Annotated in this window: 48 protein-coding genes; 22 read left to right on the forward strand and 26 right to left on the reverse strand. The window is 58.7% G+C overall.

Features of this window, described 5'->3' with window-relative positions:
- Positions 1-345: 345 nt before the first annotated feature.
- From PRZ01_RS15770 to rocF, 4 genes are all read left to right on the forward strand, one after another.
- Positions 346-1,797 (forward strand): S41 family peptidase, encoded by a 1,452-nt coding sequence (locus PRZ01_RS15770; RefSeq protein WP_273597766.1) that lies wholly within the window; start codon positions 346-348, stop codon positions 1,795-1,797.
- A 359-nt stretch (positions 1,798-2,156) separates the two neighbouring features.
- A complete protein-coding gene (locus tag PRZ01_RS15775; RefSeq protein ID WP_273597767.1) occupies positions 2,157-2,915 on the forward strand; it encodes a HesA/MoeB/ThiF family protein in 759 nt (252 codons plus the stop codon).
- 178 nt (positions 2,916-3,093) lie between these two features.
- Positions 3,094-3,987, forward strand: coding sequence for an LOG family protein (locus PRZ01_RS15780; RefSeq protein WP_273597768.1), 894 nt, complete (start codon positions 3,094-3,096; stop codon positions 3,985-3,987).
- A gap of 189 nt (positions 3,988-4,176) precedes the next feature.
- Positions 4,177-5,097 (forward strand): arginase, encoded by a 921-nt coding sequence (gene rocF, locus PRZ01_RS15785; protein WP_273597769.1) that lies wholly within the window; start codon positions 4,177-4,179, stop codon positions 5,095-5,097.
- Between the two features lie 27 nt (positions 5,098-5,124).
- Here rocF and PRZ01_RS15790 read toward each other — a convergent pair whose 3' ends face one another.
- The 6 genes from PRZ01_RS15790 to hutC all read right to left on the reverse strand — a co-directional run bounded on the left by PRZ01_RS15790 (position 5,125) and on the right by hutC (position 11,479).
- Complete coding sequence (locus PRZ01_RS15790) at positions 5,125-6,681, reverse strand: methyl-accepting chemotaxis protein (protein WP_273597770.1); 1,557 nt, start codon at positions 6,679-6,681, stop codon at positions 5,125-5,127.
- Between the two features lie 105 nt (positions 6,682-6,786).
- Complete coding sequence (gene hutF, locus PRZ01_RS15795; RefSeq protein WP_273597771.1) at positions 6,787-8,190, reverse strand: formimidoylglutamate deiminase; 1,404 nt, start codon at positions 8,188-8,190, stop codon at positions 6,787-6,789.
- A complete protein-coding gene (gene hutG, locus PRZ01_RS15800; protein WP_273597772.1) occupies positions 8,187-8,987 on the reverse strand; it encodes an N-formylglutamate deformylase in 801 nt (266 codons plus the stop codon). The genes hutF and hutG overlap by 4 nt, the downstream gene beginning before the upstream one ends.
- A 10-nt stretch (positions 8,988-8,997) precedes the next feature.
- Positions 8,998-10,212 (reverse strand): imidazolonepropionase, encoded by a 1,215-nt coding sequence (gene hutI, locus PRZ01_RS15805; protein ID WP_273597773.1) that lies wholly within the window; start codon positions 10,210-10,212, stop codon positions 8,998-9,000.
- Positions 10,209-10,760 carry a HutD/Ves family protein gene (locus PRZ01_RS15810; RefSeq protein WP_273597774.1) on the reverse strand — a complete coding sequence of 184 codons (552 nt, stop codon included), beginning with the start codon at positions 10,758-10,760 and terminating at the stop codon, positions 10,209-10,211. Before PRZ01_RS15810 ends, hutI begins: the two co-directional genes overlap by 4 nt.
- Positions 10,757-11,479 (reverse strand): histidine utilization repressor, encoded by a 723-nt coding sequence (gene hutC / locus PRZ01_RS15815; protein WP_273597775.1) that lies wholly within the window; start codon positions 11,477-11,479, stop codon positions 10,757-10,759. The genes PRZ01_RS15810 and hutC overlap by 4 nt, the downstream gene beginning before the upstream one ends.
- A 167-nt stretch (positions 11,480-11,646) precedes the next feature.
- Between hutC and hutU the strand changes: the two genes are divergently transcribed.
- The 4 genes from hutU to PRZ01_RS15835 all read left to right on the forward strand — a co-directional run bounded on the left by hutU (position 11,647) and on the right by PRZ01_RS15835 (position 18,124).
- Positions 11,647-13,326 (forward strand): urocanate hydratase, encoded by a 1,680-nt coding sequence (gene hutU, locus PRZ01_RS15820; RefSeq protein WP_273597776.1) that lies wholly within the window; start codon positions 11,647-11,649, stop codon positions 13,324-13,326.
- Between the two features lie 81 nt (positions 13,327-13,407).
- Positions 13,408-14,952 carry a histidine ammonia-lyase gene (gene hutH / locus PRZ01_RS15825; protein ID WP_273597777.1) on the forward strand — a complete coding sequence of 515 codons (1,545 nt, stop codon included), beginning with the start codon at positions 13,408-13,410 and terminating at the stop codon, positions 14,950-14,952.
- Positions 14,953-15,110: 158 nt separating this feature from the next.
- Positions 15,111-16,229: an ABC transporter substrate-binding protein gene (locus tag PRZ01_RS15830; RefSeq protein WP_273597778.1), complete on the forward strand. Its 1,119-nt coding sequence runs from the start codon at positions 15,111-15,113 to the stop codon at positions 16,227-16,229.
- Between the two features lie 8 nt (positions 16,230-16,237).
- Positions 16,238-18,124, forward strand: a complete 1,887-nt coding sequence (locus tag PRZ01_RS15835) for a GGDEF domain-containing protein (protein WP_273597779.1) — start codon at positions 16,238-16,240, stop codon at positions 18,122-18,124.
- Positions 18,125-18,228: 104 nt separating this feature from the next.
- Here the strand turns inward: PRZ01_RS15835 and PRZ01_RS15840 are convergent, their stop codons facing one another.
- From PRZ01_RS15840 to PRZ01_RS15885, 10 genes are all read right to left on the reverse strand, one after another.
- Entirely contained in the window at positions 18,229-18,852 is a 624-nt protein-coding gene (locus PRZ01_RS15840) for a DUF642 domain-containing protein (RefSeq protein ID WP_273597780.1), read from the reverse strand.
- A gap of 207 nt (positions 18,853-19,059) precedes the next feature.
- Positions 19,060-20,364, reverse strand: a complete 1,305-nt coding sequence (clsB, locus tag PRZ01_RS15845; RefSeq protein ID WP_273597781.1) for a cardiolipin synthase ClsB — start codon at positions 20,362-20,364, stop codon at positions 19,060-19,062.
- A 13-nt stretch (positions 20,365-20,377) separates the two neighbouring features.
- A complete protein-coding gene (locus PRZ01_RS15850) occupies positions 20,378-21,193 on the reverse strand; it encodes an endonuclease/exonuclease/phosphatase family protein (RefSeq protein ID WP_409993864.1) in 816 nt (271 codons plus the stop codon).
- A complete protein-coding gene (gene nudB / locus PRZ01_RS15855; protein WP_273597782.1) occupies positions 21,190-21,699 on the reverse strand; it encodes a dihydroneopterin triphosphate diphosphatase in 510 nt (169 codons plus the stop codon). Before nudB ends, PRZ01_RS15850 begins: the two co-directional genes overlap by 4 nt.
- A 120-nt stretch (positions 21,700-21,819) precedes the next feature.
- Positions 21,820-23,616, reverse strand: coding sequence for an aspartate--tRNA ligase (gene aspS / locus PRZ01_RS15860; protein ID WP_273597783.1), 1,797 nt, complete (start codon positions 23,614-23,616; stop codon positions 21,820-21,822).
- A gap of 124 nt (positions 23,617-23,740) precedes the next feature.
- A complete protein-coding gene (locus PRZ01_RS15865; RefSeq protein WP_273597784.1) occupies positions 23,741-24,406 on the reverse strand; it encodes a DUF502 domain-containing protein in 666 nt (221 codons plus the stop codon).
- A gap of 57 nt (positions 24,407-24,463) precedes the next feature.
- The gene (locus PRZ01_RS15870; RefSeq protein ID WP_273597785.1) at positions 24,464-24,805 is read right to left on the reverse strand and encodes an FmdB family zinc ribbon protein; all 342 of its coding nucleotides are present in this window, start codon (positions 24,803-24,805) and stop codon (positions 24,464-24,466) included.
- Between the two features lie 78 nt (positions 24,806-24,883).
- Positions 24,884-26,338 carry a high affinity choline transporter 1 gene (locus PRZ01_RS15875; protein WP_273597786.1) on the reverse strand — a complete coding sequence of 485 codons (1,455 nt, stop codon included), beginning with the start codon at positions 26,336-26,338 and terminating at the stop codon, positions 24,884-24,886.
- A 129-nt stretch (positions 26,339-26,467) separates the two neighbouring features.
- Positions 26,468-28,024: a ubiquinone biosynthesis regulatory protein kinase UbiB gene (gene ubiB, locus PRZ01_RS15880; RefSeq protein WP_273597787.1), complete on the reverse strand. Its 1,557-nt coding sequence runs from the start codon at positions 28,022-28,024 to the stop codon at positions 26,468-26,470.
- The gene (locus PRZ01_RS15885; RefSeq protein ID WP_273597788.1) at positions 28,021-28,563 is read right to left on the reverse strand and encodes a hypothetical protein; all 543 of its coding nucleotides are present in this window, start codon (positions 28,561-28,563) and stop codon (positions 28,021-28,023) included. The genes ubiB and PRZ01_RS15885 overlap by 4 nt, the downstream gene beginning before the upstream one ends.
- 213 nt (positions 28,564-28,776) lie before the next feature.
- Here PRZ01_RS15885 and PRZ01_RS15890 point away from each other — a divergent pair, with 213 nt between their 5' ends.
- The 9 genes from PRZ01_RS15890 to rfbC all read left to right on the forward strand — a co-directional run bounded on the left by PRZ01_RS15890 (position 28,777) and on the right by rfbC (position 38,871).
- Complete coding sequence (locus PRZ01_RS15890) at positions 28,777-30,165, forward strand: undecaprenyl-phosphate glucose phosphotransferase (RefSeq protein WP_273597789.1); 1,389 nt, start codon at positions 28,777-28,779, stop codon at positions 30,163-30,165.
- Positions 30,166-30,221: 56 nt separating this feature from the next.
- Entirely contained in the window at positions 30,222-31,466 is a 1,245-nt protein-coding gene (locus PRZ01_RS15895) for a porin family protein (protein WP_273597790.1), read from the forward strand.
- A 30-nt stretch (positions 31,467-31,496) separates the two neighbouring features.
- Positions 31,497-32,522 (forward strand): UDP-glucose 4-epimerase GalE, encoded by a 1,026-nt coding sequence (gene galE, locus PRZ01_RS15900; protein WP_273597791.1) that lies wholly within the window; start codon positions 31,497-31,499, stop codon positions 32,520-32,522.
- A gap of 43 nt (positions 32,523-32,565) precedes the next feature.
- Positions 32,566-34,017, forward strand: coding sequence for a mannose-1-phosphate guanylyltransferase/mannose-6-phosphate isomerase (locus tag PRZ01_RS15905; RefSeq protein ID WP_273597792.1), 1,452 nt, complete (start codon positions 32,566-32,568; stop codon positions 34,015-34,017).
- Between the two features lie 89 nt (positions 34,018-34,106).
- The gene (locus PRZ01_RS15910; protein WP_273597793.1) at positions 34,107-35,387 is read left to right on the forward strand and encodes a nucleotide sugar dehydrogenase; all 1,281 of its coding nucleotides are present in this window, start codon (positions 34,107-34,109) and stop codon (positions 35,385-35,387) included.
- Between the two features lie 74 nt (positions 35,388-35,461).
- Positions 35,462-36,520: a dTDP-glucose 4,6-dehydratase gene (gene rfbB, locus PRZ01_RS15915; RefSeq protein ID WP_273597794.1), complete on the forward strand. Its 1,059-nt coding sequence runs from the start codon at positions 35,462-35,464 to the stop codon at positions 36,518-36,520.
- A gap of 12 nt (positions 36,521-36,532) precedes the next feature.
- The gene (gene rfbD / locus PRZ01_RS15920; RefSeq protein ID WP_273597795.1) at positions 36,533-37,414 is read left to right on the forward strand and encodes a dTDP-4-dehydrorhamnose reductase; all 882 of its coding nucleotides are present in this window, start codon (positions 36,533-36,535) and stop codon (positions 37,412-37,414) included.
- 13 nt (positions 37,415-37,427) lie between these two features.
- Complete coding sequence (rfbA, locus tag PRZ01_RS15925; protein WP_273597796.1) at positions 37,428-38,315, forward strand: glucose-1-phosphate thymidylyltransferase RfbA; 888 nt, start codon at positions 37,428-37,430, stop codon at positions 38,313-38,315.
- 4 nt (positions 38,316-38,319) lie between these two features.
- A complete protein-coding gene (rfbC, locus tag PRZ01_RS15930; RefSeq protein WP_273597797.1) occupies positions 38,320-38,871 on the forward strand; it encodes a dTDP-4-dehydrorhamnose 3,5-epimerase in 552 nt (183 codons plus the stop codon).
- Between the two features lie 41 nt (positions 38,872-38,912).
- Here rfbC and PRZ01_RS15935 read toward each other — a convergent pair whose 3' ends face one another.
- Positions 38,913-40,235, reverse strand: coding sequence for a UDP-glucose dehydrogenase family protein (locus tag PRZ01_RS15935; protein WP_273597798.1), 1,323 nt, complete (start codon positions 40,233-40,235; stop codon positions 38,913-38,915).
- A 37-nt stretch (positions 40,236-40,272) separates the two neighbouring features.
- On the reverse strand, positions 40,273-41,280 hold the full coding sequence (locus PRZ01_RS15940) for an NAD-dependent epimerase (protein WP_273597799.1): 1,008 nt from the start codon (positions 41,278-41,280) through the stop codon (positions 40,273-40,275).
- A 333-nt stretch (positions 41,281-41,613) separates the two neighbouring features.
- Here PRZ01_RS15940 and wecB point away from each other — a divergent pair, with 333 nt between their 5' ends.
- The 5 genes from wecB to PRZ01_RS15965 all read left to right on the forward strand — a co-directional run bounded on the left by wecB (position 41,614) and on the right by PRZ01_RS15965 (position 47,995).
- On the forward strand, positions 41,614-42,708 hold the full coding sequence (gene wecB / locus PRZ01_RS15945) for a non-hydrolyzing UDP-N-acetylglucosamine 2-epimerase (RefSeq protein ID WP_409993865.1): 1,095 nt from the start codon (positions 41,614-41,616) through the stop codon (positions 42,706-42,708).
- A gap of 54 nt (positions 42,709-42,762) precedes the next feature.
- Positions 42,763-43,551 carry a WecB/TagA/CpsF family glycosyltransferase gene (locus PRZ01_RS15950; RefSeq protein WP_273597801.1) on the forward strand — a complete coding sequence of 263 codons (789 nt, stop codon included), beginning with the start codon at positions 42,763-42,765 and terminating at the stop codon, positions 43,549-43,551.
- Between the two features lie 294 nt (positions 43,552-43,845).
- Entirely contained in the window at positions 43,846-45,915 is a 2,070-nt protein-coding gene (locus PRZ01_RS15955) for a right-handed parallel beta-helix repeat-containing protein (protein WP_273597802.1), read from the forward strand.
- 85 nt (positions 45,916-46,000) lie between these two features.
- The gene (locus PRZ01_RS15960; protein ID WP_273597803.1) at positions 46,001-47,152 is read left to right on the forward strand and encodes a glycosyltransferase; all 1,152 of its coding nucleotides are present in this window, start codon (positions 46,001-46,003) and stop codon (positions 47,150-47,152) included.
- Positions 47,153-47,266: 114 nt separating this feature from the next.
- Positions 47,267-47,995, forward strand: coding sequence for a polysaccharide deacetylase family protein (locus PRZ01_RS15965; protein ID WP_273597804.1), 729 nt, complete (start codon positions 47,267-47,269; stop codon positions 47,993-47,995).
- 30 nt (positions 47,996-48,025) lie between these two features.
- On the opposite strand, the gene PRZ01_RS15970 is transcribed toward PRZ01_RS15965, so the two are convergent.
- The 8 genes from PRZ01_RS15970 to PRZ01_RS16005 are packed head-to-tail and all read right to left on the reverse strand — an operon-like array spanning position 48,026 to position 57,645.
- Positions 48,026-49,198, reverse strand: a complete 1,173-nt coding sequence (locus tag PRZ01_RS15970; protein ID WP_273597805.1) for a glycosyltransferase family 4 protein — start codon at positions 49,196-49,198, stop codon at positions 48,026-48,028.
- Between the two features lie 27 nt (positions 49,199-49,225).
- Positions 49,226-50,293, reverse strand: coding sequence for an acyltransferase family protein (locus tag PRZ01_RS15975; protein ID WP_273597806.1), 1,068 nt, complete (start codon positions 50,291-50,293; stop codon positions 49,226-49,228).
- Between the two features lie 33 nt (positions 50,294-50,326).
- The gene (locus PRZ01_RS15980; RefSeq protein WP_273597807.1) at positions 50,327-51,496 is read right to left on the reverse strand and encodes a glycosyltransferase; all 1,170 of its coding nucleotides are present in this window, start codon (positions 51,494-51,496) and stop codon (positions 50,327-50,329) included.
- 14 nt (positions 51,497-51,510) lie between these two features.
- Complete coding sequence (locus PRZ01_RS15985) at positions 51,511-52,695, reverse strand: glycosyltransferase (protein WP_338111478.1); 1,185 nt, start codon at positions 52,693-52,695, stop codon at positions 51,511-51,513.
- A gap of 58 nt (positions 52,696-52,753) precedes the next feature.
- Positions 52,754-53,557, reverse strand: a complete 804-nt coding sequence (locus PRZ01_RS15990; RefSeq protein ID WP_273597808.1) for a glycosyltransferase family 2 protein — start codon at positions 53,555-53,557, stop codon at positions 52,754-52,756.
- 9 nt (positions 53,558-53,566) lie between these two features.
- The gene (locus PRZ01_RS15995; RefSeq protein ID WP_273597809.1) at positions 53,567-54,937 is read right to left on the reverse strand and encodes a hypothetical protein; all 1,371 of its coding nucleotides are present in this window, start codon (positions 54,935-54,937) and stop codon (positions 53,567-53,569) included.
- Between the two features lie 45 nt (positions 54,938-54,982).
- On the reverse strand, positions 54,983-56,488 hold the full coding sequence (locus PRZ01_RS16000; protein ID WP_273597810.1) for an oligosaccharide flippase family protein: 1,506 nt from the start codon (positions 56,486-56,488) through the stop codon (positions 54,983-54,985).
- Positions 56,485-57,645: a glycosyltransferase family 4 protein gene (locus tag PRZ01_RS16005; protein ID WP_273597811.1), complete on the reverse strand. Its 1,161-nt coding sequence runs from the start codon at positions 57,643-57,645 to the stop codon at positions 56,485-56,487. The genes PRZ01_RS16000 and PRZ01_RS16005 overlap by 4 nt, the downstream gene beginning before the upstream one ends.
- Positions 57,646-57,671 lie beyond the last annotated feature (26 nt).

Genomic DNA, 57,671 nt, shown 5'->3' on the forward strand with positions numbered 1-57,671 from the left:
GTCAGCGCTCGCCGTCTTTGCGCAACGGTTGCAGGTCTAGAAGAAAAGCAGACAAAGAAATGGCCCTCACTGCCGGCCATAAGGGACAGGTTTTGCTTGACAGGTGGGGAAGCCCTTGTAGCTGAATTAACGTGGACCCACACGCCACCAATGGCCCCGCTGCCGATTTCTTTGCACTCCTTCACTTGAAACCGTCGAATTGAGCGGCAATTCAGCCTATCTGGCGGCGGTCATTCAAAACGACACGCATATACTTGAAGGGACGCATTTCCTGCGGTTCTCCGGGGATTTTGCGCCTGCAAACAAGGTTTTTTTCTCGCTCTCACCGAAGGAAACACTCGCATCATGGGTGCCAAATTGAAAGTTGCTGGCTGGGTCGCTGTGGGCGCCGTGGCTGGCGCGCTGACCACGATGCAGTTCCAGGCCAATGCGCGCAGCAGCCTGTCGCCGCTGCCCCTGGAAGAGTTACAGCAACTCGCCGCAGTGTTCGGCATGGTCAAGTCTGACTACGTTGAGCCTGTTGACGAGAAAAAGCTCATCAATGACGCCATCGCGGGCATGGTGGCGGGCCTGGACCCCCACTCACAGTTCTTCGACAAGAAGAGCTTCAAAGAATTCCGTGAAGGCTCGACCGGCAAGTTCGTCGGCGTGGGCATCGAGATCGGCATGGAAGATGGCCTGGTCAAGATCGTCTCGCCCATCGAAGGGTCACCGGCGTTCCGCGCGGGCCTCAAGAGTGGCGATCTGATCAGCAAGATCGACGACACGGCGGTGCGTGGCCTCAGCCTCGACCAAGCCGTCAAGCGCATGCGCGGCGAGTTGAACACCAAGGTGCAACTCACTATCTACCGCAAGAACGAGAACCGGACCTTCCCCGTCACCATCGTGCGCGAGGAGATCCACCAGCAAAGCGTGCGCTACAAGATCACGGAGCCCGGCTACGCCTGGTTGCGTATCAGCCAGTTCCAGGAAAGTACGGTCGATGACTTTGCCAAGAAGCTGGAAGAAATCTACAAGCAAGAGCCCAATCTGAAGGGCCTGGTGCTTGACCTGCGCAACGACCCGGGCGGCTTGCTCGACGGGGCGGTGGCGGTGTCGGCGGCCTTCCTGCCCAAGGATGTGGAGGTGGTCAGCACCAATGGCCAGATCCCCGAGTCCAAGTCCAGCCTCAAGGCCAACCCCGAGTCCTACGCCCGCCGTGGCGGCGCCGACCCCTTGCGCAAATTGCCGGCCGCACTCAAGAAGGTGCCCCTGGTGGTGCTGGTGAACGAAGGCTCGGCCTCCGCCAGCGAGATCGTGGCCGGTGCGCTGCAAGACCACAAGCGCGCTGTCATCATGGGTGCGCAGACCTTCGGCAAGGGCTCCGTGCAGACGGTGCGTCAGCTGGGCCCGGAAACAGCCCTGAAGATCACCACCGCACGCTACTACACGCCAAGCGGGCGCAGCATCCAGGCCAAGGGCATCGTGCCTGACATCATGTTGGACGAAACCGCCGAGGGTAATGTCTTCGCCGCTTTGCGTACCCGTGAAGCCGACCTTGAAAAGCACCTCAACAACAACACCGACGCCAAGGTGGACGAAGCCAGCGAAAAAGCCCGCGAGGCCGCTCGCGAAGAGGCCCGCCAGAAGTTGGAAGCGGAATACGCCAAGAAAATGGAGCCGCCCAAGCCCCTGCCCGAGTTTGGCTCCGCCCAGGACTTCCCGCTGACCCAGGCACTCAACAAGCTCAAGGGCGAAACGGTGATGGTCTCCAAGACCGCCGTGGAGCGCAAAGCCGAGGCCAAGCCCGGCGAATAAGCGCCAAACCGCCTGCGCCCGCAAATCCCCCGCAAGCCTTGCGCCCGCGGGGGATTTTTTCTGGGAAAACCTAACTCCACCCCTACCCTGACGCCAATCCCGACAACTGATGGTCACACCCGCTTTACGCTCTTCGGCGGCAAAGGCCTGATCTGGTGCGTTGGGCCGGTGGTGCTGTTGCCCACAGCCAGCAAAGACAACCTGGGCACCGGCAAGTGGGGTGCGGGCCCCAGTGGCGTGGCCCTGATTGAATCCTGAAACTTCAGTTTCCCGAAGCGATACACGGATGAGCGCAGCGGCCCGGGCAACTGCCCCGGCCGGGCGCTGAGGTGGCACTGGGCGCACGCTATGCTTGCAACATGAATGACAAGCAACTGCTGCGCTACTCGCGCCACATCCTGCTGGACGACATCGGCATCGAAGGACAACAACGCCTGCTCGCCGCTAAAGCGCTGATCATCGGCGCGGGCGGCTTGGGCTCGCCGGTGGCGCTGTACTTGGCCACAGCTGGGGTCGGCCACATCACCGTGATGGACGACGATGTGGTGGACCTGACCAATCTACAACGCCAGATCGCTCACACAACGGCCCGCATCGGGCAAACCAAGGTGGAGTCCCTCAAGCAAAGCCTGGCCGCCATCAATCCCGAGATTCAGGTGCAAGCCCTGCCGCTACGCGCCGATGCCGCCTTGCTGGATCAATGGGTGAGCCAGGCAGACATCGTGCTGGACTGCTGCGACAACTTCCGCACCCGGCACGCCATCAACCGCGCCTGCGTCACACACCGCAAACCACTGGTGTCTGGCGCGGCCATTGCGTTTGACGGGCAAATCAGCCTGTTCGACAGTGCTCAGCCCGACTCACCCTGCTACGCCTGCCTCTTTCCACCCGACAGCCAGGTTGACGAAGTGCGCTGCGCCACCATGGGCGTGTTTGCCCCTTTGGTCGGCATCATCGGCAGCATGCAAGCCGCTGAAGCCTTGAAGTGGCTGATTGGCCTGCCCACGCCGCTGGCACACCGATTGCAAATGCTGGACGCGCGCCGCATGGAGTGGAACGCGATAGAGGTCCGCCCCACCCCCGATTGCCCGGTTTGCGCGCAGGCAAGGCGAAACTGAGGGCCATTTACGGCCCCTCATCTCCGCATGCACAAGCTCAAGGCTGGCAAACTTTACTGAACGCCAATCCGGCCAAATGCCGCCCCACACCCCCGCCCGCCCTTTCCCGCCCGAGACTCACCGCTAACGCAGAGAGGACACGGTTTCAAAGCCTCCCGAGAAGCCTCCCAAGACACCCATGAACAAACGCAAAGACCTGACCGCCCGCAACTTTCCCAGTGCCAAGGACGAGGCCCGTGGCCAGCGCCCGCTGCCCAACTACGAAGGCCCGGAAAGCTCCTACCGCCTGGCCTTCGACGACAGTGAATTTCTGCTGCGCGAAGAACTGCGCCCGGTGCGCATGCAGTTGGAGTTGCTCAAGCCCGAACTGATTCAGCACGACCAGGGCATCAAGTCCACCATCGTGATTTTCGGCAGTGCCCGGATCAAATCGCGCGAAGACGCTGAGCGCGCGCTGGCCGAAGCCCGTGCCGCCGCGGCCGACACCGCAACGCTCAAGCGGGCGGAGATGCAAGTGTCCATGAGCCATTACTATGAGGAAGCACGGCGTTTCGGCGCCATCGTCACACGGGCTTCGGTCGAGCGGGCCGACCCCATCTACATCGTCACAGGCGGCGGTCCGGGTGTGATGGAGGCGGGCAACCGGGGCGCTTACGAGGCGGGCGGCAAGAGCATCGGCCTCAACATCGTGCTGCCTCACGAGCAGCAGCCCAACCCCTACATCACGCCGGAGTTGTGCTTCCGCTTCCACTACTTTGCGCTGCGCAAGATGCATTTCCTGATGCGCTCAGTGGCCTTGGTGTGCTTCCCCGGTGGCTACGGCACGCTCGACGAACTGTTCGAGACCATGACGTTGATTCAAACCGGCAAATGCCGGCGCCGGCCCATCCTGATGTTCGGCCGCGACTTCTGGAGCCGGCTGATCAACTTCGACCTGTTGATCGAAACCGGCATGATCAGCCCGGGCGACGAAAAGCTCTTCCACTTCGTCGAAACCGCCGAAGAAGCTTGGGCCCTGCTTGAATCTACCTACGACCTGAACCCCATGCCCACGGCAGGCGACGGGGTTTGAAAGCAGCTTGCCGATTTCAGGGGAGGCTCGCAGTTAGACTGCCGGGTTGAACCACCTGCAAACGCGGCGTGGCAGGCTCATCAAGCCGATCGACGCCCACAGCACTAGCGCTTGGAAAACGTCTGGAAAGCGCCTATCCAACACCTGGCCCGCCAGGCGCCCCAGGCAAACCCACAAGGACTCTGCACAATGACCACCCTTCGATCCGTTTCTCTGGTTGGCGCTCCGACCGACATTGGCGCCGGTGCGCGCGGCGCCAGCATGGGCCCTGAGGCCTTGCGCGTGGCTGGGCTCACCGAGGCCCTGCAAAGCCATGGCGTTGACGTGGCGGATCGTGGCAACTTGCTAGGCCCCGCCAACCCGTGGCTGCCGCCGGTGGACGGTTACCGGCATTTGAATGAAGTGACGGCGTGGAACAGCGCCGTCCATGATGCGGTCTATGCCGAACTGAAGCTGGGCCGCATGCCCATTTTGCTGGGCGGCGACCACTGCCTGGGCATCGGTTCGATCAGCGCAGTTGCCCGCCACTGCCGTGACACGGGCAAAAAATTGCGCATTTTGTGGCTCGACGCGCATGCCGACTTCAACACCAGCGCGCTGACGCCTAGCGGCAATATCCACGGCATGCCGGTGGCCTGCCTCAGCGGCTTCGGCCCGCAGCAATTGATCGGAATCGGCGGCAAGGTGCCCGCCATCAGTCCGAAATGGGTGCGCCAGGTTGGCATTCGCAGTGTGGATGCTGGCGAAAAGCGTTTCGTCCACGAACAGGATCTGGAAGTGTTCGACATGCGCTATATCGACGAAATGGGCATGCGCCACGCCATGGAGTTAGCACTGGCCACACTCGATGCCAACACCCATCTGCATGTCAGCTTCGATGTGGACTTTCTGGACCCCGACATCGCCCCCGGCGTTGGCACCACCGTACCAGGTGGCCCGAGCTACCGTGAGGCACAGCTGTGCATGGAGATGATTGCCGACACCGGCTTCATGGCCTCGCTGGACGTGATGGAGCTGAACCCCGCCCTGGACCTGCAGAACAAAACGGCCAAGGTGGCGGTGGACTTGATTGAGTCGCTTTTTGGCAAAAGCACCCTGATGAGAAAGTAAGTATGCCGGCCTCGCTCTATCTTGCCTTCAGGCCAGCTTGAAAATCGCGACCGATTGGGCCAGCGCGTCCGCTTGATCTTGCAGGCTGCGCGCGGCGGCGGCTGACTCTTCGACCAAAGCGGCGTTTTGCTGGGTCATTTCATCGAGCCGGGAAATCGCGTCGCCAATCTGGTTGATGCCCGTGCTCTGCTCTGCCGTGGCACTGCTGATCTCGGAGACCATGTGGCCCACACGGCCGATCGAATCGACAATCTCGGTCATGGTCTGCCCGGCCTTTTCAACCAGTTGGGCGCCACTCTCCACGCTTTCGCTGCTGGCGGTGATCAAGCCCTTGATTTCCTTGGCCGCGGCGGCTGAGCGCTGGGCCAGGCTGCGCACTTCTGAAGCCACCACGGCAAAACCGCGCCCCTGCTCGCCCGCGCGAGCCGCTTCAACGGCAGCATTCAGCGCGAGGATATTGGTCTGAAAGGCGATTCCGTCAATCACCGAAATGATGTCGCTGATCTTGTTACTGGATGCGCTGATACGCCCCATGGTGTTGACCACATCGCCCACCACCGCACCGCCCCGTTCGGCCACCTGCGCGGCCTCCATCGCCAGCCGATTCGCTTGCCGAGAAGACTCGGCGTTATGGCTGACGCTGGCTGTCAATTGCTCCATGGCCGAGGCCGTTTCCTCCAGGCTGGCCGCCGCCTGCTCGGTGCGCTGGCTGAGGTCTTGACTCCCCATGGCTACTTCCCGAGAGGCGTTGGCAATGCTGTCGGTAGATTGGCGTACCCCTTGTACGACCTGGCTGAGCGAGGCCTGCAAGGTCGCTACACCACCCATCATCGCGGCAGTTTCGTCTTTCCCGGTCACCCGTACCGACTCGCGCAGGTCTTGATCGGCCAGGCGCGCAATAACTCTCAAACCTTCTTGCAAAGGCTGCAAGATGGAGCGCACATTCAAGGCCGTAAAGATCAAGAGCAAGACCACCGCACTGCCCAGCACCCCCAGCAAACCGGACTGAATGGCGTTCTCGCGAGCATGGATATAGGCCACCTTCTCACGCGAGTTCTTGTCAATCAACGTGGTCATTTCCGCCAGCGCCTTATCCACCGCACGCACCGGTGCCTTGAGAGGCTCCATCGCCTTGTTGGCACTGGCCGTGTCAGAAAATTCGCCCTTGGCCATGCGCTCGCCCACACTGGCCAGGCCGCGTTGATAGTCGACCAGCGCCAATGTCATATCGCTCGGGTAACGCTTTATTTCAGCAGATAGGTTGAGCGCATCGATCTTCTTCAAACCCGCCATGACCTTCTCGAAGGTCTTGGTCCATTCTTCCTTGTAGCGTTCAACGGCCTTGGCATCGGCCATGTTGATCAGCATGTCTTTTTCATAACGGCGCAAATTGCCGGTGCCTGCACGCACGTCAGCCAATTGCACCAATGATTCAACGTCATTTTCAGCAAATCTAGAGAACTCGTCGCGGGACTGCATCAGACTCCAAAGCCCGAAACAGCCGACCATCAGCATCGTAAGAATCGCCAAGCCTGCCATCACATACAGACGTGCCCGGATGGTGTAGTTTCGAAGTGAAAACATCGCAACGTCTCCTGATTCACTTTGCACAAGCGTAGCAGGATGTGGTCGCGCCACAAAGCGACGTTTCCAGTACAGAGCCAGCGGTTTCGCGCGACGACCGACCGCTCAGCCCGCGGACTGCCACAAGGCCTGCATGGCCCCCTTGAAGTCAGCGGCAATGCGCGCCTGCTCCGCATGGCGTCCTTGGGCCAGCACCGGCCGGCCGGCGACGAACACTGCTTCAAACGGTTCACCTTGGGCGGCAAACACCAAGGCATCCAGCTGATGGGACAGCGGCACGCCCAAGAGCCCGCTGCAACTCGCGTCCAGCACCAGGAAATCAGCCCTTGCGCCGGGTGTCAGCCCCCAAGATTTGAAGCCTGCGGGGGCCGCGCTGCCAGCCCGCACGGCTTCAAACAGGCGCGCCGCCGTGGCCGGCTCCCGCCCCGGTGCCGCGGCCACATTGCGTTGCTGTAGGCCCAGGCGTTGGCCGTACTCCAGCCAACGCAATTCTTCGCCCCAGGCGCGGGTGACGTGACTGTCTGAACCCAGGCTGATTGGCACGGCCGCGGCCAGCCAGCCCGGCAGGTCGCACAAACCGTCTCCCAGATTGCCTTCAGTGCCGGGGCAAATCACCACGCTGGCGCCGCAGGCCGCAAGCTGCGCATTTTCAGCCGGCGTGCTGTGTGTGGCATGCACCAGATGCCAGCGAGCGTCGGGTTCGAACTCGCGGCAAAGGTACTCGATCGGGCGGCAACCGGTCGCGGCGATGCAGTCCCGCACCTCCTGCATCTGCTCTGCAATGTGAATGTGAATGGGCAGGTCTGCAGCACCCACCCGAATTTTTAAAGCCCGTATATCTTCAGCGTTAGCTGCCCGCAGGGAATGCAGGGCCACGCCCGCATTCAACAAAGGACGGCCCGCAGCGTTGATGCGCTGGCTGGCCTGCCAAACCCAGTCAGCATCGGTGCGAAAGCGCCGCTGCTCATCACGCAAGCCCAGCGCCCCAAAGCCCGAGCGGGCGTACAGCACCGGCAGCAGGGTCAGCCCCAGGCCCACCGTTGCCGCCGCGTCGGCCAAAGCCCAGCACAGGGCCAGTTCATCAGCATATGGCTGGCCGTTCTGCTGGTGTTGAAGGTAATGAAATTCACAGACCTGGGTGTAGCCGCCGCGCAGCAACTCCAGGTAGAGCTGTGCGCCAATAGCCTGCAACTGCGCGGGCGTGATGCGCAGCGCCAGGCCGTACATACGATCGCGCCACGACCAAAAATCGTCATCGCCCGACTCGCGGCGCTCCGCCAGGCCAGCAAAGGCCCGCTGAAAGGCATGACTGTGCGCATCCACCAAGCTGGGCAGCACCGGCCCACCCAGCACGGGCTGACCCGGCCGGTGCGCAACGCCCGTTTGCACCGATTGCCAGCAGCCGTCAGCGCCCACGCTCAAGCACACGTCGGCCTGCCAGCGCCCATCTACCCAGGCCCAGGCAGCCCAGAACTGCGTGACTTTCACGTCCGTGGTCGCGCCCGTCATGTGGCAGGCCTCCAGGCCAGCAGTTGTTGCAGCAGCGCAAGCAATACGGGCTGAACCTTGGCGGCCAACTCAGCCCGGTAGTTGAAGGGTGCCCATTCGTCCATATAGCAGCGCTGGCACATTTCCAGTTGCACAGCATGCTGGTGCCGCTCAGGTTGGCCGTAATAGCGGGTGATGTAGCCGCCTTTAAACCGGCCATTCACCACATGGGTGAATTGGGTAGGCACGGCCAGCACCGCGGCCAGCCCTTTGGTGATGCCCAAATCGCAGGCGGCGCCATCTGCCGTGCCCAGATTCAGATCCGGCAAACGGCCGCTGAACAGCCAGGGGAGTTCTGAGCGAATGCTGTGTGCATCGAACAGTACGGCATAGCCATGCTGAGCCTTCAGGCGCGACAACTCGGCCTGCAAATTCTTGTGATACGGCAGCCAGTAGGTCTCACGGCGGCGTTGCTTCTCACGCTGGCCTGGGGTCTGCCCCTCAAGGTAGAGCGAGTCGCCGGTGAAGAATCGGGTCGGGCACAGCTCGGTGTTGGACGCCCCCGGGTACATGGGCGTGTCGTCCGGCGGGCGATTCAAGTCAATCAGGTAGCGCGAATAGCGTGGCACGATCAAGCTGGCACCCAGTTCGTCGGCAATGTCAGCGTAGAGCTGCTCCAAATGCCAGTCGGTATCTTCCACCTCCAGCGCACGCGGCACATAACGCCGATGCTGATCGGCAGGAATCTCAGTTCCCACATGGGGCATGCTGATCAGCAACGGCACACGCCCCGGCTTCAGCTTGAACACTTCACTCATACTGCGCCTCTCACATTCGGGTGGTGCGAATCTGCCCACCCCGCACCGCCAGCAGGAGCGGATTGCGACCCAAAAAATAGGCCAACTCGTTGGGATGCGCCGCATCCCAAACGCAAAAATCAGCCCGTTGCCCAGCCTGCAACTGACCGCGGTCCTTCAAGCCCAAGGCCCGCGCCGCATTGATGGTGGCGCCCCGCACCGCCTCTTCAGGGGTCAACCTGAACAAGGTACAGGCCATATTGATCATCAGCAACAAGGACAAGGCGGGCGACGTGCCGGGGTTGTGGTCGGTGGCAATCGCCATCGGCACACCCGCCTCGCGCAGGGCCTGGATCGGCGGGAGCTTGGTTTCACGTAAAAAGTAATAGGCACCCGGCAACAAGGTGGCCACGCTGCCGCTGCCCGCCAGGGCCTGAACGCCGGCCGGGCTGAGGTACTCAAGGTGGTCGCACGACAAGGCGCCGAACTCGCAGGCCAGCTGAGTACCGCCCAGGTCACTCAACTGCTCAGCATGCAGCTTGACCGGCAGGCCCAGACCTCGCGCAGTCTCGAAGACACGGCGGGTCTGCGCCACGGTGAAGCCAATGCCCTCGCAGAAGGCATCCACGGCATCGACCAAGCCTTGCTGCTGCAGCGCCGCCATCCAGCCGCATACGGCATCCACATAGGCGTCCGCACGGCCCGCAAATTCCGGCGGCACGGCATGCGCACCCAGATAGGTTTTTCTAACGTCGACATTCAGCGCCGTTCCCAGACGCTGGGCCACCCGCAGGCAAGCAAGCTCGGCGTCGAGGCTCAAGCCATAGCCGGACTTGATCTCAACCGTGGTCACGCCCTCATTCAGCAAGGCTTGCAGGCGCTTGGCCGCCGCGTCGTAGAGTTGGGCTTCACTGGCGGCCCGAGTTGCCGTCACCGTGGAGCGGATGCCGCCACCCGCTTTGGCAATGTCTTCGTAGCTCGCGCCTTGCAAGCGCTGCTCGAACTCATTGGCGCGCAGCCCGCCGTAGACCAGATGGGTGTGGGCATCGATCAGGCCGGGCGTGACCAGGGCACCGCCGAGGTCTTGTTGGGTGTCGATTTGCGTGGCCAATTCATGGGGCAGTTGGTCAAGCGCGCCGACCCAAAGCAGGTGCTCGCCCTCGCTGACGAGCGCACCGTGTTCCAACAAACCCCACCCCGACTCACCGGTCAGGGTTGCAAGATGGGCTTGGGTCCATAACTTCATGCCTCATCGCTCCAGATCATCCACCAGGCAGCCCCGGCGCCGATGAAGGTTGCAGGCTGCGGCGCCGGGTTTTCGCACCAAGCCAGACTCAGCGCCGACAAGGGCGTCGTGCGCGCGCCGTGGCTCAGGGTTCCGCCCTGGGCCGTGAAGAGCGCCAGCCAGCGGCAACGCGCGTCCAGCTTCAGGGGCGCAGCCGCCGGCAGCACGGTCAGGCGGCCCTTGCCGCGCCGATGCATGAGGTTGAAGTCCCGGGTGGGGCCGCCCAGCAACTCGCAGTCCGGGGCCAACGCACCGTCGAAGTGAAGCAACTCATCGTCGATCCGCAGTTCGTACTCGAAGAAGCGGACACCATCGCCCTGAAGAACCGCAAACCAGCGATCAATGCCCTCAAAACTTGAAAAGGGCCCGTTGGCAACGATGTCGGCCACGCTGATGCGCACGATCCAGTCATGGCTGTGCGGCCAGGCCAGCAACTCCCGCGTGCTGCCGCCCCCGTTGCGCCAAGCCTGAGGGATGACCGCGTCCGTGTTGATGATGCTCCAACTCATGCTTGAAAACTTCCTTCAAGAACATACATAGAGCCCGGGTGTGTCAGGCGCACCAGGGTAACGGTCAAGCCCCGGCTGAAGGTGCGGCGCTTAACGACCAGGCAAGGCTGCTGCTTGCTCAGGCTCAGCAGTTTGGCCTCTTCGGGCGTCGGCAACAAGGCCTCAATGGAGTAGCGCGCTTCGGAAAGCGGAGCCACCTCCAGCAGATAGTTGGTGGGTGTGATGCGGGTGAAGTCCAGGCTCAGGTAGTCAGGCGCACAAGCCGGGTTGACCCAGCGGTCTTCACACTGAATGGCCTGCCCATTTTCCAAGTGAACGATCACGCTGTGGAACAAAGTCGCCCCAGTCTTGATGCCAAAGTCCTGTGCCTGCCCGGCACTCGCTCGCACCTTTTCAAGCAGGTGAACCTTGGCGTCATGGCGGTGGCCGCGCGCCAGGATTTCTTCGTGCACGTCGCGCACAGTCAGCGACGAGGAGATGCGATGCAGTTGCGCCACGAAGGTGCCGACGCCCTGCAGGCGCTCAACCAAGCCCTCTTGCGTGAGCTCCCGCAAGGCACGATTCACCGTCATGCGGCTCACCTCGAATTGCGCGACCAACTCGGCCTCGGAGGGCAGCAAGTCACCCGCCACCCAATGCCCGGACGCAATGCGCTCACGCAGATGGTTCTTCACCTTCAGGTATTGCGGCTCCGGGGTGGTGGGCGATTTATGGTTCATGTTCAGAATGGTAGTTGACTTTACTTGTATATACAACTAGAGTTCGACGCATCGCGTTGCTCGAACTCTGCAACATTGCTCGGGGCAATTTCCCGCTTTGTTTCCGCTTTTTCGCGCTTCTTTTTTCGCTTCCCCAACCCTTGTGACCCCCGGTCAGGAGCCCTCCCATGTCCGCCACAGCCCGTATTGTTCGCGCCCCCACCGGCACCCAGCTAAGCTGCAAGAACTGGTTCAGCGAGGCGGCGTTTCGCATGATCCAGAATAATCTGGATCCCGTTGTAGCCGAAAACCCTGACGCATTGGTGGTTTACGGCGGCATCGGCAAAGCTGCACGAAATTGGGACTGCTTCGAGGCCATTCTCGACGCCCTGAAAAAACTGAACGAAGACGAAACCTTGCTGGTGCAAAGCGGCAAGCCCGTTGGTGTTTTTCGCACCCATGTGGATGCCCCCCGCGTGCTGATTGCCAACAGCAATCTGGTGCCGCACTGGGCCAATTGGGAGCACTTCAATGAGCTGGACCGCAAGGGTTTGATGATGTATGGCCAGATGACGGCCGGCAGCTGGATCTACATCGGCACCCAAGGTATTGTTCAAGGCACTTACGAGACCTTTGCCGAGGCGGGCCGCCAGCACTTTGGCGGCGACATGGTCGGCCGCTGGATCCTAACGGCAGGTTTAGGCGGCATGGGCGGGGCACAGCCTCTGGCAGCTACCTTTGCCGGTGCTTGCTCCTTGAACATTGAGTGCCAGCAGTCGCGCATCGACTTTCGCCTGAAAACACGCTACGTCGACGAGCAGGCTACTGATCTGGACGACGCCCTGGCCCGCATTGCCAAGTACACCGCCGAGAAAAAGGCCATCTCCATCGCGCTGTTGGGCAATGCGGCTGAAATCCTGCCCGCCCTGGTGGCCCGCTGCAAGGCCGGCACCGCCATCAAGCCCGACCTGGTCACCGACCAGACCTCCGCCCACGACCTGATCAATGGCTACCTGCCGGCTGGCTGGACAGTCGAGCAGTGGAAGGCCGCCGCGGCCGACCCCGCCCAGCATGCCGAGTTGAAGGCCGCCGCCGCACGCGGATGCGCAGTGCATGTGCAGGCCATGCTGGACTTTCTGGCCATGGGCATCGCGACTGTGGACTACGGCAACAACATTCGCCAAGTGGCGTTGGAACAAGGCGTTAAGAATGCCTTCGACTTCCCCGGTTTTGTGCCCGCCTACATCCGCCCCTTGTTCTGCGAAGGCAAAGGCCCCTTTCGCTGGGTGGCGCTCTCCGGCGATCCCGAGGACATCTACAAGACCGATGCAAAGATCAAGGAGCTGTTCCCCCACCACGCCCATGTGCACCGCTGGCTGGACATGGCGGCCGAGCGCATCGCCTTCCAAGGCCTGCCCGCACGCATTTGCTGGCTTGGCCTTGGCGAGCGCCACATCGCTGGCCTGGCCTTCAATGAGATGGTGAAGAATGGCGAACTGAAAGCGCCCATCGTGATCGGCCGCGACCACCTCGACAGCGGCTCGGTCGCCAGCCCCAATCGTGAAACGGAGTCCATGAAAGACGGCTCCGACGCCGTGTCTGACTGGCCTTTGCTCAACGCCTTGCTCAACACCGCCGGGGGCGCCACCTGGGTCAGCCTGCACCACGGCGGTGGCGTGGGCATGGGCTTCAGCCAGCACAGCGGCGTGGTAATTGTGTGTGACGGCTCCGACGCGGCCGCCAAACGCATTGAACGCGTGCTGTGGAACGACCCGGGCACCGGCGTGATGCGCCATGCCGATGCGGGTTATGAGGTCGCTCAGAAATGCGCAACTGAGCGCGGCCTGAACCTGCCGATGATCAAGTAAGTTATTACTTTTTCATTTCGCCATTTGCCTCTCGCCTGTAGCCTGTCACCCTTGCCTCTCGCTTTACGGAAGCATCCCACCATGAACCTCGAAATCACCCCCGGCCAGATCACCCTAGACCAACTGCGCGCCATCCGTAACGGTGATGTCACCCTGACCCTGCACGCCAGCGCCAGCGCTGTCATTCGCCGTAGCGCCGCGGTGGTGCAAGCCGCCGCCGCGGGCGACGCGCCGGTTTATGGCGTCAACACCGGATTCGGCAAGCTGGCCAGCACCCGCATCAGCAAGCAGGATCTGGCCACCCTGCAGTGCAACCTGATCCGTTCGCATTGCGTGGGCGTGGGCGCGCCCTTGCAGCCCGGCGTGGTGCGCCTGATGCTGGCCACCAAGGCGGCCAGCCTGGGGCGTGGCCACTCTGGCGTGCGCGAGGCCGTGGTGCAAAATTTGCTGGACGTCTTCAACGCCGGGCTGATTCCCTACGTGCCCGCCCAGGGCTCTGTGGGCGCCTCAGGCGACCTGGCCCCCTTGTCGCACATGACCCTGGCCTTGATGGGTGAAGGCGAGATGCTGGTGGACGGTGCGCGCCGCCCCGCCCTGCCTGAGCTGCAAAAAGCCGGCATTGAGCCGCTGGTTCTGCAAGCCAAGGAAGGCCTGGCCCTGATCAACGGCACGCAAACCTCCACCGCCTTGGCGCTGGAAGGTTTGCTGCGCTTCGAGTTGGTGTATGCGGCGGCGGTCGTCAGCGGTGCGCTGAGCCTGGACGCGGCACGCGGCAGCGACGGCCCCTTCGACCCCCGCATCCACGCGGTGCGCGGGCAACCCGGGCAGATCGAAGCCGCCGCCGCCTATCGCCAATTGCTGGCCGGCAGCGAAATTCGCCATTCGCACGAAATTGGCGACGACCGGGTGCAAGACCCCTACTGCCTGCGCTGCCAACCCCAAGTGATGGGCGCATGCCTGGACCAAGCCCGTTATGTTCGCGACGTACTGCTGCGTGAAGCGAATGCCGTGACCGACAACCCGCTGGTCTTCGCCAACGACGACGGCAGCGCGCAGATGATCTCCGGCGGCAATTTCCACGCGGAACCCGTGGCCTTGGCTGCCGACGCGCTGGCCGTGGCCATCGCCGAGGTGGGCGCCATTGCCGAACGCCGCATCGCCATGTTGATCGACACCGGCGTGTCCCGCCTGCCGCCCTTCTTGACAGAAAACGCCGGCCTCAACTCGGGTTTCATGATCGCCCACGTCACGGCCGCCGCCCTGGCCAGTGAAAACAAGAGCCTGGCACACCCGGCTAGCGTGGACAGCCTGCCCACCAGCGCCAACCAGGAAGATCACGTCTCCATGGCCACCTTCGGCGCACGCCGTCTTGGCCCCATGCTGGACAACACCGCCCACATCATCGGCATCGAGTTGCTTGCTGCCGCGCAGGGCTTCGAGTTCCTGCGCCCGCTCAAGAGCTCGGCGGTGCTGGAAGACGTGCATGCACGCCTGCGCCAGACCTGCCCGCCAAGTTCGACGGACCATTACCTCGCCCCGGACATTGAAAATGCCTTCCTGCTGGTCAGCAGCGGCGAATTGGCACAACTGTTGACCCGCAACAGCGGCCTGGTGGTTCTACCTTGACCCGCCTGGGCAGGCCCGCAAGCACGCCCTGACTTCCACAGGTTGATCCGGCCAGTACCGTGCAGCGCCGCAACAAATTGCGGTAGCGCTGCACGGTACGCCTGCGTTCAGGGCTAACGCGAGCCGTCACCGGCAAGAGTTCCGGTCACAATCACGGCATGCAGGCTCGTGACCGTTTGAATTTCTGGCTGGTGATCGTCGCCCTGAGTTGCGCCGGCTTTTTTTGCCAGCAAGCTTTTGCGCTGTCGGTCACCTTCATCAATCCAGGACGCTCGGACGAAGCGTATTGGGTCGCGGCAGGCCGGGCCGTGGTTGCTGCCGCTGACGACCTGGGCATCCACCACGAGCAATTTTTTGCCGAGCGGGACCACCTGCGCGTGCTGGAAATTGCCCGCAGCATCGCCGCCCGCCCCAAAGAGCAACGCCCCGACTATGTGATGCTCACCAACGACAAGTTGACCTTGGTCGCGGCGGTTCATATCTTGTCGCCGGCCGGCATCAAGACTTTCGGCGCTTTCAGCGGGCTGCAGGACACGGAGCGCGCCGAGTTTGGCGGCCCTCGGACAGGCTTTCCGCTGCTGATCGGCACCCTGGAGCCGCGCAGCATTGATGCAGGTTACCTGACTGCCAGTTCCTTGATTGCGCAGGGCTTGCGCATGAACCTGCAAGGCCCTGACGGCAAGCTGCACCTCATCTCGGTGGCGGGCGACCGCTCAACACCCACCTCCCTGTACCGCAATCTGGGGCTGCGCCGGGCGCTGGCTGAGCACCCTGAAGTGGTGCTGGATCAGCAGGTGTTTGGGGATTGGCGGCGCGACAAGGCTGCAGAGCAAACCGCCTGGCTGCTGCGCCGACACCCCGACGCTCGGCTGATCTGGTCTGCCAGCGATCAAATGACATTTGGTGCGATGGACGCGCTCGAAAAGCAAGGCCTGCAGCCGGGCCGCGATGTCTTGTTGTCAGGCATCAACACCTCCACCGAAGCCATGCAGGCCGTGATTAGCGGCCGCCTCGCCGCTCTGGCGGGCGGCCATTTCATGGCCGGCGCCTGGGCCATGGTTATGATTTACGACTACGAGCACGGTCATGATTTTGCGGACGAGGGGATTGAACTCAACAAGACCATGTTCACCTTGTTTGACAAGCCGGCAACGGCTGAGCGTTTTCTCAAGCGTTTTGGTACCGGAGCGATTCCGGTGGATTTCAAGCACGCCAGCAAGGTCTTGAATCCGGCGCGGAAATATTACGACTTTGACTTCGATCGTCTGCTCAAATGATTCCGCCCTTGGCTGATGACGCTCGCTCTGGCAATGCCTCGCCCATTGAGGCTGGGCTTGTGTCCATGCCGGATGAGCGCCCCATGCGCTCACTGGCGGAAAGGCTGACACGCCGTATTGCCTGGCTGTGTGTCATGGCCACGGCCCTTGTGGGCCTCTTTCGGTTCGCGCAGATCTACTACTCAGAGCGTGCCAGTTTCGACAACGCCGTCGCCCAGGTCAGCCAGACGCATCTGCCACTGCTGTCCAGCAGTCTCTGGGACATTGAGCCGACTGCCGTTCAGCATTTGCTGCAAGAAATCGTCAAGGCACCCCAGATTCAAACCGCACGCCTACAAGCCAGCACCGGCCAATACTTTGAAGCCGCTGACCCGCCACTGCTTGAAAAGCGCCCGCCTCCCGGAGGCGGGCTGATGCCGCAAGGGGATGTCAATTTCCAAATCCCCGGACCGGTCGGCAAGCACCGCATCCTGGGCCAATTGAGCCTGGATTTCAATCACGGATATTTGAAGCGGCAACTGATCTCAAGCGGCCTGCGGGTTCTTCTTGTCGGTGGCCTGCTGACTTTGGTTTTCAGCGGACTCACACTGCGCATCTTGCGCCGCGAATTGCGCCAACCCTTGCATGACCTGGCACGATTTGCTGCCGCCCTGGCGCCAGGCAAACGCCCGCCGCCCTTGGTGCTCAACCGCCCCGAGCAAAGCCATCGCGATGAACTCGATGTCGTGGTCGACGGATTCAAGACCTTGCGCGATGACATCGAGTTGTATGTCAAGGAGCGGGAACGACGTGCTGAACAGCTGGAGTTGGCCGTCGCGAGGCGTACGGCAACACTGCATGAAGTAACACGTTACCTGGAGAGCATCTCACGGCGCTCCAGCCGCTGCCTGAATCTGGCCGTGGACGAGTATCCCGACATGATTCGAGCTACGCTGCGAGATATATCGAGCTTCACAGGACATTGCAGCCTGGCCATTGCTGAGCAGGCCGCCGAGGGTGAGCCACTGATTTGCCGCTTTGTATGGATCGCCCCGCACGACCGGATCGCCGGGATGGCTGTCGACCAAGCGCTTTTGCCTGACTTGATCGGCCCGCTGCAACGCGGCTGGTCAGTTGTTCGCTACAAGCGCCTGGCTGATGCTGAACCTGCTCGCGCACAAGCCATGCAGCGGCATGGCATTCAAGCCCTGGTGAGTTGCGCGCTGCAAGGCAACAACGGCCGAACGCAAGTGCTGATGGGGGCGTCTTCTCGTCCTGAGCAGTGGACCTTTCGCGATGATCGCATGGCCAAAATGGCGGCCGAAATGCTGTTCAACATCATGCGCCACTGGCAAGACCAATTGGCGCTGCGCCGACTTCACCAAGAACTGGAGCAGCGCTCCAATACCGACTCGCTCACCGGGCTGGCCAACCGCCGCTGGTTTGACGAGCTCAAACTGGAGGAAACCCGCCGGGCACTGCGCAGCGGCAGCCCTTTGGCTTTGGTGGCCGTGGACGTGGACTATTTCAAAGGCTACAACGACAACTACGGCCATGCGCAGGGCGACCAATGCCTGGTCGCGGTGAGTCGCATGATTCAGCAAACCTTCAACCGGGCCGGAGAAATGCCAGCACGCGTGGGCGGCGAAGAATTCACTGTGCTGCTGCCCGAGCACGATCTGCAGCAAGCGCTGAGCCAGGCCGAGCGGCTGCGCCAATGTGTGATCGACCTCGCCATCCCGCATCAAGGCTCGCCCTTGCAGCGCGTCAGCGTCAGTTGCGGCGTAGCCTGCATCCTGCCCGACCACATTCAATCCGGTGCCAGCCCAGATCAGATCATTGCCGACGCGCTGGAAGCCGCAGACTTGGCACTGTATCGCGCCAAAAAGAGCGGCAGGAACCAAGTCTCAAGCTGAGCAATGGCATGGGTTTGCCATCGCAAACCCCATTGAAAAAGCACCCGAAGGTGCCTCCATGGCATGGCACTGGGTCCATGCATGCGTGAAACGCTCAGTCGCGCTCAACGCTGCGTGTCAGCGCCCCGCTTGCGCTGAAGCGAGATCAGGCCCATGCCCAGCAGCCCGATGCCAAACAGTGCGAAGGTTTGTGGCTCCGGAACGGCCGTCACGCTGACGGCGTCCAGTGAGGTGCCGAGCCCATCGCTGGTTCCTTGCCCCACGAAGGACAGGAGTGTCGAGGTGCCGGTGGCCTTAAAATTCACCGTGTAGTGGCTCCAGACATTGTCACCCGTGTTGTTGTAGGCCAATGCGGGTGCCGAACCGGAAAGGGTGCCGAAGGTCCAGCCCAAGCCATTGCTGTCCACGGGAACGCCGGTGCGGTTGGAGTACGCAAAACTCAGTTGATACCACTGTCCCGCCGTGGTGCTCAATTGCTGGCTGATTGAACTATTAGCAACGACATCCAACTCAATAAAATTGCTACCGTCATAAGCCTTGCCTACCGTATTGTTACGGATCTCAATGCCCGGCGTACCCACGGTCCAGCCTGACAGGGTGTTTGTGATCAAAGGAGGGCCGCCGGCAGTCAGTACATTGGCTTCAAAGCTGCCGTTTTGCACCAAGTTGGTTGCGGCCTGGCTCAGCAACGGGAGAGCGATCAGGGAAAGTGCGAGAAATTTCTTCATGATGGTCCTAACTGAACAAAAGTTTGTTTTGGAATTTCAGTTTAACCAAATAGATCATTTGAAACACCCCGTACTTGCGGGATTGGTCACTTTTAATCATTTAGTGGATTTTTTTGGCATTTTTAGCAGCATGACCACTGCAGCCAGACTTCGCGCCCAACAGGCAGTGGGCAGCAGTCAGTAGCGCTCAGTAGTACTCAATAACGCTCAGTAACGGCCCGTGGCACCCGCAACACGGAGATAAACGTAGGCCCCCCAGGCCACCAGCGCACGGCGCATGACGCCCCCAAGGCCCTCGCCCCCGAGTTGGCGCAACTCCACGGCGCGAGACACTGCCACAGCCGCATCGAACTGCGCAGCCAGGCTGGCTGCAAATTTGGCGTCTCTCACGATCACGTTGGCTTCCAGGTTCAGCAGCAGCGACAGCGGATCGATGTTGGAACTGCCTACCGTGGCCCATTGAGCATCCACCACCGCGATCTTGGCGTGCAGGTAGGCAGGGGTGTACTCAAAAATCTGCACCCCATGGCCCAACAACTCCGCATACAGCGCCTGCGCGGCAAAGGCGGCAATGCGATAGTCCACCTGCCCTTGAAGTAACAATCTCACCCGCACGCCACGTCGGGCCGCGTCACGCAGCGCACGCCGGAAAGACTGGCCGGGATAAAAATAGGGCGTGATGAGATCAACATGCTGTTGCGCACCCCGAATGGCGACGATATAGGCCCGCTCGATGGTACGACGCTGACGCAAGTTGTCGCGCAGGACGAATGCGGCGCAAACTGGGGGCAATGCCCGCACCGAGTGTGTGGCGGGCCGCTCAGGCTGGCGAGACATGCGCAGGCGCTGAGTGATACGGCGCAGACGCATGAAAGGCTCGCGGCTGCGCACCAGCACGCGCAATTCCTCGGCGATATCACGGCCCAGCCAGGCACGTGTCCAGATGGCACGCGCCGCCTGCGATACGGCGCCCACAATCGGCCCCTGCAAGGCCACGGCGAAATCCAGGCGCGGTGCATCCAGAGCGCCCTTGTGAATATCAATGCAATCGTCCACGACGTTGATGCCACCAACAAACGCCTGCTGTCCATCCACCACGCACAGTTTTTGATGTAGGCGCCGCAACTGCCCCGGCTGCAACCAGCGCCACCAACGGTCGATAGGACGAAACACGGCCAACGCAATGCCCGGGCGGTCCAAGGCTTCACGCAACCAACTCAGGCAGGCCTTGGTGCCAAAACCGTCCACGACGACACGGACTTTGACGCCACGCGCCGCGGCCCCCTGCAAACTGGCCACCAGGTTTTGGCCTGCCGAGTCGTCGTTGAAAATATAGGTGGCCAGCCAAACCTCGCGCTGGGCCTGGTCAATGGCCTGGTTTTGCTGCGGAAACAAGGCGTCGCCGCCGCGCAGCAGATGCACCTCGTTGCCCCCAGTGAAACTACCGGCAGCGGGCGTCGGCCAAGTTGGGCGGCCTGGGCGGTGAACAGCCACACCGTCATCAGCCGTCATGGTGCCACCACCCTCAAGGCCCTTCGGGCGCCAGCTCGGCCAGCAACGGCAAGTGGTCTGACATACGAGCCCAAGCCGGCCCCTTGGGCACCTGCATGTTCACGCAGCGGAGGCCTCGAACGTAGATGCGGTCCAGCGAGAAGAACGGAATTCTCGACGGAAACGTCGCCAGCCGCAGGCGCCCATCGGGGTGACGGGCCCGGGTCAGCCCTAGTTCGCGCATGGGTGCGTCGAGCCGCTCACCCCAATCATTGAAATCACCGGCCACCACCAGCATGGCCTCAGGCGGCACGTGCCGGGCGACAAATTCAGCCAAGCGCTGCACTTGGCGCACGCGCCCGCTGTGCATCAAACCCAGGTGCGCCACCACCGTGTGCAGTTCTTGTCCCTGCCAGTTGACCGGCACATGCAACAGGCCGCGTTGCTCAAAGCGGTGATCGGACACATCGTGGTGCCCCACATCGCCCATAGGCCAGCGCGACAGCAAGGCATTGCCATGCTCGCCATGCTTGGTCACGGCGTTGGTGCGGTACGCCACCTCGAAGCCCTCCGGCGCCAGGAATTCAGCCTGCCCCACGTTGGGCCACCCAAACCAAGTGCGCTGAAATTGCTGGGCTTCCTGGTGGTGGAAATGCCGAACCTCCTGCAGAAACACCAAATCCGCGTTCAAGGCCTGGATACCCAGGCCCAGGTTGTGAATCTCCAGCCGCTTCTGCGGCCCCACGCCCCGGACACCTTTGTGGATGTTGTAGGTCGCCACCCGCAACACCGGCCCCAAATGAGCCGACGCGCTGGGCGGTACCGAATGTGCAAAAGGCATTCGACTCATGGCAAGCGCACTCCCGATTGAACCGCGGGCGACGACGAAACCTCACCCTGCAGGAATCGCGGCAATTGCAGCACGGCCTCAGCATTGGAAGGTGAAAAACACAGATCCGCCGCCGCGCGCCACGGCAGCCAACGGTACTGCAGATGCTCTCTCGGCGCCAGGCGAACGGGCGAAGAAGCCGCCACCGTCAAGCCAAACACGTGCTCGGTGTTGTGTGTCACGCCCGGCGCATAACGATGACGCCAGACGGGGTAAATCTCATAGTGGTTGATCAGGTTCCAGTCCTGCAACTCACCGCTGACGATGCCGGTTTCTTCAAGGACTTCACGCCGGGCCGTTTCACACAGCAACTCGTCCAAATGGTCTTTGGAGCCCGTCACGCTCTGCCAGAAACCGGGCCGGTCAGCCCGCTCCAGCATCAAGACCTGCAGATCGGGCGTATGGACGACCACCAGCACCGATTCAGGAATTTTGTAGGACGCAGCGGCAAGCGTAGATTCAGTCATCCCTGAAGCATAGCCCAGCGCCGGGGCCGTCCCGTGACTGGAAGACACGGGCGCGCCATCAAAAAAGGGCACCTTGCGGCGCCCTCTTCTTTGGCCAAGGCCTGGGTACCTGGGACGGGTTCAAGCCGCCGTCGGCGCCACGGCATTGCGCAGGCGAATGTGCAGCTCGCGCAGCTGCTTGTCGTCCACATTCGACGGTGCGCCGGTCAGCAGGCACTGGGCGCGCTGCGTCTTCGGGAAAGCAATCACGTCGCGGATGGAATCGGCCTTGGTCATCATGGTGACAATGCGGTCCAGGCCGAAGGCCAGGCCACCGTGCGGCGGGGCGCCGTACTGCAGGGCATCCAGCAAGAAGCCGAACTTTTCTTGCGCGTCTTCTGCACTGATGTTCAGCGCCGTGAAAACCTTGCTCTGCACCTCGGCCTTGTGGATACGGACCGAGCCACCGCCCAGCTCCCAACCGTTGAGCACCATGTCATAGGCTTTGGCGATACAGGCACCGGGGTCGGTGGCCATCAGGTCCTCATGGCCATCCTTGGGTGCCGTGAAGGGGTGGTGCACTGCGTTCCAGCGGCCGCCCTCTTCGTCTTGCTCGAACATCGGGAAGTCCACCACCCACAGCGGCGCCCAGACGTCGTTGAACAGGCCGTTCGCCTTGCCAAACTCGCTGTGCCCGATCTTCAGGCGCAAGGCGCCGATGGCGTCGTTGACCACCTTGGCGCGGTCGGCGCCAAAGAACAGCAGGTCGCCATCTTGCGCGCCGGTGCGAGCGAGGATGTCGGCAATCGCCTTGTCATGCAGGTTCTTGACGATGGGAGACTGCAAGCCTTCGCGGCCCTTGGCCACTTCGTTCACCTTGATCCAGGCCAGACCCTTGGCACCGTAGATCTTGACGAACTCGCCGTAGCTGTCGATCTCGCCACGGCTGATCGTCGCGCCGCCGGGCACGCGCAGGGCCACCACGCGGCCGCCCTTGGTGGTGGCCGGTGTCGAGAAGACTTTGAAGTCCACATCGCCCACAACATCGGTCAGCTCGGTGAACTCCAGCTTGACGCGCAGGTCGGGCTTGTCGGAGCCAAAGCGATGCATGGCCTCGGCATACTTCATCACCGGGTAGTCGCCCAGCTCCACATTCAGCGCCTTGCGGAAGACGTGGCGGATCATGCCCTCGAACATCGAGCGGATTTCTTCTTCACCCAGGAAGGAGGTTTCGATATCGATCTGCGTGAATTCAGGCTGGCGGTCTGCGCGCAGGTCTTCGTCACGGAAGCATTTGGTGATCTGGTAGTAGCGGTCAAAGCCCGCTACCATCAGCAATTGCTTGAAGAGTTGAGGGCTTTGCGGCAGAGCGAAGAACATGCCGTCATGCACGCGGCTGGGCACCAGATAGTCACGCGCGCCTTCCGGGGTGCTCTTGGTCAGCATCGGGGTTTCGATGTCTACAAAACCGTGTTCGTCCAGATACTTGCGCACTTCCATGGCCACGCGGTAGCGCAGCATCAGGTTGTTTTGCATATAGGGGCGGCGCAGGTCCAGCACGCGGTGTGTCAGGCGGGTGGTTTCCGACAGGTTCTCGTCGTCCATCTGGAACGGCGGGGTCACGCTGGCGTTGAGCACTTCCAGTTCATAGCAAAGCACTTCGATCTTGCCGCTGGTGAGGTTGGCGTTTTCGGTGCCGGCGGGGCGCGCACGCACCTTGCCCACCACCTTCAGGCAAAACTCGTTACGCACCTCTTCGGCCACCTTGAACATCTCGGCGCGGTCGGGGTCGCAAACGATCTGCACCAGACCTTCACGGTCGCGCAGGTCGATGAAGATGACGCCGCCATGGTCGCGACGGCGGTGCGCCCAACCCATCAAAGTCACGGTTTGATCCAGCAGCTTTTCGCTGACCTGACCGGCATAACAAGTTCTCATGAATTCTCTCCAGATATTTCGTCGTTTTGGGCCACGCGGCGTGGGCGCGCGAGGCTGAATGAGGGGAAGGCGCTGGGGGGGCGGGCTCGCGAACCGCACTCAGGATTGAGCAGGTGCCAGCCGCTCAACCCCCGGGATTTCGTGCCGGATTGGCGCCACCAACCGCAGCAAGAGACTCACCTTCTGGTGCCACCACGCCCATGGAAATGATGTGCTTGAGCGCCGCATCCACGCTCATCTTCAAAGGCCGCACACTGCTGCGCGGCATCATCAGGAAAAAGCCAGAGGTCGGATTGGGCGTGGTGGGCACGTACAGGCTGACATGCTCCTCGCCCAAGGCATCGGCCACCTCGCCGCTGGGTTTGCCGGTAACGAAAGCAATGGTCCAGGAGCCGGGATGGGGATACTGCACCAGCACGGCCTCGCGAAAAGCATTGCCACTGCTGGAAAACAAGGTGTCAGACACCTGTTTCACCGAGCTGTAGATGCTCTTGACGATAGGGATGTGGGACATCAATTTGTCCCACTGCTGCAAGGCCCATTGGCCAAAGATATTGGCCACGAACATGCCGGTGAACAGCATGCCCGCCACCAAAATCAACACACCCAGGCCAGGGATATGGCGCAGGCGCTCGATGCTGGCCGCCATGGACGTGGGCAGCACCGCTTGCCAGGCGCTGAGCATCGAGGCAAAAACGCCGTCGATGACGCCCAACACCGAGTGCAACACCCAGACGGTGATGGCCAAAGGCAACCAGACCAGCAGGCCGGTGATGATGTACTTTTTCACGAAGTGGCGACCCCGTCGTGCATCAACCGCCCGAGCACGCCTGCGGGCGCTTGGCGCTCAGTGGCAAGCACAGGAACCACCACAAGACGCAGCGCCACCGGCACTGCCGCCGCCTGAGCTGTCAGTGCTGCTCGATGTACTGCTGGCACTGCTGGTTTCAGCCGGCGCCACAGGAGCGGCCGCTGAAGTCGCCGGCGCGGAGGTGGCGGGCGTGCCGCCCCCTTTGAAGTCGGTGGCGTACCAGCCTGAACCCTTCAACTGGAAGCCAGCGGCGGTAATTTGCTTGGTGAAGGCTTCGGCATGGCAAGCCGGGCATGTGGTCAACGGGGCATCGGAGAGCTTTTGAAGCACATCTTTGGCGTGACCGCATTCAGCGCAGCGGTAGGCGTAGATTGGCATGGTCTGTCTAAACCGTTGATTCAAAACCGCAAATTATAAGGGGCAAGGCTCGGCCGTGCCCGCAAGCCGGGCCGGAGATCAAGCCTTCTCGGGCACGCCGACCAATTTGTGATGGGAGGCATGCACATTGCGGATCGCCTGCGGCCCCAGAGAGCCCACCAACATGCCCACGATGCCGGCCACAAATCCGGCCAATTGCGCGGGAAACTCTTCACCCGCCGGCGTGAGCAGAAACACCAGCCAGGTCAATACGCCCAGCACAATGGCGAAAATCGCACCCTGGGTGCTGGCGCGCGACCAGTAGAGCCCAAACACCAGCGGCACGAAGGCACCGACCAAGGTAACTTGGTAGGCCGCTGACACCATTTCATAAATGGGCGTGCCCTGCAAGGCAATCGCATAGGCCAAGACACAGACGCTGAAGATCAGCACGGAAATGCGCATGGTGCGCAATTCTTGTTTGTCGCTGATGCGCGGAAAAAACTGCCGCCAGATGTTCTCGACAAAGGTCACGGAGGGCGCCAGCAAGGTGGCCGAGGCGGTGGATTTCAAGGCCGACAACAAGGCGCCAAAGAAAATCACCTGCATGACGAAGGGCATCTTGTCCATTACCAAGGTCGGGATCACCTTCTGCGGGTCTTCAGCGATCAGTTTTGCGGCCTGCTCCGGCATGATGATCAAGGCGCTGGTCACCAAAAACATGGGCACGAACGCAAACAAGATGTAGGAAATGCCGCCGATCACGGGGCCGCGTGTCGCGGCAAATTCGTTCTTGGCAGACATCACGCGCTGGAAAACGTCTTGCTGAGGAATCGAGCCCAGCATCATGGTGATCGCTGCCCCCAGGAAGAACACCACGTCATGGAACTTGGGCTCGGGCAAGAAGCGGAACATGTCTTTGCTGGTCGCCAAATGAATGACCTTGTCGGCACCGCCCGCCATATGGGAGGCAAAAACCGCAATGATGGACAAGCCCACCACCAAAATAATCATCTGGATGAAGTCGGTCACGGCCACCGACCACATGCCGCCAAACAAGGTATAGGCCAAGATGGACACCGTGCCGATCACCATGCCCACCGGCACGCTGATGGAGCCCGCCGACAGCAAGTTAAAAACCAACCCCAAGGCCGTGACCTGTGCGGACACCCAACCCAGGTAAGACAAGATGATGATGAAGCTGCACACCACCTCGACCACCCGGCCATAGCGCTCGCGATAGTAGTCGCTGATGGTCAGCAGCGTCATACGGTACAGCTTGGCGGCAAAGAAGACGCCGACCAGGATCAAGCAAGTGCCGGCGCCAAACGGGTCTTCCACCACGCCGTTCAAGCCAGTTTGCACAAACTTGGCCGGAATGCCCAAAACGGTTTCAGAACCAAACCAGGTGGCAAAGGTGGTGGTGACGATCATCACCAGGGGTAAGTGGCGACCCGCAATCGCAAAGTCCGCGGTGTTCTTGACCCGTTTGGCGGCCCACAGGCCAATGGCGATGGTGACCAGAAGATAGACGATGACGAGTGTCAGGAGCATGGCGGCAGGAGTGGGTTTCAGTTCAGAGCCTTCAACAGAAGCTGAAGCGAAAGCTCAAAATTAGCGGGCGGATTATCGCGGCCCCCAATAAATTCGCAGGGTGGCAAACCCTAGGCACAACCCCTAGGTTCAAGCCCAATGAAGCCGCAGCAAGACCGTCGCGCCCAGCAAGCCCAGCGTGAATCCAACGGCGCCATAAAGCAAGGCTTGAAGCAGTTGATTGGTACGCCGCTGCTCCCGTATCAACACGGTCAACGCGGCCTGATCTTGGCCACGCACCTGCTGTTTCAGCGCATCATGCAAAAGCCGCGGCAATTCAGGAAAGAGCTGGGCGTAACGGGGCGCTTCTTTCTTGACCTGATTGATCAGGGCGCGCCAACCGACCTGCTCGTTCATCCAGCGCTCCAAAAAGGGCTTGGCCGTGGCCCACAGGTCCAACTCCGGGTCGAGTTGCCGGCCCAGGCCCTCGATGTTCAACAGGGTTTTCTGCAACAACACCAGTTGCGGCTGAATTTCCACATTGAAGCGGCGAGAGGTCTGGAACAAGCGCATCAACACCTGCCCCAGCGAAATGTCTTTCAACGGTCGATCAAAATGCGGCTCGCACACGGCGCGAACAGCGCTCTCCAGCTCATCGACCCGCGTACCGGCGGGCACCCACCCAGAGGCGATGTGCAACTCGGCCACGCGTTTGTAGTCTCGACGGAAAAAGGCAATGAAATTCTGCGCCAGGTACTCTTTGTCGACCTCGGTCAGCGTGCCGATGATGCCGAAGTCCAGCGCGATATACCGGCCAAAAGTAGCTGGGTTCAGGCTCACCTGGATATTGCCCGGGTGCATGTCTGCATGGAAAAACCCGTCACGGAACACCTGGGTGAAGAAAATGGTGACGCCATCGCGAGCCAGTTTGGGGATGTCCACCCCCGCCTCCTGCAGACGAGATAGCTGCGAAATGGGCACGCCGTGCATGCGCTCCATGACGATCACGTCGGAGCTGCACATGTCCCACATCATCTCCGGGACCAGCACCAAGTCGAGGCCCGCCATATTGCGGCGCAGTTGCGCGGCATTGGCCGCTTCGCGCACCAAATCCAACTCGTCGTGTAGGTAGTTGTTGAACTCGGCAACCACCTCGCGCGGCTTCAAACGCCGGCCGTCGGCCGAGAGGCGCTCCACCCAGACCGCGACCGTGCGCAGGAGCGCCAGGTCGTCGTCAATGGTGTCCAGCATGCCTGGCCGCAAGACCTTGACCGCCACCTCGCGCCCGTCTTTCAAAGTCGCAAAGTGAACCTGCGCAATGGACGCGCTGGCCACCGGCTCGGCATCAAAACTGCCAAACAGCGCTTCCACCGGCTGGCCGAATGCTTTTTCAACCAGTGCGCGCGATTGCGCCGCAGGAAAGGGTGGCACCCGGTCTTGGAGCTTGGAAAGCTCCTCGATCATGTCCTCAGGTACCAAATCTCGGCGGGTCGACAAAACCTGCCCAAATTTGACAAAAATCGGGCCCAAATGCTCCAGCGCCAGCCTCAGCCGGACGCCACGCGGCTGATCCCAACTCCGCCCAACGGAGATGAAACGGCGCAGCAACTTGAAGCGCCGCCGGCGCAGGCCAGACAAGGCCAGCTCATCAAGCCCAAAGCGAAAGATTGTCCAGACAATGACCAGCAGGCGCGCGAAGTACCTCATGCAGCCCCACGCCCACCCGGCTGAAAATTAGCCGCCGTGCGGGCCAGCCCGGCCATCGCAGACGCTGCCGCCTTGCCAAAGCGCGCCAGTTGATGCGCCGCAGCGGGGCCCACCACATTCGCCAGGTCGTCTTCAATGTCCCAACGGAGGTTTTCCGTCAACCAATTGATTTCGCCGGCCAAGGCGGCATCGCCTTGGACCGTAACCCGCGGCTTTTCGCCGGTCAAGGCACCCAAGGCCATCAGGGCGGGGTTAGAGGCATCCAGCTCAATGCGCAAGGCCGCTGGGGCGCCGGCCTCTTCGGCACCTACCAAAGCATCCAGGCGTTCAAACAAACCGGCGGGTGTGATGCCCAAGGCCAGGTCCGGCATCGGTGGGAGCAACGCAGGCCATCCGTGCAGATGAAGGACAACCGAGCGTCCGGCAAAAGGGCTCAAACGGGCCATTGCGTGGCTTTCACGCGAAATGACATGATTGAGCAACAGGATCGTGCGATCCTGCACAGCAGGCGTCAGTGGGGTCAACCATTCTTGAATCATGGCGGGATTGTAGGCAGTCCGCTTCGCCAATCGGGCCATACTGATGTCAGTCAGCCTGGAAACGGACTCAAAACCAGAGTGACAATCAAGCGCAAAGCTGCTCAAAACGGGCTTTACCATTGAGAACACACAGGGGCCCGAGTCAAAAAATAATGCATTCAGATCAGCTGTGACACTGCAAGTATTGCGATGTCACCAAGGAGCAAGGAAACAATGTTCGAGGACAGAAGCTATAAAAGGACGTTCTACAACGCGCCCCAGTCCGTCGAATCGTTGATCGCCGCCTTCCTCGAGCCCGGCCTCATTGTGCTGAGCTATCTGGCGGTCAGCGCCTATTTTGGCGAACCCATCCTGCGCTCCAGCTTGACGCTTTGCCTGCTGGTGTTCGCCCTGACCTTTCCGGGCCGCAACCGCTTTGCGGACCACATCGTCAGCGCCACGATCGACGTGCTGGGCGCCTGGATCGCCTTGCTCATCATCCTCGCCCTGTGTGGCTACGCCACGAACAGCATGGGCTACTTCGAGGACAAGGTTCTGATCTGGTGGGCCGGCATCACCCCTGTGCTGCAAGTGCTGGCCATTGGCGTGGGCAAGGCCATTCAACGCCGCCTGACCCGGGCCACGCGCCGTGCGGCGGTGATAGTTGGCGGCGGGGTGCTGGGCGTCAAAGTCGCTCGTGCACTGCGGGACGGCGTGGACAAGGGGGTTGACTTCGTCGGCTACTTTGACGACCGCAAGGACGCCCGGCTGCATCCCGACGCCAGCCCCTTGTTGCTCGGCACCCTCGGCGACCTGAGCGATTACGTGCGCAAAAACAATGTCCGTGAGGTTTACATCACGCTGCCGCTGGGATCGCAACCCCGCATCGTGCAGTTGCTCGAACAGATCCAAGGTACAACGGCCTCTTTGTTCTTCGTTCCCGACGTGTTTGGCATCAGCATCATCCAAGGTAGGCTTCAAGACATGAACGGCGTGCCCGTTGTGGGCATCTGTGAAACGCCTTTTACCGGCACCAACGACCTGATCAAGCGGATCAGCGACGTCATTTTGGCCAGCTTGATTCTCGTTTTGATCTCGCCAATCCTGCTGGCCGTCGCCATCGGGGTGAAGTGGAGCTCGCCAGGGCCGATCATCTTCAAGCAGCGGCGCAACGGCCTGGATGGTGAAGAAATCATCGTCTACAAATTTCGCTCCATGCGCACGCAGGACGACGGCGCCGTGGTCAAGCAAGCCACCAAGGCCGACCCGCGCATCACGCCCTTTGGCGCCTTCATCCGGCGCACCTCGCTGGACGAACTGCCCCAGTTCATCAACGTGCTGCAAGGCCGCATGAGCATCGTCGGGCCGCGCCCTCACGCCGTGGCGCACAACGAAGAATACCGGCAGTTGATCAAGGCCTATATGGTGCGCCACAAGGTCAAGCCCGGCATCACTGGCTGGGCGCAAGTGAATGGCCTGCGCGGTGAGACCGACACCATCGACAAAATGAAAGCACGGGTCGAGTACGACCTCGAATACCTGCGCAATTGGTCCTTGGCCCTGGATCTTCAAATCATCGTTCGCACCGCCCGCCTCATGATTTTTGACCGTAACGCTTATTGAGTTTGCCGGACAAGTAACGCGCGCCACCCTGGCCGCAAGCCGCCCTTGAGGACCTTATGTTGAAACAAAAACAAAAAATATCAGCGCGCCTGACCCCCTGGCTCAGCGCAGCCTGCCTTCTGAGCGGCGCCAGCGCCGCGTGGGCAGAAGCCACGCCTTTTTACTACGGCGGCTCGGTAAGCCTGAACCACGTTTCCAACCTCTACCGCGTCAGCAACAACCCCAACAGCGATGATGTGGCGACGGTGTCGCTACTGGGCGGCATTGATCAGCACTTGGGACGGCAGCGGGTCTTCGCCGACGCGTCGCTGCAAAACAGCCGCTACCGCAGCAGCAGCAACCTGAACAATTCAGGCTACAGCCTGAAAGGGGGCCTTGACTGGTCCACCATCGAGCGGATTTCGGGCACGCTTTCAGGCAGCAGCAGCCGTTCACTGGCCAACTACAACGTGGGTGGCGGTATTGCGCCGGTGTTTGAAAAGAACATCGAAACCAACAACCAGATCGACAGCGTTGTGCGCCTGGGCCTGGTCACCAAGTTCACCCTTGAAGGCGATGTGGGCTTCAACCAACGCCGCTTCACTTTGCTTCAATATCACGGCCTTGAATTTGACCAACTGCACTACTCCCTGGGCTTGAATTACCAACCCAGCAGTGACCTGCGCCTGGGGGTTGCGGTGCGCCGCACCAGCACCAACTATCCGCGTTCCACCCAAACCAGCCTGACGCCAACATTTGCGTCGGCCAAATATGTACGCAATGACATTGACCTGACCACCAACTGGAACATCAGTGGGAAAAGTGCCATTTTTGCCCGCCTGAGTTCCGGGCGGCAAACCCTTGCCGAAGGTGGAAACCAGAACTTCTCAGGCTTGACCGGGCAGGTGAGCTGGACCTGGCAGCCGACAGCGCGCTGGAATATCACCACCTCCGCCAGCCGAGACACCGGCCTGCAGAGCTCGCTCTTCCAACTCGGCGCGGTCAACACCAACTACGACCAGGACAGCATCACCAAGGCCCTGCAGATCAGCGCCACTTATGAGTTGACCTCAAAAATCTTCCTGACTGGCGGCGCCAGTATCAGCAGCGTCGACCGCAAGCAGTCGCTGCTGGCCATCCCCGGGCTGGACAGCAGCAGCTTCGACAAAGACAAGTCCTTCAACCTGGGCGTGCGTTGGGCCTACTCGCGTGGCATCACGCTGGGCTGCCAGGCTGGGCAAAATTCCCGTGACAGCAGCACGGTCTACAGTGTCTACACTGCCAACAATTTTGGCTGCTACGGACAACTCATCGTCAATTGACGGGATGCCCTCTTCCCCCCTTTCACACTCATGACTTCAACCATCCTGCTCACGGGGGCCACCGGCTATATCGGCTCGCACACTTGGCTGGCCCTGCTGGCGGCCGGCTTTCGGGTGGTTGGTGTCGACAATTTATCCAACAGCTCACCCGAAGTTTTGAACCGGCTGGGCCGTTTGAGCGGTGTCACGCCAATTTTCGAACGCGCCGATGTGTGCGACGCGGCGGCCATGAGCACGGTTTTCGGGCGACACCGACCCGACGCAGTCGTCCATTTCGCGGCCTTCAAGGCCGTGGGCGAATCCACCGCCAAGCCGCTGGACTACTACCGCAACAACCTGGGTGGCTTGATCAACACCTGTGAAACCATGCGCGCGCAGGGTTGCCGCCGAATGGTCTTCAGCTCCAGCGCCACCGTCTACGGCGTGCCTGAGCACCTGCCGCTGACCGAAGGCGCGGCCCTGGCGGCGGTGAACCCCTACGGCGCCACCAAGCTGATGGGCGAGACGATTCTGCGCGACCTCGGTGCCTCAGACCACGCATGGCAAACCGCGACGCTGCGCTATTTCAATCCGGTGGGCGCCCACCCGAGCGGTCTGATCGGAGAAGACCCTCGCGGCACGCCCAACAACCTTATGCCCTATGTGGCGCAGGTTGCCGTAGGTCGCCGCGCGCGGCTGCAAGTCTTCGGCAATGACTACCCGACCCCCGACGGCACGGGGGTCAGAGACTACATCCATGTGATGGATTTGGCCGACGGTCACGTGGCAGCCCTGAACTTTTTGCTGGCGCAGCCCGAGTCCATCACCGTCAACCTGGGAACGGGTTGCGGCTACAGTGTGCTCGCCTTGGTAAAAGCCTACGAGAATGCCAGCGGTCGCGAGGTGCCCTACGACATCGTGTCGCGTCGCCCGGGTGATGTGGCGTCCTGCTACGCAGACCCGGCATTGGCGAAAGAAAAACTCAACTGGCAGGCGCAGTTCGACCTGCAACGCATGTGTGAAGACAGTTGGCGCTGGCAACACATGAATCCTGAGGGATTCGCAACGCCCGCCTGACTCAGGCTCTCACCCCACCACTCATCAAGCAATCTGGCAGTACATGAGCAACAAAATTCAAGTCCAACCCGTCATCATGGCCGGTGGCAGCGGCACCCGGCTGTGGCCCTTGTCGCGTGCGGCCTATCCCAAACAGTTCTTGATCTTGTCGGGCAACACCAGCTTGTTCCAACAAGCCGCACAACGCTTGGCCGCCCTGGCCAGTGACGACCTGGTCATTGCCGGGCCAGATATCGTCGGCAATGAAGAGCACCGCTTTCTGATCCTCGATCAACTGCGTGAAACCCGCCTGGACCCGCGCAGCGTGCTGCTGGAGCCGATGGGGCGCAACACGGCCCCCGCGCTGACGCTGGCCGCGCTCAACGCGCTGCAAGACGGGCAAGATCCTGTGCTGGTGGTGACGCCCGCCGATCAGACGGTGACGCTGGCCGAGGCCTTCACGGCCTGCCTGCAACAGGCCATTCGCCAAGCGGCCGACGGCTCCATCGTGATCCTGGGCATCACCCCCGATCGCCCGGAAACCGGTTTTGGCTATATTCGCAGCAAGGCTGCTGAGGCCGGCCAGCAGGGCATGCTGGTGGAGCAATTCGTCGAAAAGCCGGACGCTGACACCGCGCAGCGCTACCTCGAAGCGGGCAACTATTTCTGGAACAGCGGCATGTTCGTGCTGCGCGCCAGCACTTGGTTGACGGCCCTGGAGCGCTTCCGCCCAGACATCCTGGCCGCCACCCGCAGCGCGTGGGCGCAACGTCAGACCGATAGCAAATTTGTGCGCCCAGGCAAGGCCGAATTCGCGGCGATTCCTTCTGAATCGGTGGACTACGCCGTGATGGAACGCTGCCCCGGCTCAGACATCACCTTGCGCATGCTGGCCCTAGACGCCGGCTGGAGTGATCTCGGCGCCTGGGAAGCCGTTTGGCAAGTGGCAGACAAAGACAGTGCCGGCAATGCGTCGCAGGGCGATGCCATCATCAGCGACAGCCGCAACACCCTGGTCCATGCCACCAGCCGTTTGGTCAGTGTGGTCGGCCTGAGCGATGTGGTGGTGGTGGAAACCGCCGACGCCGTGCTGGTCAGCGACCGAGCACGCAGCCAAGACGTCAAGAAAATCGTGGCGCGGCTGGATGCCGAAAAACGCGGCGAACAGACGCTGCACCGCAAAGTGCACCGACCTTGGGGCTGGTACGACAGCATCGACTCGGGCGAACGTTTTCAAGTCAAGCGGATCATGGTCAAGCCCGGCGCCACCTTGAGCCTTCAAATGCACCATCACCGCGCAGAGCACTGGATCGTCGTGTCCGGCACGGCGGAAGTCACCAACGGAGACAAGGTGATTTTGCTGACCGAAAACCAAAGCACCTACATCCCTTTGGGCGAAACGCACCGCTTGGCTAACCCGGGCAAAGTGCCACTGGAAATCATTGAAGTCCAGTCCGGCTCCTACCTGGGCGAGGACGACATCGTCCGGTTCGAGGACAGCTACGGTCGGCGCTGATCGCCCACTTACGTTGCTGTGGCGGGCGCCCCTTGCACCTCGCACCGCCCGGCACCCAAGATTTTCAAACAAGCATTCTGGAAGACATCATGAGCGTTGTTGCCGTCGTTGGATTGGGTTATGTCGGTTTGCCCCTGGTCATTGAATTTGGTAAGCATGCGCGCTGCATTGGCTTTGACATTGCCAAAGACAAGGTCGCCAAATGCCAGGCCGGCACCGACCCCTCGCGTGAACTCTCCGACGAAGAAATGCGGCAATCGCCGCATGCGCAATACAGCAGCGACCCGCAATGCCTGGCCGAGGCCGACGTCATCATCGTGGCGGTGCCCACACCGGTAGACGAAGCGCACATCCCTGACTTTCGCCCCTTGATCGGTGCCAGCACCAGCGTGGGCCGCCACATGAAACGCGACGCCATCGTGGTGTATGAGTCCACCGTTTACCCGGGCGCCACCGAAGAGGTGTGCATTCCGGTGCTGGAACGTGAGTCCGGCCTGAAGTGGAAGCAAGACTTCAACGTTGGCTATTCACCCGAGCGCATCAACCCGGGCGACAAAGAACACACGCTGACCAAGATTCTCAAGATTGTTTCCGGCGACACGCCTGCCACGCTCGACACCGTGGCCAAAGTCTACGAGCGCATCATTGTTCCGGGCGTGCACCGCGCCACCAGCATCAAGGTTGCGGAAGCCGCCAAGGTGATCGAAAACACGCAGCGCGACCTCAACATCGCCTTGATGAACGAGTTGTCCATCATTTTCGACAAGATCGGCATCGACACCACCGAAGTGCTGGAAGCGGCCGGCACCAAATGGAACTTCCTGAAATTCAAACCCGGCCTGGTCGGCGGCCACTGCATTGGCGTGGACCCCTACTACTTGACCCACAAGGCCGACATGCTGGGCTACCACCCCCAAGTGATTCTGGCGGGCCGCCGTATCAATGACGGCATGGGCAAGTTCATTGCCGAACAGACTATCAAGCAGATGATTGCGGCGGGCTGCCCCATCAAGGGTGCACGCGTGAACGTGCTGGGCCTGACTTTCAAGGAAGATTGCGGCGACCTGCGCAACTCCAAAGTGATCGACATCATCAACGAGTTGCGCAGCTACGGTGTCGAGGTGATCGTCACCGATCCGGACGCCGACGCCGACGAGGCCGTGCATGAATACGGCGTGCGCCCTGTTCCCTGGGCCGACCTGCCCCGCGCCGACGCCGTGGTGGCCGCCGTGGCTCACAAATCCTACAAGGCCTTGAGCGCCGAAGAGTTGGCCAGCAAGGTCGTGGCGGGCGGTGCCTTCATCGACGTCAAAGCCGCCTTCAACCAACAGATGCTCGAAGCCGCCGGGCTGCGCGTTTGGCGCCTTTGATCACAGACGGGTTGGCGGACCCCATTTTTGTTGTCCAATAGCGCCAATTCCAATCACAGAACTTATCAGACGACATGACTATTCTGGTCACCGGCGGCGCCGGCTTCATCGGCAGCAATTTTGTACTCGACTGGCTCAAGACTTCCGATGAGCCTGTCGTCACCCTCGACGCCCTGACCTACGCCGGCAATCTCGAAAACCTGGCCGCACTCAAAAACGACGCCCGCCACACCTTTGTCAAAGGCGACATTTGCGATCGGGCCCTGGTCGACCAGCTGCTGAACCAGCATCGCCCGCGCGCTCTGGTGCACTTCGCTGCTGAAAGCCATGTGGACCGATCCATCAGCGGCCCCGGCGCCTTCATGCGCACCAATATCGAAGGCACCTACACCTTGCTGGAGGCCGCACGTGCGCATTGGTCGGGTTTGAGCGAGGAAGACAAAGCCGCTTGGCGCTTCCACCATGTGTCGACCGACGAAGTCTACGGTTCACTGACCCCTGAGGCCGCGCCGTTTTCCGAAACCAACACCTACGAGCCCAACAGTCCCTACTCCGCCAGCAAGGCCGCCAGCGACCACTTGGTGCGAGCCTGGCACCATACCTATGGCTTGCCGGTGGTGACCACCAACTGCAGCAACAACTACGGCCCCTTCCACTTCCCCGAAAAGTTGATTCCGCTGATGATTGTCAACGCCCTGGCGGGCAAGGCGCTGCCCATCTACGGTGACGGAAAAAACGTGCGCGACTGGCTCTATGTCACCGACCATGCCAGCGCCATTCGAGCCGTACTCAAAGGCGGCCGCGTCGGCGAAACCTACAACATCGGTGGCTGGAACGAGATGACCAATCTCGACATTGTTCACACCGTTTGCGCCTTGCTGGATGAACTTCGCCCTGATGCGGCAGGCAGTTATACCCGCTTGATCACCTACGTGAAAGACCGCCCCGGCCATGATCGGCGTTATGCCATTGACGCCCGCAAGGTCGAGCGTGAATTGGGCTGGCGCCCGGCCGAAACTTTTGCCACCGGCATCCGAAAAACGGTGCAGTGGTACTTGGACAACCCCGAGTGGGTGGCGCGCGTGCAAAGCGGCGCCTACCGTGACTGGGTGACTCAGCAATACCAGGCCTGAGATCGCTCACCCATGAAAATCCTTTTGCTCGGGAAAAATGGCCAGCTCGGCTGGGAATTGCAACGCGCCCTGGCCCCGCTCGGCGAGGTGATTGCGCTGGACCGTCATGACGGCGGCGACCTCGGCGATAACGCCCAACTGCAAGCCACTGTACGTCGCGTGGCACCCCAGGTCATCGTCAACGCGGCGGCCTATACCGCTGTCGACAAGGCGGAGTCTGAACCCACGGCGGCCCACCAGATCAACGCCGCCGCACCCGCCTTGCTGGCGAGCGAAGCGCAGGCTCTACAAGCGCTGTTGATTCACTACAGCACCGACTACGTCTTCGACGGCAGTGGCGATCAGCCGCGCAAGGAAGACGCCGCCACCGGTCCATTGAGCGTCTACGGCGCCAGCAAACTGGCTGGCGAAGAGGCCATCCGCGCCAGTGCTTGCCAGCATCTGATTCTGCGCACCAGCTGGGTGTATGCGGCGCGCGGCGGCAATTTCGCCAAGACCATGTTGCGCTTGGCGGCGGAGCGCGAGCAACTCAAAGTGATCGCCGACCAACTCGGCGCGCCCACGGGTGCCGATTTGCTGGCCGATGTCACCGCCCACCTTTTGCGCACCGCGCAAAAGCAGCCCGACTTGTGCGGCACCTACCACGCAGTGGCCAGCGGCGAAACCAGCTGGCATGCCTACGCGCAGCATGTGATCGAGTTCGCACGCCAAAAAGGTTCGGCCATCAAGGTCGCACCGGACAACGTTCTGGCCATTCCGACCCGCGACTATCCAACGCCAGCGCAGCGCCCACTCAACTCACGACTGTGCAATCAAAAGCTGCAACAGGCCTTCGGCTTGGTGTTGCCCCACTGGCAGCGAGGCGTCGACCGCATGCTGGCCGAAATTCTCTAAGGCAACCAACACCATGACAACGCAACGCAAGGGCATCATCCTCGCCGGCGGTTCGGGCACCCGCCTGCATCCCGCCACCCTGGCCATGAGCAAGCAGTTGCTGCCGGTCTACGACAAGCCCATGGTGTATTACCCGCTTGCCACGTTGATGCTGGCCGGCATCCGCGACATTTTGCTGATCAGCACGCCCCAAGACACTCCGCGTTTTGAAGCTTTGCTGGGCGACGGCGCACGCTGGGGCCTGAACATCAGCTACTGCGTGCAGCCCAGCCCCGACGGTTTGGCCCAGGCCTTTATCCTCGGCAAGACTTTCATTGACGGCGCGCCAAGTGCCCTCGTTTTGGGCGACAACATCTTCTACGGCCACGACTTTCAAGGCCTGCTCGGCAACGCCCATGCAAGCCGCGCCGGCGCCACTGTGTTTGCGTACCATGTAACAGACCCTGAGCGTTACGGCGTTGTCGCCTTTGATGCCCACAAAAAAGCCTTGTCGATTGAAGAAAAGCCGGCCGTACCCAAGAGCAACTACGCGGTGACCGGCCTCTATTTCTACGACGAACAGGTGTGCGACATCGCCGCCAGCATCAAGCCCAGTCCGCGCGGCGAGCTGGAAATCACCGACGTCAACGCCCGATACCTCGCACAAAACCAGTTGCAGGTAGAAATCATGGGCCGTGGCTACGCGTGGTTGGACACCGGCACCCACGACAGCCTGCTGGAAGCCGGCCAGTTCATCGCCACATTGGAAAAACGCCAAGGCCTGAAAGTCGCCTGCCCCGAAGAAATTGCCTACCGCTCAGGCTGGATCACTGCGGACCAACTGGCCGCCCTGGCCAAGCCACTGGCGAAAAATGGATACGGCCAATATCTGCAGAAACTGCTCACCGACACCGCGTTCTGACCCCATGAAGATCACCCCCACCGCACTGCCCGAAGTGCTGATCGTCGAGCCCCGCGTGTTCGGCGACGCCCGAGGCTTTTTTACCGAGAGCTGGAACGAGCAAACCTTCAACAAGTCCGTTGGCAGCGAGGTTCGTTTTGTGCAAGACAACCATTCGCGCTCGGCGCGGGGGGTGCTACGCGGCATGCACTTTCAACTGCCGCCCCACACGCAAGGAAAATTGGTGCGCGTGGTCAATGGCGCCGTGTTTGACGTAGCGGTGGACATGCGCCGTAGCAGCCCTAATTTCGGCCGCTGGGCGGGTGTGGAGCTGAGTGCTGACAATCACCGCCAGTTGTGGGTGCCGCCCGGTTTCGCGCATGGCTTTCTGGTGCTGAGCGACACGGCAGACTTTCTCTACAAGACCACCGACTTCTACGCCCCGCAAGCAGAAGGCTGCGTGCGCTGGGACGACCCCAGCATCAGCATCCAATGGCCTGACGTGGGTGTTGCTCCCCTGCTGGCTGAGAAGGACGCCAAGGCCCCGCTGCTGGGCGAGGCCAAGTTCTTCGACTGATCAACCAGGTGCTTCAACCGGCGGCATAGGCCGGTTGAAAATCAACGGCCGATGCCGTGATGCTCAATGCCCAAGGCCTTCATCAAGGTGGGCTCGTATTGATTGCGCCCGTCAAACACCACCGGTTGTTTCAGCGATGATTTGATCTGGTCGAAATCCGGACTCTTGAACTCTTTCCACTCGGTCACCAGCAGCAAGGCGTCCGCCCCTTCGAGTGCCTGCTCGGCACGCTCCGTGAACTGCAAGCCCTTGGCATCGGCGAGCAAGCGCTTGGCTTCAGGCATGGCCACTGGGTCATAGGCGGCCACCGTCGCGCCACGCGCCAGCAGTTCTTTGACGATGACCAGCGCCGGGGCCTCTCGCATATCGTCGGTATTGGGCTTGAAGGCCAAGCCCCATATGGCAAAGTGGTGCCCCTTCAAGTCGGCGCCAAAGCGCGCCACCACCTTGTCGACCAGCAAGATTTTTTGCCGCTCATTGGCCTCTTCCACCGCGGTCAACACCCGCAGCAGAATGCCCTCGCCCTGCGCCGCGTGGATCAGTGCCTTAACGTCTTTGGGGAAGCAAGAGCCGCCATACCCCGCGCCGGCATACAAAAAGCTGTAACCGATGCGTGGGTCAGAGCCAATCCCGCGCCGCACCCATTCGATGTCGGCGCCCACCTTTTCTGCCAGCAGCGCCATCTCGTTCATGAAGCTGATCCGCGTGGCCAGCATGGCGTTGGCCGCGTACTTGGTGAACTCGGCACTGCGCAGGTCCATCACGATCAAACGGTCATGATTGCGGGTGAACGGCGCATACAGCGCCCGCATCAACAGCGTGGCCTGCTCGTCTTCACTGCCGACAATGATGCGGTCCGGCTTCATGAAGTCTTCAACCGCTGCGCCCTCTTTCAAGAACTCGGGGTTGGAGACCACGGCGTAGGCCATGTCGCTCAGCCCACGCTTGCCCAACTCATCGGCAATCGCTGCACGCACCTTGTCGGCGGTGCCCACGGGCACGGTGCTCTTGTCGACGATCACCTTGTAATCGGTCATGCGCTGGCCGATGGAGCGGGCCGCTGCCAGCACGTACTGCAAGTCAGCCGACCCGTCTTCGTCCGGCGGCGTGCCCACACCAATGAACAAGATGGTGCCGTGGTTGACAGCCAAGTCAACATCGGTGGTGAATTGCAGACGGCCTGCCGCCACGTTGCGGCGAACCACTTCGAGCAAGCCGGGTTCGTGGATAGGAATTTCACCGTCGTTGAGGATGCGGATCTTCTCCGGGTTGACGTCCAGGCACACCACATGGTTGCCCATCTCGGCCAGGCAAGCGCCCGTCACCAAGCCCACATAACCCGTACCAATTGCGGTAACTTTCATCCGTCATATCCCTCTAGGTCGGTGAATCAAGCCTTGATCAAGCTTTGTAGTAGTCCCGGTACCACGCAACAAAACGCGTAACACCATCGGGCACCGGCATGGCGGGGCGGAAGCCCGTCCAGGCGGCCAGTTCTTCCACATCGGCGTGGGTAGCAGGCACGTCGCCGTCTTGCAGCGGCATGAAGTTCTTCACCGCCACCTGACCCACCGCCTGCTCGATGGCCTCAATGAAGGACATCAGCGGAATGGGCGCATGGTTGCCGATATTGAAGACGCGATACGGCGCGTTGGAGTGTGCCGGATCGCTCTTGACTGCGTCATACCCCTCCAGCGGCGTGGCAACCCGGTCCAGGACCCGCACCACGCCTTCGGCGATGTCGTCGACATAAGTGAAGTCACGCACCATCTGGCCGTGATTGAACACATTGATCGGCTTGCCCTCAAGAATGGCCTTGGTGAACAAAAACAGCGCCATATCAGGCCGGCCCCAGGGCCCATAGACCGTGAAAAAACGCAGTCCCGTGGTGGGTAGGCGGAACAAATGGCTGTAGGTATGCGCCATCAATTCATTGGCCTTTTTGGTGGCCGCATACAGGCTCACTGGATGATCCACGCTGTGGTGCTCAGAGAAGGGCATCAAGGTGTTGCCCCCATAAACACTGGAGCTCGACGCATAGGCCAAGTGCTGCACGCCGTTGTGGCGGCAACCTTCCAAGATATTGGTGAAGCCGACGATATTGCTGTCGATGTAGGCGTGCGGGTTTTCGATCGAATAGCGCACCCCGGCCTGTGCCGCAAGGTGAACTACCCGGTCAAATTTTTCCGCGGCAAACAGCGCCTCCATCCCCGCACGGTCAGCCACGTCCAATTTGACAAATCTGAAACCGGGCAAAGGCGTCAAGCGCGCCAGCCGATCGAGCTTGAGTTGCGGGTCGTAATAGTCGTTCAGGTTGTCCAGGCCCACCACCTGGTCCCCGCGCGCCAACAACAGCTGGCTGACATGCATGCCGATAAACCCGGCAGCGCCGGTAACGAGAACTTTCACGCAATCTCCCTGATTCGATTCACAACACGATCCGCCCACCCCAAACGCTGACGAGGGGAATGGTTCAAATATCGAGCCGTTCATTCTCGCCGAGTCTGCCAGACAGATAAAAAACGATTGTGTCGTTCTTCACGATAAGCAGATTAGGTCAGAATCATGACAGCCGTTTGGACTAGTCTTGGCAAGCGTTAAGTGTTTGAATCGCTGGCGCAGCCGGCAACTATTCACCTTCAGACCCAACACACCCGTCACGCCACCTCCATCACACCATAGCGCGCACAGCCAATGTCCCTCCCCTGCATCCACCTCATTGCCGGCGCACGCCCGAATTTCATGAAAATTGCGCCCTTGGTCCGTGCCTTGCGCGCCGATGGCCGATTGAGTTGGAAGCTTGTTCACACTGGTCAGCATTACGACCGAAACATGAACGAGGTGTTTTTCGAAGAATTGGGCATTCCCGCCCCCGATGTGCGCCTGGCCTGCGGCGGTGGCACCCATGCTGAACAGACCGGCAAGATCATGGTCGCCTACGAGGCGCTTTGCGCCGGCGAAAAGCCTGCTGCTTGCCTCGTGGTGGGCGACGTAAACTCGACACTGGCCTGCGCCATCGTGGCCAAAAAGGCTGGCATCCCGGTGGCGCACGTCGAAGCAGGCCTGCGCAGCGGTGACCTGCAAATGCCGGAAGAAATCAATCGACTGGTCACCGATGCCATCACCGATTGGTTTTTCGTCACGGAGCCCAGCGCCGTTGAACATCTGACCCGCGAAGGCAAAGACCCCGCGCGTATCTTTCATGTGGGCCATGTGATGGCCGACAACGTGCTCTACCAGGCCGAAAAACTCAAGCAAATCGACACCAGCGGCCTCGACAGCGACACCTTCAAGCGCCAGATGGCTGCCCTGGCTCATCCGGGGCCCGCCCGCTACGGCGTGGTGACCCTGCACCGCCCCAGCAATGTGGACAACGCCGAATCGCTGTCTCGCATCGCAAGCATTTTGCGCTCTGTTTCACAGGCATTGCCCCTGGCATTTCCGGTCCATCCACGTACCCGCGGCCATCTCGAGCAGTTCGGCATCGACCTGGGGCCCCGGGTCACGCTCATGACCCCCCAGGCTTACATGTCCTTCCTGCATCTGTGGAAAGACGCCGAAGTGATTCTCACCGACAGCGGTGGCCTGCAAGAAGAAAGCACCGCCCTGGGCATCCCCTGCGTCACACTTCGCGACAACACAGAGCGCCCGATCACCGTGGCACAGGGCAGCAACACCCTCGCCGGCACCGACCCGCAAGTGGTCACGCCCCTGGTACTCGCCCTCATTCGCGACGGTGGCAAACGCGGCCAACGCCCTGCGCTGTGGGACGGCAATGCCGCCAACCGCATCGCGGGCATCCTGGCAGACCGAGTCCTCGCCGCCCAATCAAGCTGACACAGTTATCGGTCAACATCGGGCCCAACTTTCTGTTCTCACCGACAACCCAGCATGACCGACCCCGCGCCACGGCCTGAAAATTCTGCGACACCGCAAATTGCTGTACTTGGTACGCCCATTGACCCGGTAAGCTGGGATGAGGCCCTGGATCGCATCTGGCAACTGGCGCGCCGCCGTCAAAGCGCCTACGTGGGCATTTGCAACGCCCATTCCGTGGTCACCGCCAGGCAAGACCCGGCATTCAAAGCGGCACTCCGGGGCGCCGTGATGAATACGCCCGATGGCGCGCCCGTCGCCTGGATGCTCCGCAAGCTGGGTCGCCCCAGCCAAGAGCGCATTAACGGCCCGGACCTGATGATGCGCTATTGCGAACAGGCCAGTCAGCGCGACGAAGCGATATATCTGTACGGCGCCAGCCCTGAAACCTTGGAGTTGCTGCAAAAGCGCCTCGCACGCGATTGGCCCACTTTAAAAATCGCAGGCGCTTATTCACCGCCTTTCAAGCCGCCCAGCACCGAAGAAGACGCCGCCACCGCCCAACGTATCAACCAGTCTGGCGCCGGTACCGTCTGGGTCAGCCTCGGCTGCCCTAAACAAGAACTCTGGATGGCCCGCCAGCAAGGCCACATTAACGCTGTCATGATCGGTGTCGGCGCCGCGTTTGACTACCACGCCGGCACCCTCCGCCGCGCGCCGCCATGGATGCAGCAACGCGGGCTGGAATGGCTCTATCGCTTGTGCAGCGAGCCCCGGCGCCTTTGGCGGCGCTATCTGGTGACCAATACCGCCTTCATCGCTGGGGCGTGCAAGCAATTGTTGTCCCACAAAGCCCAAGGCTGATCAGACGTCTAGGCCGAGGGGGATGGGATTTCGGACCCTTTTGCCCCGCAGCCCATTGAATTTTGTGCGCGCTCAGCCATACAAACACCTGCTTACGCAGTGCAATCTTGCCCGGATTGCGTCTAGCCTATTGAGCCCTCGTCGCGAGCCGGTAACAAATTGGTCACGCTATTGGTGATGTTACCCATCCAAAATACCCAATCGCTCGCGAATCGCCGGGATCTCGTTGCAAGAGCCCTTGCGGAGTTGAGCAGAGCGCAAATCCAACCCACAACGCCAAAACCACACCCGACTATGCACAGTGCCCGCCTGCTCGCTGCCGCCCTCCCCCTGCTGAGTGCCTTTGGCGACGGCCGCGCTGACGCCACCGCAATTGCATCCGAGCAGCCCCCCTTGTCCGCACAGGCGGGCAGCGCCAACGCGCAGGCGACGTTGCTGACCGAACTCATGCTGAGTGCCTACCCCGACGCCAAAGACATTCCTCAGTCCGCCTCCGGGTGCCGCATCGACACCGCCACCAACTGCGCCGGCTCATTGTCCGACCTCATCGCTCTGAGCCAGAACCGTCAATGGCAACAAATCGTCAGTGGCCGCTACCAACGGGTCACCATCAAACTGACCCAAGCCACCTACCGTATCGCCCAGCCCTTCAAACTGCGCTGGGGGACGGGTTTGACACAAGGCGTCGCCCTTGAAATCAGCGGCGCAGGTGCCAGCACAGTCTTGTCGGGTGCAGTCGTCATTCCAAACTGGAACCGCGCCCCCACTCACCTTCCAAGCCGCGTGTCCGCCAAGGCCAGAAGCAAGATCTGGCTAGCTGATGTCAAGGCACTCCTGCCCAACCGCCTGCCACAAGCCACGCCACGCGGCTACGGTTTGCCCATCATGCCCATGACCGCCGAACTATTTGTCGGCACCACCATTCAACCCATCGCAAGCTGGCCCGACTCCGGTTTTGGAAAAATCGCCGTACCCAAATATTCCGGCGCCCCCATGAGCACGACCTTCAGCATTGAAGGCCGTTCTGCCGCCGACTGGCAAGACGAACCGGACCTCCGAGCCCACGGCTTTTGGCAATACGACTGGGCGGATCAAAACTACATCGTCGACAGTGTCGATGCCAGCAAAAATACGTTAACCCTGGCAGGCACAGGTTCCCCTTACGGTATCAAAGCCGGTCAGCGCGTCCGTATCGAAAATTCGCTGCATGAGCTTGATTCACCGGGCGAATGGTACCTGGATCGCAATACAAAAATAATTTATTGGATCCCCCCAGTCGGATTCAACGGGCAGGATACTGAAATATCCATCACACCCAACATATTCAACATTGAAAATTCAAATGGAATTCATATAACAAATCTATCCATCGAAAAATTAACCGGCGATGGAATTCAAGTAAACAACTCCAGCAACATTCATATCAACCAAGTCAACATCCGACTGACCGGCAATCGCGCACTCACCATCGAAGACTCCAACAATTCAGGCATCAATAACTGCAATATTGAAGACAATGGCGAAGGCGGCATTACTATTTCCGGCGGCAACCGCAAAACATTGCAAGCCGCAATGAATTTCGTCAAAAACTGTAGCATCACACGCTACAGCCGATTGGCGAAAACCATGAAACCCGCAATTCAAATGGAAGGTGTTGGCCATCAAATTTTGAGCAACACCATCTCCGATGCGCCGCACATGGCCATTTATTTCAAAGGCAATGATCATCTCATCGCTAAAAATGAAATATTCAACGTAGTCAATGAAACCGGCGACGCCGGCGCTATTTATGTTGGCCGCGATTACACCGTCGAGGGCACCGTTATAGAAAACAATTTCTTCCACGACATCAAAACCCGCCTGGGTGGTGCTGAAGTCAAAGGCGTGTATATCGACGACCAAGCATCCGGCATAACAGTGCGCTCGAATACATTTGCAAGAGTTCAACAACCCGTATTCATCGGCGGCGGCCGCGACAACGTCATTGAAAACAACCTGTTCTTCATGAGCACGCCGGCCCTGCATGTGGATGCACGCGGCCTGACCAGCGACGCGGCCGAAACACACAACCCCGCAGGTACGTTACAACAAGGCCTTCGGGCAGTACCTTATAAAAGCTCCACCTGGTCAGCCCGCTACCCGCGGCTCGCCACTATTCAAGACGACCAAATCGGCGCACCGAAGTACAACACCTTCAAAAACAATACGCTGATCTTGAGCGCAGGGCCCAGCCTTGACAAAATCGCCCAACCTTTCCTTACGATCAGTGGCAATCGTCATTTGACAGAAGCGTCCTTTGCCACCGCCATGCCATCGCAAAAGCGAATTCATCTTGACGATTTTCGGCTCACCGCCGGGAATTAAGCACCCCATCCTCCGTCAGCCAAGGAACCACAATAAACAAACTGCAACGCCAAAAAATATACTCAATCAATATATCTAGACAGCCATGCGTATACTCCTACTCCACAACCACTACAGATTTCCTGGGGGTGAAGATGCCGTTGTCAATGATGAATTAAATTTACTCCTTGAGCATGGGCATGATGTTGATATTATTGAAAGAACCAATGAATCTATTCATGACCACTCCGCTTGGGCGGCCGGCCTGAGTGCCGTCTGGTCCCGCGGCTCATACCATGAAGTCGAGCATGCAATTAAAAAATTCAGGCCCGACATCGTTCATGCCCACAACACCTTTCCGTTAATTTCTCCGTCGGCGTATTGGGCGGCCACAAGCCTGGGAATTCCGGTAGTACAAACATTACATAATTTCAGAAATATTTGTGCAAATGCCCTGATGTTACGTGATGGAAAAACCTGCGAACAATGCATCGGTAAAATCCCCTGGCGAGGCGTTGTCCACAAATGTTACCGAAACTCCGGGCTGCAATCGCTCTCCCTGGTGTCCATGCTGACGCTGCACCAAGTGATTGGTTCTTATAAAAACAAAATAAATACCTATATTGCCCTGAACGAGTATTGCCGGCAAAAATTTGTCGCCGGAGGCCTTCCCGGTGATCGCATCGTCGTTAAACCCAACTTCTCCACTGATCCAGGTGAATTTCCTATTGAAAATAGAAGCGGGTTTTTATACGTCGGTCGCCTCAGTGAAGAAAAGGGACTGCACACGCTGATCAAAGCTGCCAATGCATCACAGCAACGCATCACTGTGATCGGTGACGGCCCGTTGGTCCATGAAGCCAGGAAATGCCAGATGCTCGATGTGAGGGGCCATTGCGATCGTGCAACGGTGCTCGCCCTGATGGCTCGAGCCAGCTACCTCATCGTTCCAAGCATCTGGTATGAAAACATGCCCCGCACAGTCATCGAAGCCTTTTCATGCGGTTTGCCCGTGATTGCCAGCAACATTGGCGCCTTGACGGATTTGGTCAAACACGGTGTGACCGGTCTGCAATTTCCGGTTGGAGATGCATCCGCCCTGGCAAGCATTTTGACCGCCGCGGCCAAGCAAGACCATGCCACTGCACGCTCAATGCACGAAGGCGCCCGAGCCGAGTACTTGAAGCAATATATACCTGCAAAAAACTACGAACACCTGCTGGGCATCTATGAATATGCCCAAGCCCACCCTATTTAATGCTGCCCTGTATTGATGGTGATGATGCCGCTGCCCAAATCCTCTTGAGCAACTGAGCCTTCATTTTCAACGGCCTCACGACAATAAAATTCAAACCCCAGGCAACCAGCCCTTATGTTATTCACAACTTCATGGGATGACGGCCATCCGGACGATCTAAGGCTTGCCGACCTGCTGGGCAAACACGGCATCAAAGGAACTTTCTACGTCCCTATCACCAACCGAGAAGGCCTCCCAACATTAGACGCCGCCGGTCTGCGCGCCCTCGATGCCATCGCAGAGATCGGCGCCCATACCCGTGACCATGTCTATGCGGACGCCGTGCCGTTTGAAGTCTGGATTGATCAGGTTAAAGCCGGAAAAAACGAGTTGGAACAGATTCTTGGGCACAGCGTCTCAGGATTTTGTTATCCCGGCGGGAAAATCGTCCCAAACGCTGCCGAGCGAGTCAAAGAATTGGGCTTTGAATATGCCCGGACTACACAAAATTTCCACACCCAAGCAGGGTCAGATCCGCATCGAATTCCCACCACGCTACAGTTTTATCCGCATTCTCGCCAAGTGCTGATGCGCAATTTCCTAAAGCAAGGGAACTACATAAGCAGATTTTCCAATTTTTTGCCAGCCATGACGCGCGGCACGCTGCAAGAGCGTCTGGAGCACATGCTTGAGATCGCGTTGCACACGAACACAGCGGAAGTGTTTCACCTGTGGGGCCACTCCTGGGAATTGGCCCAACTCAATCTATGGCCTGATCTCGACAACTTTCTCCGCGTCGCTGCGGCGCATATTCCGCTCAGTCACCGCGTCGACAACGCCGGCATCGCGGCGAATATTCGCTGAACAGTTTGCGGGCACCTGATCAATGCCAGATCAGGAAAGTAGTCCCAGGGACTGGCAAATTCCGGTCACGAAGTTTTTCGCCATGGCTTCAACCGAGTATTTTTGCCCGCTCAGTCGAGCCCCCTCCTTGAGAGCCGTCAACTTCGTCGGGTCGGCGCAAACGTCTCCCACCATTTGTGCATAGTCCGCGGGCCTAGATTCACTCATCAAGCCATTTTTGCCCTGCTCCAGGTAGGCGATCTCCGGCCCATGCCCCAATACTTTGCAAGTCAACAAGGGCAGGTTCGCCGCAAACCCATCCAAGATTGACAAGCCAACGACGCCCGGAATCAACAAGAAATCTGATACCGCCATATATCCAGCCTTGTCCCGCCCGCGCTGGGCGCCCACCCAATGTACCCAAGGCATTTGCGCAATATCACGCTGAAACGCCTGACGGGCTGGGCCATCGCCGACAACCAAAAGTCGAAATTCAGGGTCACGCTCATGAACCCATCGAGCAGTATGCAATAGGACATCCAGCCCTTTGCCCTCATACATAGAGCCCAAAAACAGCCCCGTTTTGCCAAACACCAAGTTGTAGCGCATCCGCAAGGCCTGCCGGTCTATATCCGCAACACTTGCCAAATCAGCTCGCAAGGCATGGGTGTCCACGGAATTGTTCATGACCGTGATGTGTGCAGAATCAAACCCCACCTCGGTCATCAATTTCGCGCTCAGGACCGTATACGCAAACATCCAATCGGCACGCTGTGTCGTCCAACGCCTGAACTTTTCTTTCAGCGAGGACCTATTTCCGGCCGATAGATTCGCACCATGGCTGAAGAACGCCAGTTTGAACCCGCGCCAAGGGCGACAGAGCCAATGATTAATGAGCAGGCGATTCTCTTGCGAAACAATCACCAAGTCGTAACCCTTCGTCGAGAAAGGCTGCCAGCACAACTTGCCGCCCAATGCATAACGCGTCACCGCCATCCGTTTCGCCCAGACCAAATGCCCTTCATCATTTTTGCTCGCCTCTTCAAGTGTGGGCTCACCATAAATGAAGTCGAATGCAATGCCCCGCGCTGCCAGCAAGCGCCGCGCCTCCTCCAAAAAAGGAACGCGATAGTGCGGCAGGCGACGTTGGGCGAAGAGGACTCGGCTGTTCACGCCGACAGGTCTTTCATTCTGCATCCCAACATAGTGCTTTTCACCCACCATACCCAATCGCCTTCCTAATGATTTTCGTCAAATATTTTTTCGAAAGGCTCTTCTATACCCTTCAATGGGCTTGATAACCACATAATCCAAGGACACAGAAACAATAACAACCAGGAAAACCACGATAAAAGCGAATATCGCCTTATCTTCAATAAAAATTGATAGCGAAGATTTTGACAAAACAAATATCACCAACATATGCGATATATAAATCGGATATGACAACTCCCCAATTTTTCTATCAAAACCAGAATTACACTGAAACAAAAATGCCGACGGCAATGCAATGAACAAAAACAAAAACAAAAACAACATTTTATACAAATCTTTCACAGGAATCAAGTGATACATCACTACAAATATTATTAGAAATGTAGTAACCACCTTAGCGAGGCGCTCAATTCCACCAAATCCCTCCAATTTCAAATTCCTATACACGGGCAACAACAATTGATGCGACAAGGCTCCGGCCATAAACATCGTGAGTTCAGCGGGGAAGAATCGATATGTCCATGGATCCTTATTTGCCAACCCAAAAATATACAACACTACCCTAACAAGCAAAGAAACCGCCAATGTGAAATATATTATATTCTTCCGTTTTAAAACAAAAGGCGCCAACAAATAAAAGGACAGTTCAACACCTAGTGTCCACGCAGGCGGAACAAGCAGCCCTTTCCACAGCAAGACATCTGAATTACGAAAATCTGAAGTGAAAATCAAATCACTTCCCGACGCCCCTAGAAACATCACCCAATCTTGCAGGAAGATAAATGAATTCGAAACAAACAAAACAATAGTCGCTGAAAATGGTAAATTCGCATAAACAGCAAAAAATTCATTATTACCCAAGAGGCAATACGACAACAACGTCAGCAAAGCAATCAACGCGTACGCAGGAAATAGCCGAAGATATCTGCTAACATAAAAATCAAGAGATCTCCCGTAAGCTTTAGACTCAACCAACACATACGAAATTAGAAATCCTGAAATCATATAAAATGATTGCACAGCATTTCGTCCACCTACGAATAAAAATCCATAGGTATGGCCGAGCACGACGGTGATCGCAAGCAATGTTCTCAAAATCCCCATAGACTCAACCAATCGACAAAAGGAACATCGCTTTCATTGACAATTAAATTCTTCAAGTGCAGTCAAATATATTGACTCAAGTATTCCAATATTTATTAGGCCTGTCATTTCAACTTGATACTTGCGCCTAGCAGTCAATCCCATGACCCGCAATTTTTCTGAATTTTCGACAGCCTGACTTAACACCCGTCCCAATGACTCAGGCTTGCCAGGGTCGAACAACAGGCCAGTCTGGCCTTCTTCGATTAAATCAGGCATTGGGCCCAGGCGACTGGCGATCACGGGCAGGCCGCAGGCGTAGGCCTCGACCAATGTGCGCGGAAAGTTTTCGTAGCAGATACTGGGAATCACCAAACATTGCGCCCGGCGCATCTCTGCGTAAACCTGGTCGGAGGGAAGTTCGCCCAGGTACTCAATGTCTTTACGCCCAACCAATAGATGCCGGAGCGGCCCGTCCCCAATCACCCGGAGTGGTGGCAAACCCTCCAGCAAAGCTGTGGCTTGCAGCAAAACATCCAGCCCCTTTTCTTCAGAGAGGCGCCCCACATAGAGCATCCCGGCTCGGGGTCCGTCCGGCAGCTCAGGCAAATCAACAAAATTGGGTTTGATACTGATCTTGCCAGCCGCCAAACCGCCTTCAATGAACTTATTGCGACAAAACTCATTGAGAGCGATGTAGCGTGTAACCGCCCTGTCAAAACTCCCCAAGCCACGGTGCAAGGCCAGCATGCTTGCGATTACCGAGGACTGACTCACACTGCCCCGATAGCATCCCCGCACAGCACCGCGCCAGGGCAAGTGGCCGACGCAGTCCTCGCAAACCGCGCCTTGGCGCAGCAAGGTGGCTTGTGGGCACAGCAGCCGAAAGTTGTGCAAGGTTTGCACAAGTGGTGTCTTGTGTTTTCGAACAACCCAATACACCGACGGTGAAATGACCGGGAATGTATTGTGCACATGAACAATCTCGGGCTTGAAAGCCTGCATCAGCCCGTCAACTTCACCATAGGTGCTGTTGGACCACAGCGTGTTTTGCACCTGTGTGAGGTGACCCATCGCGTTGAGGTCATCATTGCTTCGGCAATAGAGCTCGACCTCACAGCCATGCTCCCGCAACAATGCCACCTCAGCTTCCACCACAGTGTCTTCACCGCCTCGTTGCTGATAGGCAGCATGGACCACCAAGACTCGTTTGATCGCATCCATATCAGGCTGCCGTTTTAGGATTTGCTCGCAACGCGCATAGCACGGTCGTGTGAGCCCGCTTGAATCAGTTGCAAATAAATATCTTCCAAATGCGTGCTCTGCACCCGGATATTGAAATGCTTGAGAACAAACTCCCGCCCTTTTAACCCCATGGCCCGTGCTTTGACGGGCGCTTGCCACAACTCACAGAGGCGCGCGGTCAGGGCTTCGCAGTCGTTCTCAGGCACAACAAACCCCGTCTCTCCGTCAACAATGGCCTCAGGGATGCCGCCATTACGGCTCCCAATAACGGGCACACCACATGCAGACGCCTCGTTCAGCACAATGCCTAAAGCCTCCTGCTGGCCACTAGGAGGCGTCAAACTGCACAACACAACCGCTGAGGCATGTTGCATCAAGTCGATGACACGCGAATGAGCCTGCGCACCCAGAAAACGAACTGACTGCCCCAGCCCCAATTCATTGCAGAGCTGCAAGAGGCTTTCAGTCAATGGACCACTGCCCACTTGTAGCAGTTGTGCATCCGGATGGCGATCAGCAACCTTTCTCCAAGCGCGCAAAAGCACCGAAATTCCTTTGACGTCAACGTGGCGGGCCACGTTCAAGACATAGCGGCCTTGCGCGAGGCGATCAGCCCCGCCGTCTCCAGGGGGTTTGAACAAGTCCGTGTCAACGCCGATGTGATGAACCCGAACCCGGTGCTCGTCAAAGCCGCGTGCAATCAACTGCCGCCGCAAAAAGTCAGACACGACCAAAATACAGGCCGCCTCGCGCATCAATTGCCGCCGGCCCAACACATAGTGCCACTGCGTAGGCACCAGGTCTGACAGCATCTGACGGTCAGAGAACATGGCGTCATACCCGTGATAGGTGACCACCAACGGTACGTTCAACCGCCGGGCCGCGGGCAAGGCCATGACGGCATCTGGGCCAAAATGGGCGTGAATCAACTGCGGCCGGCGTCCCTGCAACGCCGCCAAAAACAGTGAGGCACTGCGTGTCGCCGTGAACCAATGCTTCCGCCACTTGTGTCCAGGCGGCGCGATGACTGCACAGTTCAAACCGGCAGGCATTTGCGCGATTCCATTGCGCGTCACCACGATAGGCTCAACCCGTCGCAAATGCCGCACTTGCTCGACCAGAAACGCCTCAGAAGCGGCAGGAAAAATGGTCCGGTAAACAGCGATGAGCGGCTTCACAACGCTACCCAGTCAATGGCGCAACGCGCCCAGTTTGACTGAAACACCCTCAATATATTCAACCACGGCTGCGCAACCATCGAACCACTGGGCCGAGAACCTGATTATTCTTCAACCGCTCTTTCAATAATTGAATATTGATAGAAATAATTGTTGCATCGTTCCACTTGGCGCCATGGGAAAAAAGCATGGTCCGACGTTCTTTCAACAATCGTTGGCCGCCAGTCGATGTTTTCGTACCGCCCCACTCCCGATAACCGGCCATCGCGACCTTTGAGTAGTTCGTGAAGCCGCCCGTCTTGAGCAGACGCAACCACAAATCCAAATCCATGGAAAAGCGCAAAGACGAGTTGAAATACCCAACCTGCTCCAATGCGAGGCGACGAAAGAAAGAGCCTGGCTGAATAATTTCAGTATTTCTTCTCAAAATAAAATCACGAGAAATCAGGGGCGCTTTGATAACTCCGGTCTTTTCACCAGCTTCATCGACAATATCAATAACGGGTACGACAAACAAGTCAACTTTCGGGTTATCGCTGTAATGCTTGACAAGTTCTTCGACGCAATTTGGATAAAGAACATCGTCCGAATTGATCCAACCGACTAAATCGCCATGCGCCATTTTGAATCCCTTCACAATGGCGTCACTTTGACCCTTATCAGACTCACGCACTACCTTGGTAATTTTACCTCGATACGATTCCAGTACTTTCTCAGTCTGATCGTTGGACATTGCATCCAAAACAATATACTCAATGTTCGTATAAGTTTGAGCCAACACCGATCTGATAGTCGCCTCAATGAATTGACCCTGATTATAGCTAGGGGTAATAATCGTTACCAATGGCCGACTTGAATCCATACAGGCACCTTAAAACCGAATAGGCGACAAAACAACGTCAGGTTGATCGATGACATCTGGACTTGGTCCCTTGTTTACAAGCGATGCCAACGCCAGCAAATCGTAGGCCATGAATAGCGCAAACGTCCAAATATAACTCATCGTCGCGCCATTCAACATCGACGCCAACATAACAAATATAAATATGAAGTTAACTCTTGAATATGGCTCCACCTTCAGTTTCTGCAATTTAATGTTCGCAAAAATCCAAGATAAAATCATCACCACAAACAAGGCAGCCCCAACAAAACCAGTAACACCAATTATATTAGAAACACCATTATCAGCTGATCCACCATGGTAAACCTGCGACACATATCCAAAGGCAGCGGGCAACATAAATCCAAAGCCAAATAAAGGATCGAAGTCGATAACATTCTTCAATATTTGGAAGAATTCTTGCGAGCGTACCATTGCATTCTCGGACCCAGCCAACCCTCTTGTTCCAAACTCTTCAAAACGTTTTGCCAAGGCCAGGTACTGGGCTTCAGCCACATATGGCAAAGCCAAAAGTCCCAACACAGCGATTGCCGAAACAAACAATATTCTCCCCATAGTCGAAGGTGTTTGGCGCCGATACAGCATCATTGCGGGGATCATTGCAATTGTCAGCAGCAACGCACCTCGGGTGAGCATAAAGAATACGCAGGCAATCATGACCAACAAGCCGATGACATTGAATATTGCCCGGCCTCGTGCAGCAATCAGCCTGTCGGTAAACAGCAATATGAAATAATAGGTAAATGTGGGGAATCCAGAAAAATTTCTCTTCACATCGCCCAGCAGGTACCCCATATCAAATGATTCATACTCTCCACCTGGGTAGACCTTCACCCCAAATTTATTATAGGCAATATAAATTACCCCAAAACCCACCGTCAAAATCGCCAGCAAGTTAATTACTTTTTCAAATTTTCTCAAAGGGTCTTCACCAAGCTGTCTGCAGATAACGTAATAGACAAGCCCGTAAAAAAAAGTGCGGCCCATTTTCACTGCCCACACAAAACTACCCATAGCAAAAACAGAAAAAATAAACAATCCGATCATGAACAGCCAATAAATATTATTGACGTTAAAAAGAAATTCTTTACTCAACTGCCTACCATAACTTGGCATAAACTTACCTGACGACAACCGGCTATAGGCAAGAATACAACATACAAGCAACAGCCCGTAATCTTGAAACTTCACAAACCCTTTAAGCGCAAAGCTCTCCCACCCCACCAAGCCATTGAGGTTGGAGAAAAACAGCAAAATCATGGGAATGAGATAGACCGTGTCTATTTTTATCAAGACAGCAAAGCCCACAAGAAATATTGCCAATGCGATGTACTCACTCATTGGCCGACGCGCTCCGCGCACACTTGAATAGGCAAGTGCATAGATTCACCCTCTTGAAAATTTCGCACGTAATGTCGACATGAACTCGCGGCCTTTACTGTCTCCCCGCATGGCGCACACAATGATGCCCATATACAGCACTGGCAAAACAAGCAAAGTCAGCTTACCCACGTTGGCCGTCACGTCAGTGACGGTGAGTACCATCAACAAGCTGGCCAAGCCAAGTACCAAGATGCCGACGTAAAGAAAATGTTCACGGGGCAAAATGGATTTCATCTGCATACCCAGTTTGTGATGCACAACCATGGTCAAAAGTACACCTGAGAATATCAATCCCAACATGGCGGCAACTATTACACCAATGCCGTCAAAAAAATAACCAAGAATTACTGCAAACACAATATTAACTACTGCCATCAACAAGTGACTGATGGTATTCCAAACCAACATCCCTCGTCCAATATTGTAGTAGTAGGAGGCCACCCCCAAGTTGGAGATCAGCCAACCCATGCACATCAATGCACCATAGATAACAAATTTTGGTTCATAGTGGCCAATCCAGAACATTGAGAATGCAGGCAACGATATGGCCAACAAGCTGTAATAAGGAAACACAATCACCAGCGACAACCTGTGCGCCTTTAGGTACAGGCCTGCAGAATCATCTTTGCCTTCGGCCACCTGACTGGCTACCTCAGGAACAATCGCCTGTTGGGCCGAAACTACCACGCCGCGGGCCCGCAATATCAATTGATTGGCCATCTCGTAATAGGCCACTTCAGCCAAACCGCCAAATTTCGCCAGGAAGAATTTTGTGATGGGATCAAAGAACAATCCCGCCAAAACACCAATCTGGAAATTGGTCGCATAACCCAGCATTTCTTTAAATTCTGTATGATTCCATTTCAACAACAGTACTGGAATTTCAGGTATTAATTTTCTTGCGCTAAACCAACTCATGGCCAGTACCAAAAAACTTTGCGTCACTTGGGCAAATGCCAAGCCCTTGAGGCCATAAACAGGCGTTGCTAGCACTGCAACGGCGGTATAGAGTACATTGCACCCCATCAATATGGCATTTCGTCTGTCCATGCGGTGGCAAGCGTCAATTGCTGATTGAAAAATGCCAGCCACCAACGAGAAAAATAGCGTCAGCAAGGCAAATGGCAAAATTTGCACGGCCAACGGTTGTGCCGCTGCAGGTAATACCCACGTCAGTAGAAAATCAAATACCGGTAGCAGGCAAAGGCCTAGCACAAATAGAATAGATGCAATTGAGATTGCGGCCGTCTGCACATAGCGCGCTGCCCGTGCGCTGTCTTGCTCAGCCTGACTGCCCGCCACAAATTTCACCACCGCACCGGCGAATCCCAAGTCGGTCAATCGCCCGATTGAAGTACTGGCCAAGACGACAGCCCAAATGCCAAGATTTTCAGCACCCAAGTTTTTCAATAAAAAACGATACAAAAAAAACATGAGCACCGCAGATGACAGAGTCTGCAGTGCGCCAAATGCCGCGTTGTTGGCAATGCGATGGCTGAAAAGTTTCATGCAGCCTCCGTCCTATCCAACCGACGACTCACTTCGGCCTCAAGTTGTGCGATGGCAGCGTCCCAATTCAGGCTTTGCTCATAAAAGCGCCGCGCTTGCAGGGCCGCTTGCGTATAGGTTTCGCCATCACTCATTTGATCGGCAATGAAGTCAGCGTAGGCTCGCGCTGGGGCGTCCATGGGGAAAGTTCGCCCGTTGATGCCGTCACGCACAACGGTACCAACGCCCCCCGTGTCTCTGGCCAATGACGGTACGCCCAGGGCTGACGCCTCTGCATAGACCAAACCGTAGCACTCAGCCAAACTGGGAACGAACAGGTAATGGGCCGCCAGCATGAGTTGATTCAATCGATCTCGACCTTCAGCGCTGCGTTTGGAAACAAATCCATGAACGGTGACAAACTCAGGTACCGGGCCATCAGGCAAGCAACCAACAACATCGACACGGGTTTTGATGCCACGCGAATTCAGCAGCGTCGCTGTCTCAACAACAAGATCCCCGCCTTTGCGCACCCAGTCGACACCCAAAAACAGAAGCCGGCATTCGCCTGACGCCGCACGCTGAGTGATGGCGTCTCGGACAACCAGCAAATTGGGGAGTTCGGCAATATTGGCGCCCAATGGAATCACCACAACCTTCGCGGGGTCGCAACCGTAATCGCATATTGCGCTTTGCGCGGCCCAATGGGAGGCAAATACGGAAAGTTGGGCCCGGTCCAGTGATTGGCGCTGCAACAAATGCGCGCTATCAATGGTTGATTGACTCAGATTGCACCAGTGGCCAGGATAGTAATTCAGCATCGAGGCGAACGTGGCGTCTTCCCACGTGACGATGGGTTGGTCGATCTCCAAACCTGCCGCCACCAAACTCGAACTACAAAGTACAAGGTCAAATGACTCGCCCGCCAAATCTCGCTTGGCTTGTTCTGACAACGCATGGGCAAACGCCCGGTGTCGGCTCAGATCAAGATATCGACCGAACAGCTTGGGGTAGATGCGTTGAATCAGCTTGCTAAGCCTTGGCAAGCATGGTTTGAGTGGCCCAATGGCCTTGACCTGATGGCCGCGCGCTTTTAGCGCCTGAACCATGTTGTACGGCGTGCCTGACCACTGCAACACATCAGCAGGGTCAAGTTGGGAGACGAACGCAACTTTCATCGGAGCCAATCAGGGATTGGGTAGAA

This window comes from Roseateles koreensis (assembly GCF_028595305.1).
Taxonomy (GTDB): Bacteria; Pseudomonadota; Gammaproteobacteria; order Burkholderiales; family Burkholderiaceae_C; genus Paucibacter_A; species Paucibacter_A koreensis.

What these genes read in the sequence shown, in the direction of transcription:
- PRZ01_RS15770 (WP_273597766.1), top strand. Translation starts at nt 346, where the DNA reads ATGGGTGCCAAATTGAAAGTTGCTGGCTGGGTCGCTGTGGGCGCCGTG.
- PRZ01_RS15775 (WP_273597767.1), top strand. Translation starts at nt 2,157, where the DNA reads ATGAATGACAAGCAACTGCTGCGCTACTCGCGCCACATCCTGCTGGAC.
- PRZ01_RS15780 (WP_273597768.1), top strand. Translation starts at nt 3,094, where the DNA reads ATGAACAAACGCAAAGACCTGACCGCCCGCAACTTTCCCAGTGCCAAG.
- rocF (WP_273597769.1), top strand. Translation starts at nt 4,177, where the DNA reads ATGACCACCCTTCGATCCGTTTCTCTGGTTGGCGCTCCGACCGACATT.
- PRZ01_RS15790 (WP_273597770.1), bottom strand. Translation starts at nt 6,681, where the DNA reads ATGTTTTCACTTCGAAACTACACCATCCGGGCACGTCTGTATGTGATG.
- hutF (WP_273597771.1), bottom strand. Translation starts at nt 8,190, where the DNA reads ATGACGGGCGCGACCACGGACGTGAAAGTCACGCAGTTCTGGGCTGCC.
- hutG (WP_273597772.1), bottom strand. Translation starts at nt 8,987, where the DNA reads ATGAGTGAAGTGTTCAAGCTGAAGCCGGGGCGTGTGCCGTTGCTGATC.
- hutI (WP_273597773.1), bottom strand. Translation starts at nt 10,212, where the DNA reads ATGAAGTTATGGACCCAAGCCCATCTTGCAACCCTGACCGGTGAGTCG.
- PRZ01_RS15810 (WP_273597774.1), bottom strand. Translation starts at nt 10,760, where the DNA reads ATGAGTTGGAGCATCATCAACACGGACGCGGTCATCCCTCAGGCTTGG.
- hutC (WP_273597775.1), bottom strand. Translation starts at nt 11,479, where the DNA reads ATGAACCATAAATCGCCCACCACCCCGGAGCCGCAATACCTGAAGGTG.
- hutU (WP_273597776.1), top strand. Translation starts at nt 11,647, where the DNA reads ATGTCCGCCACAGCCCGTATTGTTCGCGCCCCCACCGGCACCCAGCTA.
- hutH (WP_273597777.1), top strand. Translation starts at nt 13,408, where the DNA reads ATGAACCTCGAAATCACCCCCGGCCAGATCACCCTAGACCAACTGCGC.
- PRZ01_RS15830 (WP_273597778.1), top strand. Translation starts at nt 15,111, where the DNA reads ATGCAGGCTCGTGACCGTTTGAATTTCTGGCTGGTGATCGTCGCCCTG.
- PRZ01_RS15840 (WP_273597780.1), bottom strand. Translation starts at nt 18,852, where the DNA reads ATGAAGAAATTTCTCGCACTTTCCCTGATCGCTCTCCCGTTGCTGAGC.
- clsB (WP_273597781.1), bottom strand. Translation starts at nt 20,364, where the DNA reads ATGACGGCTGATGACGGTGTGGCTGTTCACCGCCCAGGCCGCCCAACT.
- PRZ01_RS15850 (WP_409993864.1), bottom strand. Translation starts at nt 21,193, where the DNA reads ATGAGTCGAATGCCTTTTGCACATTCGGTACCGCCCAGCGCGTCGGCT.
- nudB (WP_273597782.1), bottom strand. Translation starts at nt 21,699, where the DNA reads ATGACTGAATCTACGCTTGCCGCTGCGTCCTACAAAATTCCTGAATCG.
- aspS (WP_273597783.1), bottom strand. Translation starts at nt 23,616, where the DNA reads ATGAGAACTTGTTATGCCGGTCAGGTCAGCGAAAAGCTGCTGGATCAA.
- PRZ01_RS15870 (WP_273597785.1), bottom strand. Translation starts at nt 24,805, where the DNA reads ATGCCAATCTACGCCTACCGCTGCGCTGAATGCGGTCACGCCAAAGAT.
- PRZ01_RS15875 (WP_273597786.1), bottom strand. Translation starts at nt 26,338, where the DNA reads ATGCTCCTGACACTCGTCATCGTCTATCTTCTGGTCACCATCGCCATT.
- ubiB (WP_273597787.1), bottom strand. Translation starts at nt 28,024, where the DNA reads ATGAGGTACTTCGCGCGCCTGCTGGTCATTGTCTGGACAATCTTTCGC.
- PRZ01_RS15885 (WP_273597788.1), bottom strand. Translation starts at nt 28,563, where the DNA reads ATGATTCAAGAATGGTTGACCCCACTGACGCCTGCTGTGCAGGATCGC.
- PRZ01_RS15890 (WP_273597789.1), top strand. Translation starts at nt 28,777, where the DNA reads ATGTTCGAGGACAGAAGCTATAAAAGGACGTTCTACAACGCGCCCCAG.
- PRZ01_RS15895 (WP_273597790.1), top strand. Translation starts at nt 30,222, where the DNA reads ATGTTGAAACAAAAACAAAAAATATCAGCGCGCCTGACCCCCTGGCTC.
- galE (WP_273597791.1), top strand. Translation starts at nt 31,497, where the DNA reads ATGACTTCAACCATCCTGCTCACGGGGGCCACCGGCTATATCGGCTCG.
- PRZ01_RS15905 (WP_273597792.1), top strand. Translation starts at nt 32,566, where the DNA reads ATGAGCAACAAAATTCAAGTCCAACCCGTCATCATGGCCGGTGGCAGC.
- PRZ01_RS15910 (WP_273597793.1), top strand. Translation starts at nt 34,107, where the DNA reads ATGAGCGTTGTTGCCGTCGTTGGATTGGGTTATGTCGGTTTGCCCCTG.
- rfbB (WP_273597794.1), top strand. Translation starts at nt 35,462, where the DNA reads ATGACTATTCTGGTCACCGGCGGCGCCGGCTTCATCGGCAGCAATTTT.
- rfbD (WP_273597795.1), top strand. Translation starts at nt 36,533, where the DNA reads ATGAAAATCCTTTTGCTCGGGAAAAATGGCCAGCTCGGCTGGGAATTG.
- rfbA (WP_273597796.1), top strand. Translation starts at nt 37,428, where the DNA reads ATGACAACGCAACGCAAGGGCATCATCCTCGCCGGCGGTTCGGGCACC.
- rfbC (WP_273597797.1), top strand. Translation starts at nt 38,320, where the DNA reads ATGAAGATCACCCCCACCGCACTGCCCGAAGTGCTGATCGTCGAGCCC.
- PRZ01_RS15935 (WP_273597798.1), bottom strand. Translation starts at nt 40,235, where the DNA reads ATGAAAGTTACCGCAATTGGTACGGGTTATGTGGGCTTGGTGACGGGC.
- wecB (WP_409993865.1), top strand. Translation starts at nt 41,614, where the DNA reads ATGAAAATTGCGCCCTTGGTCCGTGCCTTGCGCGCCGATGGCCGATTG.
- PRZ01_RS15950 (WP_273597801.1), top strand. Translation starts at nt 42,763, where the DNA reads ATGACCGACCCCGCGCCACGGCCTGAAAATTCTGCGACACCGCAAATT.
- PRZ01_RS15955 (WP_273597802.1), top strand. Translation starts at nt 43,846, where the DNA reads ATGCACAGTGCCCGCCTGCTCGCTGCCGCCCTCCCCCTGCTGAGTGCC.
- PRZ01_RS15960 (WP_273597803.1), top strand. Translation starts at nt 46,001, where the DNA reads ATGCGTATACTCCTACTCCACAACCACTACAGATTTCCTGGGGGTGAA.
- PRZ01_RS15965 (WP_273597804.1), top strand. Translation starts at nt 47,267, where the DNA reads ATGTTATTCACAACTTCATGGGATGACGGCCATCCGGACGATCTAAGG.
- PRZ01_RS15970 (WP_273597805.1), bottom strand. Translation starts at nt 49,198, where the DNA reads ATGGTGGGTGAAAAGCACTATGTTGGGATGCAGAATGAAAGACCTGTC.
- PRZ01_RS15975 (WP_273597806.1), bottom strand. Translation starts at nt 50,293, where the DNA reads ATGGGGATTTTGAGAACATTGCTTGCGATCACCGTCGTGCTCGGCCAT.
- PRZ01_RS15980 (WP_273597807.1), bottom strand. Translation starts at nt 51,496, where the DNA reads ATGGATGCGATCAAACGAGTCTTGGTGGTCCATGCTGCCTATCAGCAA.
- PRZ01_RS15990 (WP_273597808.1), bottom strand. Translation starts at nt 53,557, where the DNA reads ATGGATTCAAGTCGGCCATTGGTAACGATTATTACCCCTAGCTATAAT.
- PRZ01_RS15995 (WP_273597809.1), bottom strand. Translation starts at nt 54,937, where the DNA reads ATGAGTGAGTACATCGCATTGGCAATATTTCTTGTGGGCTTTGCTGTC.
- PRZ01_RS16000 (WP_273597810.1), bottom strand. Translation starts at nt 56,488, where the DNA reads ATGAAACTTTTCAGCCATCGCATTGCCAACAACGCGGCATTTGGCGCA.
- PRZ01_RS16005 (WP_273597811.1), bottom strand. Translation starts at nt 57,645, where the DNA reads ATGAAAGTTGCGTTCGTCTCCCAACTTGACCCTGCTGATGTGTTGCAG.